Below are 56,230 nucleotides of genomic sequence, written 5' to 3'. Positions count from 1 at the left end.
GGCAGCAAGCCCGACCATTGGGCGACCGATCAGGAAGTCCGCTGGTGCCCCGGCTGCGGCGACTATGCCATCTTGAAGGCGGTGCAGCGCACTATGCCCGAAATCGGCGCCAAGCCGGAAAACACCGTGTTCGTCAGCGGCATCGGTTGCTCGTCGCGCTTCCCCTATTACATGGAAACCTACGGCTTCCACACGATCCACGGCCGGGCGCCGACGATTGCCACCGGCATCAAGCTGGCGAATCCCGAACTCGACGTGTGGATCATCACCGGCGACGGCGACGGCCTCAGCATCGGCGGCAACCACATGCTGCACCTGTTGCGCCGCAACCTCGACGTCCAGCTGCTGCTGTTCAACAACGAAATTTACGGGCTGACCAAGGGTCAGGCCTCGCCGACCAGCCGTACCGGCACCAAATCGCCGTCGACGCCGTTTGGCTCGGTCGACCGTCCGGTCAATCCGTGTGCGTTCGCGCTCGGTGCCGGCGGCCGCTTTATCGCGCGCACCATCGACACCGCGCAGAAGCACATCCCGACCATCCTCAAGCGCGCGCATGCGAACAAGGGCACCAGCTTCGTCGAGATCTACCAGAACTGCATCGTCTACAACGACGACGTGTTCGCCGCGTTCACCGACAAGAAGAACGCCGCGAATACGCAGCTGTGGGCCGAGCACGGCAAGCCTTTGCTGTTTGCGAACGGCACCAAGGGGCTGCGACTCAACACCGCGACGGTCGAGCTCGAAGTCATCGACATCATCGAGGGCGCGACCGAAGTCGTGCTGATCCATGACGAAACCAACCGCATGCTGGCGCAATTGCTCATCGACATGCCGTTCGGTGAATTCCCGATGGCGCTCGGCGTGCTCTATTGCGACCCGGCGCCGAGCTTCGAAACTGCAGTGATCGAGCAGAACCATGCCGTGGCCAAGGGCAAGAAGGCTGACCTCAACGCGCTGATCCGCAAGGGCCAGAGCTGGACGGTGCACGACGCGGCGACGCACAAGATGTGACCAGCATGCGGGGGATTGGCGCACGTTGCTGCGTAATCCCCGTGTATGTTGCGTGACCTGACCGATTCCGCTGCCTTGATGGCGCGTGTTGCCGATGGCGATACCGCCAGCTTTGACCAGCTGGTGGCACGACTTCATGCACCGATGCTGCGGCTGGCGCTGCGCATTTGCGGTGACCGCCGCGATGCCGAGGACGCGCTGCAGGCCGCACTGACCCGGTTGTGGACGCATGCCGAAATCTACGAGGCCGCGCTCGGCAGCGTCGAAGGCTGGTTCCACCGCATCCTTGTCAACCAGTGCCTCGACCGGCGCCGGCGACTGCGCCCTGTCGTGCCGCTCGACGAAGCCTTCGACATCGCCGCGTCCGACCCCTCTCCGTTTGACCAGGCCGACGCCAATGCGCGGGCGCGTCGCATCAATGCCGCCATGGCACGGCTCAATTCGCGCCAGCGCGCCGCCATCGCGCTATTCCACGGCGAGGGTGCCAGCATGGCCGAGATCGCCACGCAACTTGAAACCAGCCCCAAGGCTGTCGAGGGATTATTGGCGCGGGCGCGTAAGGAATTGAGTGAACTGCTGGCCAGCGAACGGACGGATACGAAGTGACAAACGACCGCGCCCTTGAAATCATCGCCGCCTACGGCGCCGACGTCACGCGCTGGCCTGCCGAAGAGCGCGCCGCGCTGACGACTGCCATTGCCAATAGCCCGGCGCTGCAGCGCGCGCTGGCCGACGCCCGCACCACCGATGCCGCGATTGCCAGCATGCTCGGCGACTGGGCGCAGGTTGCACCGTCGGCCGCCGACAGCGCGAAGCTCGCTGCAGCCGCACGTGCCTCCGCGCCGCGCTGGAACCGCTGGATCGGCGGCGCGTTTGCTGCAGCAATTGCCGCCTCGCTCATCGCCATTACGCCACTGCCCCGGATGTGGGGCGGCGGCACCGAACAACAGGGAACCACGTCACCGACCATCGTTGCCAGCGCCGACAACACCGGAATCACCGATGCCCAAGCCTATGCAATGCTGTTCACACTGACTCCACAAGAGGAAAGCCTGATATGAAAACGCTTCTGAAATCGACCGGCGTCGCACTGGCGATGCTGCTGGCGCTGCCCGCCGCGGCACAGACCGCGCCTGCTGCACCGCCAGCGCCCGGCATGCAGGCCGGCCCGCATGGCGGCCCCGGCGGACGCGGGGGCATGCGCATGCAAATGTTTGCCTCGCTCAGCCCCGCGGGCCAGGCCATCATGCGCGATGCGATGAAGGGCGGCGATCCACGCGCCGACCACGCCGCGGTCAAGGCGGCACGCGACCAGATCCTCGTGCTGCTCGATGCCGAGAAGCTCGATGTCGCGGCGCTGAAGCGTGCCATGGACGCTGAACGTAACGCCGCAGAAGCCGCGCACACCAAGCGCCAGAATGCGCTGCTCGCGGCGTATCAGAAGCTGTCGCTCGCCGATCGCAAGGCGCTCGTTGCCGAAGCCAAGGCAATGCGTGCGCGCATGGAAGCGATGATGGTCAAGAAGGGTACGCCGATGATGATGCACGGCGGCCCCGGCGGCATGGACGGCATGGAAGATATGCCGCCGCCCCCGCCAGCGAAGTAAGCGCGGATCAGGCGGCAGGCGGGCGGAAGCCGGTCTGCCGCTCGATTTCGGCCCACAGCAACTCGCCGAGCCGCCGCGTCACCGGCCCCGGCTTGCCGCTACCGACCTTGACGCCGTCAATCTCGACGATGCCGAGGCATGGCGCCGTCGTCGAGGTCAGGAAGGCTTCGGCAGCGCCCTGCGCCTCGGCGAGCGTGAACGGCCGCTCCTCGACCTTGATCTGCGCCGCGTGCGCCAGTCGCAGCAGGCTGGCACGCATGATGCCCGGCAATATCCGCGCCGATAGCGGATGGGTGATGACCGTGCCAGCCGCATCGACAATCCAGGCGTTGGTCGAGCCGCCTTCGGCAACGACGCCGTCATTGCTGACAAACCACGCTTCGAAACTGCCTGCCAGCCGCGCCGTCTGCTTGGCCAGCACATTGGGCAGCAACGCCACTGTCTTGATGTCGCAACGCCCCCAGCGCTGGTCGGTGACGCTGGTGACCTTGACGCCGACCGCCTGCTGCGGCACCCGCGCCGCGAAATCGAAACGCCGCACCGTCATCACCAATGTTGGCTGCGCGTCGGCCGGAATCGGATGGTCGCGCCGCGCCGCGCCGCGCGTCACTTGGATATAGAGCAGTGCATCCTTGTAGCCGTTGAGCGCAATCAGCCGCCGCGCCACCAGCGTCAGCGCCGCTGCCGACATCGGCGCGGGAATCAGCAGCGCCGACAGGTTGCGCGTCCAGCGATCGAGATGCAGCGGCCAGTCGAGCAGCTGCCCGTTGAGCACCGCGCACACTTCGTAAATCCCGTCGGCAAACTGGAAACCACGGTCCTCGACATGCACCGCCGCTTTGTCGAGCGGCACAAAGGCGTGGTTGACATAGGCTAGGCGCGGCATCTCGTCCCTTGCACTTGTGGCGGTGGTGAAAGACTGGCCTAGTCGGGAAGGCAAACGAAAGAAAGAGCCTCCGGCGGGCAGGCGTGACGCCTGCACCCATTTGTAGGGACACATCTTGGCAGCAACTCAAATCATCTGGTTCCGGCAGGACTTGCGGCTTGAGGATCAGGCCGCCGTTGTGGCGGCCGCAGCTGCGGGGCCGGTGATTGCCGTCTATGTGCTCGATGACGCAACGCCCGGCGAACGCCGCATGGGCGGCGCATCGCGCTGGTGGCTGCACCACAGCCTCGCCGCGCTCGACACCGCACTCACCGCACGCGGCGCCAGATTGCTGCGGCTGCGCGGACGCGCCGGCGTGGTGCTCCCCGAACTCGCCGCCGCTACCGGCGCGACGACCGTCCATGCACTGCACCACTACGAACCCTACGCGCTGACCCAACAAGCCGAAGTCGCCAAACGCCTCGACCTGCGGCTGTACGACGGGCTGACCTTGCTGCCGCCAGACGCACTGACCACTGGAGGTGGTGGCCGTTACCGCATCTTCACGCCATGGTGGAACGCGCTGCAGACACACATGCCGCCGCACACGCCGCAACCCGGTCCGGCGCAGTTCGAAATGGCCCCGGCACCCGCCGGCGACACCCTCGCCGACTGGGCGCTGCTGCCGACGCGGCCCGACTGGGCGATGGGATTTCGCAATTGGCAGCCCGGCGAAGCTGGCGCGCACGCGCGGCTTGCTGACTTCGCCGGCCACGTCGCAGGCTATGACACAGGGCGCAATTTCCCGGCGCAGGCGGCCACCTCGCGACTGTCACCGCACTTGCATTTCGGCGAGATTTCACCGGCGCAGGCCTGGGCGCGACTAGCCGGCGAGCCGGGCGCACGGCCGTTCCTGCGCCAGATCGGCTGGCGCGACTTTGCCGTGCAAACGCTCGACGCCTTCCCCGACCTGCACTGGCGCGCGATGCGCCCCGAATTCGACCGCATCGCCTTTACCGATATTGATGGCGGCGACGGCGCCTACCAACTGGCAGCATGGCAACGCGGTCGCACCGGCTATCCGATCGTCGACGCCGGGATGCGCGAGCTCTGGGCGACGGGCTGGATGCACAACCGCGTCCGCATGATCGCCGCCAGCTTCCTGACCAAGCATCTGCTCATCGACTGGCGCCACGGCGAGCGCTGGTTTTGGGATACGCTGGTCGATGCCGACCTCGCCAACAACGCCATGGGCTGGCAGTGGGTGATGGGCTCGGGCGTCGATGCCGCGCCCTATTACCGCATCTTCGCCCCCGTCACCCAAAGCGCCAAATTCGATGCCGCCGCCTATATCCGGCGCTGGGTGCCCGAGCTCGCCGCACTGCCCGGCAAGGCCATCCATGCCCCCTGGGAACACGGCGGCGCGCGCGGCTACCCGCCGCCGATCGTCGATCACGCGACGGCGCGGGCGCGAGCCTTGGCGGCGTTCGAGGCGATGAAGCTTTAAGTCGGGTGCAGGGTCTAGACCCTGCCCGCCGGAGGCCCTCAGGACCTTAATGCTTCAATCGGTGAAAGCTTGGCGGCCTGATTCGCCGGATACCAGCCAAAGAAAATGCCGATGCTCGCCGAGACGAGGAAGGCGATGACGACCGCGCTGGCGGTGACCGATGTATCGAAGCCGATGGCGTTGCCGGCGAGCATCGACAGGCCGGCGCCGACCGCGACACCGATCGAGCAGCCGAGCAGCGACAGCATCAGCGCTTCGAGCAGGAACTGCAGTCGGACCGCGCGCCGGCTGGCGCCGATCGCCATGCGGATGCCGATTTCGCGGGTACGTTCGGTGACCGACACCAGCATGATGTTCATGATGCCGATGCCGCCGACGACGAGGCTGATCGAGCCGATGGCGGCGAGCAGCAGCGAGATCGACGCGGTGACCGACGACATGGTGTCGGTGACCGCGGTCAGGTTGTTGACGCTGAAATCATCGGGATCGCCGGTCTTGATCTTGTGCTTACGGCGCAGCAGCGTCGTGATGTCAGCATCGACCTTGTCGAGCACCTCGGCTGAATCCACCGACACTGAAATCGTCCGGATCGAGCGGCGGAAGTTGTTGCCCTGGAGCTGCCGCGACGCGGTAGTCAGCGGCACGATGATCATGTCGTCGCGGTCCATGCCGCCGAAGCCCTGCCCGCGCGGCGCCATGACGCCAATGACGGTGAAGCTGACGCCCTTGATGCGGACTTGCTGGCCGATGGGGTCGTTGGCGCCGAACAGATTGTCCGCCACCGTCTGGCCGATCAATGCGACGCGCGCCGCAGCGCGTTCCTCCATGTCCGAAAAGGTGCGGCCATCGGCGGGGCGCCATTCCTGTACGGCAAACCATGCGGGTACCGACCCCGTCACCTGCGTCGCCCAGTTCGATGGCCCGGCCACCACCTGCGCGGGGATGTTCGCCGACGGTGCGACAGCGAGCACATCGGGCAGCGCCGCGATGGCATCGGCATCTTCCAGTCGCAGCGACGCGCCGGATCCGGCGCCGCCCATGAAGCCGCCCGACCGCGACGAACCCGCGGTGACAATGAGCATGTTCGAGCCCAGCCCGGCGATCGAGTCGGAGACCTGCTTCTGCACGCCACCGCCAATCGCCAGCATCAGGATGACCGCGGCGACGCCAATGATCATGCCGAGCATCGTCAGCGACGAGCGCAGCCGGTTGGCGAGCAGCGCGCTCCACGCTTCGGCGAGCATCGACCCGAGCATTACGTCTCGACCTCGGCATGGCCGTAAAGCGCGGCCTCGGTTGGCGGGCCGTCGTAGAAGATCAGCCCATCCTGGATGCGCACGACACGGTCGGTGGCGCGCGCGACTTCGGGGTCGTGCGTGACGATGACGACGGTGACATGGCGGGTGCGGTTGAGGTCGCGGAACAGCGCCATCACTTCGACGCCGGTCTTGCTGTCGAGTGCGCCGGTGGGTTCATCGGCGAGCAGCAATTGCGGATTGTTGACCAGTGCGCGGGCGACCGCAACGCGTTGCTGCTGGCCGCCCGACAGCTGGCTCGGGCGCGAGCGCGGCTTGTCGCCCAGTCCGACGGCTTCGAGCATCGCCTGCGCACGCGCGTCGCGTTCGCCACGCGGCACACCCGAATAGACCAACGGCAGCGCAACATTGCCGAGTGCCGACAGGCGCGGCAGCAGGTTGAAGCTCTGGAATACAAAGCCGATGCCGCGGTTGCGCAAATGCGCCAGCTCGGCCTCCGACAGCGTCGCAGTATCGACGCCTTCGAAATGGTATTGCCCCTCTGTCGCGGTATCGAGGCAGCCGATGATGTTCATCAGCGTCGACTTGCCCGACCCCGATGGACCCATGATCGACATGAACTCGCCGGCCGCCACGTGCACCGAGACGCCATGCAACGCGCGAAAGGCGCCGGCGTCGCCGACATAGTCCTTAATGACGCCGTCGAGGGCGAGGACGGGGGTGCCAGTCACGGGGTGCTCACTTGCGTCCCGGCGGACCGAAGCTGGCGGTCACCTTCTTGTCCTTCGAGGTATCGGCGGTGATGACGGCGTCGCCGGCCTTGAGCGGGCCCGAGACGATTTCGCTGAAGTCCGAATCGGACGCGCCGATCTTGATGCGCACCGGATCGGGCTTGCCGTCCCTGGCGACGAAGACGGTCAGCATGTTGGGGTCATAGGCCTTCTTGCCGCCGGACTTGCCGCGCTGCGGTTTCCAGCCTTCGGGTTTGAAGCTCAGCGCGGCGTTGGGGATGAGCAGCACGTCCTTGTGTTCACTGACCAGGAATGCGGCGTTGGCGGTCATCCCCGGCAGCAGCGCACCATCGGGATTGGCGACCGAGACGATGACCGTATAGGTCACGACATTCTGCTGCGTCGTCGGGTTGAGGCGGATCTGCGACACGGTGCCGGTGAAGGCGCGCGTGCCATAGGCATCGACAGTGAAATCGACGCGCTGGCCGACCTTGACCCGGCTGACATCAGCTTCGGCGACGGCTGCTTCAATTTGCATCTTGGTCAGGTCACGCGCGATCTTGAACAGCGTCGGCGTGTTGAAGCTCGCCGCTACGGTCTGACCGAGATCGACTTCGCGGCTGATGACGACGCCCGCCACCGGCGAGCGAATGACGGTATAGCCAAGGTTGGTGCGATCCTGCTTGATCTGCGCTTCGGCCTGCTGGACCTGCGCGGTTGCGCCGCGTGCGCCCGCCACGGTGGTTTCATATTCCTGACGGCTGATGAAGTTCTGCCGGTAGAGTTCCGCAGCGCGTGCGGCGTTTGCAGCAGCGAGCGCCTGCGACGATTTGATGTTGGCGAGACTGGCCTCGCTGGCGGCAAGGCGCGCGGCATAAACCGACGGGTCGAGCTCGAGCAGCAACTGCCCGGCGGCGACGCGGTCATTGTAATCGACGTACAGCTTGGCGACGGTGCCCGAAACCTGTGTGCCGACGCTGACGACGCGCACCGGGTTGAGTGTACCGTTGGCGGTGATGACCTCCTCCAGATCGCCGCGCATCACTTCGGCGGTCTTGAACGCTGCGTCGGCGGCCGGCGCCGTGTAGGCGCGCCAGCCGAAATAGGCGGCGACCAGTAGCACGACTGCCGCGATGATGATCCACGTCCGACGCTGCATTATCTCGTCCTCATCGAATCGACGGTTTCACCCAGCGCGCCGATCGACTTCGCCAGCCCGGCCTGGGCGTCGCGCACGCCATATTCCGCCGCTACCAGTTGCTGGCGCGCCGTCGCCAGCGCCGAAGCGGCGTTAAGCGTATCGGTAATCGTGCCGACGCCGGCCTTGAAGCGCCCTTGAGCGATATCGGCGGACGCCTGCGCGCTGCGGATCAGCGCACGGGCGCTCGACAACGACTTCAGCTGCGTTTCGAGCGCGCTGCGATTGTTCCACACGTCAAGTGCTGCAGATTGCTCGGTGACCTTGGTCTGCGCGTTGGCCTGGTCAAGTGCGGCGCGCGCCGCAGTGACCTGATAGGCATAGCGGTAGCCGGTGAACAACGGCACGGTCAGGCTGATGCCGACCGCGGTAGTGACGCTGTCGCGCTGGGTATCGGCATAGCTCGCACCCGAGGATGCAGAGGTCGATATCGACGGCTTGCTCAACGCCTGCGCGCTGCGGACATTGGCTTCGGCAACTGCGGACTGCGCGCGTGCGGCGGCGATATCGGGGCGCAGCCGCTGCGCCTCGTCGAGCAGGCTGTCGATGTTACGGCCGAGCATATCGACGCTGGCCAGCGGCGGCGTCGGTGCCAGTTGCAACGGTGTTTGCGGCAGCAAGCCGACCGCAACTGCAAGCTGCCCGCGCGCGACTTGCGTGTTGCCTTGAGCCTGCACCAGCGTGAAGCGCGCCTGCTCATAAGCGGTTTCAGCCTGCAACGAATCGGCGGGTGTCGTGACGCCGGCGCGCATACGGCCGCGGGCGTTGTCGAGCGAGTTCTTGAGGTAGGCGACATTGGCCTCCGTCGCGGCCTCGGCAGCAATGGCGGCCTGCAATGCGTTATAGGCGGCAATTGTGTTGAACACGACCGATTGCGCGCTGTCGGCATAGTTGGCCAGCGCGACGCGTTCGCTGGCGCGGGCGGCATCGACTTCCGCCGAGCGGCCACCAAAATCGAACAACAGATAGTCGATGGCGATGTTGGCGGTGCTGTTGAGGCTGGTCGTCGTGGTGCTGCCGCCGATGTTGTTGGGGTTGAAATAGCGGTTGCGGTTGAGCTGCGGCCCGGCGCCGACGGTGATCTGCGGGTAATAGTTGCCGCGTGCGACGCCGATGTTGGCGGCGGCAACGCGCACGCCGGCCCAGCTGGCGGCGGTTATCGGGTTGCGGCACAGCGCGACATCGATGAGGTCGGTCACGGACAACGGCCCTTGCGGTACGATAGTCGCGCATGACGGGGTTCCCGGACTGAACGCCGGTGGCGCCGCCGGCATCACATGGCGCGGGTCGTCTTTGCTGGCCAAAGCTGGCGCTGCAGCGAGCAACAGGGCAAACATCGCGCCGGATTGGCTTGGGCGGTATGGTGACATCTGGTTCCAGATCTAGTGCGAGGCAGGCCCGGCGTCGAGCGACGTATCGACGCGTCCATCGTGACCACAACCCATAGCAGACACTACGGTTGCACGCCGCACAATCCCCCGCGCGTCAGCGGCGCGCCGCATGTTCGTCGACCAGTCGCGCATAGGTCGCGAACAGCCGTTTGAAATGCGCGTCGGAGTCGCCGACTACGGTTGCACCGGCGTGAGCTGCTGCAGCGGCCATGGCCTCGCGGTCGCGGCGCAGGAAGCGCCCGATGGCCGCGGCGGCATCGCCGGCGTCATGCGGCGTGAAGCTTTCCGACCAGTTGGGCGACAGCAGGTCGAGCACAGCGCCGCCCGCCGGTGCCACCAGCGGCAGCCCCGCCGCGAGCGCCTCGGCGACCGCCAGCCCGTAGGTTTCGGAACTGCTGGCATGGAGCAGTGCGTCGCCGCTCGCCAACATCGACGCCAGCGTGTCGCGATCGCCGACATGGCCCTTGAGCACGACATGCGGCACCTTGGCGGCGGCGCGTTCGACTGCCTTGCGCGCCATGCCGTCGCCGATTTGCACGAATCCGATGTTGGCGCCTGCCGCCTGCGCGCGGCCGACGGCATCAATCGCCAGTGGCCACAGCTTTTGGATATGATGGCGCCCGACGCCGACGAGCAGCGTCGCATCCGGCCCCAGCCCGCAATCAGCCAGCAGCTGCGTGCGCAGCACCGCGGAACGAAGATGTGGGGTGAAGGTCGCGGTATCGACTCCCATCGGCACCGGAATCGGCATCGGCAAGCCCTGCGCGTGCAAGCGCTCGGCCATCCACGGACCGCCGACGACGATTTCATCGAAGCCCTTGGCGACGCCGCGCAGATAGCGCCAGTAGAAGCCGAACAATTTGTCGATAGTTTCGACGCTCAGCCGCCCGCCGAACCATTGCTGCGGGTATGACGCCACCGGGTCGGCATGCTGGAACAGCACCTTGGGCGTCACCTGGCCGTGCTTCGACTGCCAATGCGCGACAATGCGCGCGCCCTGCCACGGCGACGAACATTCGACCAGGTCGGGCGCTTCAGCTTCAAGCAACGCGTGGACGGGGGCTTCGGCCCAGAAGACATGGTAGCGCTTGTCGACTGCCAGAATCGGCGCCTTGACCCAGATGATGCGGCTGCGGCCGCGCACATCGGTGCGGTCTTCGGGGCCCGGCGCGATGATGACGATTTCATGTCCCGCAGCGTTGCCGGCTTCGATCTTGGCATCGATATAGGTGCGTACGCCGCCGCCCTTGGGCGCGTAGAATTCCGCAACGTCGACAATGCGCATGCTGGCTAGTTCGCTGCCGGCTTGAGAGGCTTCATCGACAACCCAGACTTGTAGTTGAGGATGACCGGCACCGTCGTGACACCGCTGGCAAAGGTCATCGCAACTTTTGAAACATCGGGCTTGGACAGGAACAGTTTAGGATTATTCGGAAAGCCGATGCCGTCCTTGCTGAAAGTGAAGCTGCGCGTTTCGCCACGCTGGTGGATGACCGCGATGGCATAGCGGCCCGGCCCCGGCAGCTTGATGCAGACGCGCACTGGCCCGGTCGCGGGCAGCGGTGTTTCGACACGGCGGAAGGTCTTGCCTTCGGCGACGAGCTTGTGGCGGTCGCCGAGAAACTCGTTGTTGTTGTCTGGATACAACTCGATCCGCATTACGCCGGTGCGATCCTTCAGGCCGCCGACATCGATCAGCGCCGCCGTGTCGCGCGCGTCTACAGCGCAGGCTGCCGCGTCGCTGCCGATGATGGGGGACGGTTGCGCGACGGCGGCAACCGCGACCAGCACCGCGACACCGGCAACAACAAGGCCCATTTCAAACTTCATGCCATCATTCCCTTATGGCGCGGCGAAAGCCCTGCCGCCCAATCTGCAACAACCACCAGCGCGTGGCCAACCAGCACCAGTGCCGCCCCAAAGGCCAGCAGCGCCGCGATTTCAACGTTCGCCGAGCCCGCCAAACCCATGCCGACCGAGCTGAACAGCAGATCGGTATTGGGCGCGAACGGTACGCGGCTGATGACCAGCCGCAGCGATATCAGCATCAGCCAGACGCCCCAGCCGATTTCGGGCAACGCGAAATGCCAGGCGCCGATCAGCAGCGCGTTCGACACCAACAACCGCGCGATATGGACGCCGAAAATGCGGGCGTTGACAGCGCGCGGCAGCGACATGATGCGTTTCGAAAACAGCAGGATGATGAACGCCGGCAGCGTCAGCAGCGCAGCGCCCCAGATCACCGAGCGCAATTGCGTCGGCGAGAAGAAGCCAGCCGCCAGCAGCCGGTCACCGAACAGCACCAGCACAGCGACAACGCCAACCGTCAGCGTGTTGGCGGCCAGCGCCGAGGTGATACTGACGTCCTTGACTGCACCCATCGCGCGCGCCGCCAGCCCGGTCTGCCGCCGCGCCCACATATAGACATAGGCTTCGCCGCTATAGCCGAACACGGCTTCGTTGAGCACGCGCTTGCGCAGGAACAACCACAGGCTCGACCATGGCAGCTGCCACAACCGTCGGAAAATCAGCGTTTCCGAAACCGGCAGCACGAGGTACATCGCCGTCATCAGCAGATAGTAACGCGGGTCGCGCGGCAGCACCGCGGCGAACTGCGTCCAGCCGATCTTGGCGCTTTGATGGATCAGGAAACCGATCATCAACAGCGACAGCCCGATGCCGAACCATTTTTGCCACGCCGGCGCCGACCGCCGCGCTATGTGTGCGGGGTCGGTCGCCAGTGTGGCATCGACAGCAAGCTGCTCACCTTCGGGCAGGACTTCGTCGGGGGATTGCGTGATGGACACCGGGGCGTCGGACCTCGTCAAAGCAGCGCGTCACCTAGCAACGCCACGCTTGCGACAGCATGAATAACCGTCGCGAAGCGCTCTAACGGTAAAATGCGGCGTCAAAACGGCCCAACAGTGACAGCTCAGGCCAGATCGAACACCAGCAGCTCGGCACCGGCATCACTCGTCAGTGTCACCGACGACATCTCCGAGATCGCCAGCCCGTCGCCCGCAGCCATCGCCTGACCCGCGACGGTCGCATTGCCGCGCACCGCCTGCACCCAGGCGTGGCGCCCCGGCGCAAGTGCCACATCGATCTTCCCGCTTGGCGCGAGCACGGCGCGGTAAAGGCTGACGTCGGCGTGGAGCCAAACCGCCTCGGGCCCACCTTCGGGGCCGGCGACGAGGTCGAGCCGCGTGCTGCCATCCTGCGCCGGCAGCGCCTGCTGCTGATAGCCCGGCGCGACACCCTGGCGGTCGGGCTGGATCCAGATCTGCAGCAAGTGCACCGGCTCGGTGGTCGAGGCGTTGAACTCGCTGTGGCGGATACCCGTACCGGCGCTCATGCGCTGCGCGTCGCCGGGCCGGATGACTTCGCCGTTGCCGAGACTATCACGATGCTCAAGCGCGCCGTCGACGATGTAGGTGATGATTTCCATATTGGCGTGGGCGTGCGTCGGGAAGCCGCCGCCGGGGGCGACGCGGTCCTCGTTGATGACGCGCAGCGCGCGGAAGCCCATGAACCTCGGGTCATAGTAATCGGCGAAGCTGAAGCTGTGATAAGTGTCGAGCCAGCCGTGATTGGCGTGGCCGCGGGCTTGCGAAGGGCGGAAGCTGAGCATTGTCGTCACTCCTGGCGTGGCACCGGCCACGCTTCGATGTCGGCGATATGGGGCGGGGCAGTAGTGCGCGCCAATGTGCCGCGCGCACGGCAGCCATGTCAAAATGCGATGGCGCTGCCGTCCCAGGCGAATAGCCCGCCGCTGTCGGCCGGCGTCAGCGTATCGAGCACGTCGAGCAAAAGGCGCGCGCTGGTCGCAGTGTCGAACAGCTCAGGCACACCGCGCTGGAACGGTTTGGACAACTGCGTGTCGACAGTGCCGGGGTGCAACGTCACGACGAGCGACTGCGGATTGCGTCGCGCCTGCTCGATGGCTGCGGTACGGACCAGCTGGTTGAGCGCGGCCTTTGAAGCGCGGTAGCCGTACCAGCCGCCCAGCCGATTGTCGGAAATCGATCCGACGCGCGCCGAAAGTGCTGCAAACGCCGTCTTCCGGTCACGGCGCAGTTTGGGGAGCAGCGCTTGTGCGACCAGCGCCGGACCGATGGCATTGACGGCGAAACTTTGCGCCAGCCAATCGGCGTCGAGCGCGGCGAGGCTGCGCTCGGGGCCATGCGTCGCGTCGTGCAGCACGCCCGTCGCGACAAGCACCAGGTCGACGGGTTCGGTGATGTTGGCGCACGCGGCAGCGATGCTGGCGGGCTGTGTCAGGTCAAGTTCGGGACGCGCGAGCGCGGCGACATTTGCGACCTGCGGACTGGTGCGCAACAGTTCGACAAACGCCGCGCCGATGCCGCCCGACGCACCAATAACGACGGCGTTGAGATCGGTGCCAAAGCTGGGCAGCAGGATGGCGCGTCAGTCCTTTTCGAGGGTGCACTGCAGCGGGTGCTGGTGCTCGCGCGCGAAATCGATGACCTGGCTGACCTTGGTCTCGGCGACTTCATAGGTGAAGATGCCGCAGACGCCGACGCCGCGCTGGTGCACGGCGAGCATGACGCGCGTCGCATCCTCGATCGTCATCTTGAAGAAGCGCTGCAGCGTCAACACAACGAATTCCATCGGCGTGTAATCGTCGTTCAGCATCAACACTTTGTAGAGCGCCGGCTTCTTGGTTTGGACGCGCGTCTTGGTGACCGTGCCGGTGCCGGTGGTGCCATCGTCGCCGCCGCCTTCGCCGCGGCCGGGCCCCGCAAGCTGCGGCCCAGTCAGGCCAAGCTTGCGGGCAAAATCATCAGAGATGGACGGACTGGTCATGCAGACGGAAATCTCGCGATGTGGAGTTGTCCGCCAATATACGGCGCGACGGGGTAAAACGACAAGTGGCTGCGGCGATGCGCGCCAGCGCCGGTGCGGTACACACGAAAGCGGGCGGAGGTTGCCCCCCGCCCGCTCATGCGTTCAGTGCGTTGCCAGCTTACTTGGCAGCGACGCTCTTGGCCACCTTGTCGACGGTCAGCGCAACGCGGTTCTGGATCGGCTCGGCGACTTCACCGGCGAGCTTGACGACGGTTTCGGTCAGCTTCGAGAAGTCAGCAACAGCGACGTCGAACTGCGACTTGGCGAAATCGCTCTGGAACTTGAACACTTCGGTCGGGCTCTTCAGGCCGCTGAGCGACTTGAATGCCGAGACGTTGGCTTCCCAGTTCTTCTTCGACACTTCGGCGATGTGCTTGCCGATGGTTTCGAAGCCCTTGGCGGCGATGCGGCCCGAAGCCATGATCGCTTCGACGTTGTCGCGGTTCATGCTGTTGTATTCTTCGAGGCCCTTGACGCCCTTGTCGAGCGCTTCGCGTGCCTTGGTCGATGCCTGCTCGAAAGCGGCCTTCGACTGCGCGGTCATCGTTTCGACGCCTTCGGCGAACTTCGCCTTGACGGTTTCAGCGGTGGTTTCGATCTTGGTGGTGGCCATCGTGGTTTCCTTCTTAACGCGGTTGATCAGGTTGGCGAAAACCGGCGTCGAAGTGACAGCGGTCTTGGCAGCGGCAGGCTTGGACGCAACAATCTTCTTGGCAGCGACCTTCTTGGCGGCAACCTTTTTGGCGGCGGGCTTGGCGACCGGCTTGGCGGCGACCTTCGCGGCAACCTTGGCGGGGGCCTTCTTGGCAGCCGGCTTCTTGGCGGCTGGTGCGGCAGCAATCGTCTTGATCGTCACGACCGGCTTAGCAGCTACGGGCGCGGCAACGACAGCGGCAGGCGCCGGCACGACCGGGGTCACGACGGTTGCAGTTTCGGTCGGCTTCATCGAATCGTCCATTTTCATCTCCATATTCCAGCGACCCACAGGTCTTGCTGCAGTGCAACATAATCGCACTGCATGACGGTTTCAAGATGGAAATGTTGCAGTGCAGCAAAATAGCTGCGCGACCCTTAGTGTCCGGCGTTGACCGCCGCAACACCCGATGCCGCGAGCGCCTCATTGATCTGCGCCATCAGCCGCCCGAGGGCGGCTTCATTGCCGGCTTCGGCGCGCGCCACCAGTACGTCCTGCGTGTTCGATGCGCGCAGCAGCCACCAGCCATCGGCGGTGGTGACGCGAGCGCCGTCGGTGCGGTCGACGGTGGCACCGCTCGCGGCAAGCCGTGCCAGCACTTCATCGATGACGATGAACTTGCGCTCTTCCGAGCACGGAAAGCGCAGTTCGGGCGTGTTGATCATCACCGGCATCGCGTCCTTGAGCGCCGTCAGTGAGCCGCCGAGCGCACTGACCGCGCGGATCAGGCGGACAGCTGCATAGATGCCGTCATCGAAGCCGTAATAGTCGTGCTTGAAAAAGATGTGGCCGCTCATTTCGCCGGCCAGCGGTGCGCCGATTTCCTGCATCTTGGCCTTGATGTGGCTGTGACCGGTCTTCCACATCAGCGGCGTGCCGCCGAGTTCGGCGATGCGGTCGAACAGCGCGCGGCTCGCCTTGACGTCACCAATGATCGTCGCGCCGGGCAGCTCTTTCAATACCGGTTCGGCCAGGATACCGAGCAGCTGGTCGCCCCAGACAACGCGGCCCTGCGAATCGATCGCGCCGAGGCGGTCACCGTCGCCGTCGAACGCCAGCCCGAAGTCGAGGCCGTTTTCGGCAACAACGCGCTTGAGGTCTTCAAGATTGGCTTCATCGGTCGGATCGGGATGATGGTTGGGGAAGTTGCCATCGACATCGGTGAACATCGTTATGTGCTTGCCGGGCAGCCGCTTTACGAGCCGCTCGATCACCGGCCCGGCGACGCCGTTGCCGCAGTCCCAGGCGATGTTGAACGGCTTGGCGTCATAGCCCTGCACCAGCCGGTCGACATAGCGGTCCATGATGTCGACATGCGCGCTGCCGCCGGCGCCGGTTTCCCAGTCGCCGCTGGCTGCCAGCACGCCAAGGTCGCGGATGTCGGCGCCGAAGAACGGTTTGTGGCCGAGCATCATCTTGAAGCCGTTATAGTCGGGCGGATTGTGCGAGCCGGTGATCATCACGCCGCCGTCGCAGCCCAGTTCATAGACCGCGTAGTACAGCATCGGCGTCGGCCCGACGCCGACGCGCACCGCATCGATTCCCACCGCATTGAGCCCTTCGACCAGCGCGGCTTCGAGACCCGGCGACGACAGCCGGCCATCAAAGCCCACCGCGACGCGCTTGCCACCGTTGCGGCGGACACGGGTGCCGAAGCTGCGGCCGATGGCGGCGGCGTCGGCTTCCCCCAGCGTTTTGCCGATGATGCCGCGAATGTCATATTCGCGCAGCGTGGTGGGGTCGAAATTGTGCGTCATGATCGGGCTCCGGGGGGAAAGCTGGGCCTCCCCTAAAGCAAAGCGTCAGTCGTTCGCAAGCTGACCGAGCAACAGGTCGCGCGCTGCGGTCAGTTTTGTCGCCAGCTCGACATCACCGCCGGCATCGGGATGCGCGCTGGCAATCTGCAGCCGCCACGCGGTGCGAATCGTCGCGGCATTGGCGTCGGGGCCGACGCCGAGCAGCGCGCGTGCCGCGGCGAGATCGGCAGCGCGGCGCGCGCCATCGCGTTGCGTCGCCAGCCTCGGCTGGCCGAACCACCACAACGCCGCACCAGCGCCGACGAGCACCGCAAAGCCGATGCGCCCGGTTTCGAGCATGCGCAGCGCCAGCAGCGCCAGCCCGCCGCCGATGAGCACACGTTGCAGATTGGGCAGCAGCTCGCCGCGCTGGTGCATCCACCACGCCAGGCCGAGCGCGAGCAGCAGCGCGATGAGCATGGCTCAGGCGGCTTGCGGGGCGGCGTGCGCATCCCAGCGCGGCAGCGCCAGTGCGGTGACCAGCGCGCGCAATTCGGCACGCGCCGCGACATGGCTTAACGAGAAATCCTCGAGCACCGCCATGTCGAGAAGCGTAAGCCCGCGCGGGAAAAGTTCGCGGAAGATGACTCGTTCGGACAGGCCCGGCACGACGCGGAAACCGACGCGCTTGGCCAGTTCCTCGAGCGCTCCGCCGACGCGCCGCGTGTTGCGCGCGTCAAGCGTCGACAAGCGGTTGCGCAGGACCACCCAATCGACGGTGCCGCCATCGGTGCGGGCGCGGGCCTTGCGGGCATCCCAGATCATCTCGGCGTAGAAGCTCGGCTTCTTGACCTTGTAGCTATCCATGTCGACCTGGCCGATCAGGTCGAAATCTACGAAGCTATCGTTCATTGGGGTCACCACCGTATCGGCTACCGCAAGCGCTGCGCGCCCCAGCGCCGAATCGCGCCCCGGGGTGTCGATGACGATGAAGTCATACCCGGCCCACGCCGCCAGCTGCGCCGCCAGCGCCGCCGGGTCGGTGGCAGGATCGAGGTCGGGGATGACCGCGACATCGGGCGCCACCAGCGTGACATCGCGGCGTTTGGCGAAAGCTGCGCGGTTTTCGAGGTAGCGTGCCACCGTCGACTGGCGGGCATCGAGGTCGATGACGCCCACCTTGAAGCCGGCATAGGTCAGCGCCACGGCAATGTGCATCGCCGTCGTCGACTTGCCCGAGCCGCCTTTTTCATTGCCCAGCACGATGTGATGTGCGCGGGCCGGCGGTGCGTCACTTGCTGCATTTTCCGACATTTTGGGTACGCCCCCCGAACTTAAGCCTTGATTAGTCGCGCGGTGTTTCGGACACGGATGCCAAATAGTCAATTGATGCGGCGCGTCATGTGCGCCAAAGCCGGTGTTGCGGAGAAACATTTGTCACAATCCCTCCCCATAGTCCGCTCGGTCAGCGAGCTGCGTGCGCGCGTCGCCGGCTGGCGTAGTGCGCACCGCCGCATCGCGCTGGTGCCGACGATGGGCGCGCTTCACGCCGGCCATCTCGCGCTGGTGACGGCAGCGCGCGAACGCGCCGACCGCGTCGTCGCCTCGATTTTCGTCAACCCGCGCCAGTTCGGTCCCGCCGAAGATCTCGACCGCTACCCGCGCGACGAGGCCGGCGATGTCGCCAAGCTGGCGAGCGTCGGCTGCGACCTCGTCTATGCTCCCACCGTCGAGGTCATGTACCCGCCGGGCTTCGGCACGCGCGTGCTGATCGACCGGCTCGGCGACGGGCTGTGCGGCGCGGTGCGGCCGGGGCATTTCGACGGCGTCGGCATCGTCGTCACCAAGCTGTTAACGCAGGCGCAACCCGACCTGGCACTGTTCGGCGAAAAGGACTGGCAGCAGCTGGCGATCATCCGGCGGCTCGTCGCCGATCTCGATCTGCCCGTCGAAGTTGATGGCGTGCCGATCGTACGCGATGCTGACGGCCTCGCGCTGTCATCGCGAAACCTCTACCTAAGCCCCGAAGACCGCCAGCGCGCGTTGGCGCTGCCGCAGGCACTGGGTCGCGCGGTCGCTGCCATCACCGCCGGTGCGCCGGTTGCGGCGACGCTGGTGGATGCCCGCGCCGCATTGAGCGCCGGCGGCTTCGGCAAGATTGACTATGTCGAGCTCGTCGATGCCGCCAGCCTGGAGCCGCTCGACCGGCTCGACCCCGGTGCGCCACCGGCACGACTGTGCGCGGCGGCAATCATCGGTGCAACGCGGCTGATCGACAATTTTGCCGTGGTGCGACCGGCGTGACAGCCGCCGGGGGGCAAGGGGGGCCGCCGCGCCCGGTGCTGGGGCTGGCGGTCGGCATCACTGGCCACCGCGCGCTCGATCCAGCCGGGGTGGTGCCGCTGGAGATCCTGATCGGCGAACTGCTGCGTGAAATCGCCGATGCCGCGCACGATGTCGGGCGCCAGCACGCCAATCTGTTTCACGATACCGTACCGCGTCTCGTCATGCTGTCGCAGCTTGCGGCGGGTGCCGACCAGCTCGCGTCGCGCGTTGCGCTAGACCATGGCTACCGGCTGCACGCGGTGCTGCCGTTCGCGCATGCCGAATACGGCCACGACTTTGCGCCGGGCCCGGAGCGCGACAGCTTCGACGAACTTTTCGACCAGTGCGAAAGCTGGTGGCATTTGCCCAACAGCCGCAGCGACGGCGCCACCGGCTATGCGCTGGCGGGCGAGGCGACGGTGGCACAGGTCGATGTGCTGATCGCGGTGTGGGACGGCAAGGCATCGCGCGGCCCCGGCGGCACGGCCGACGTCATCGACTATGCGGTGCGACGCGGCGTACCGGTCATCCATATCCCGACCGATCCCGACATTCCGCCGCAGGTGCTGTGGTCGGGGCTCGACGGCCTGCCGCCGACGATGCTGCACCGCGATTCGGTGCCGCAGCGCGCCTTGGAGCCACTGGCGATCGCGCGCATCGTCTCGAACCTGCTCGCCCCGCCCAGCGACCCCGCCGAGCTCAAGGCGATCGAACTCTACCTCGGCGAACGCGAGCGCAAATGGCGGCTGCGCGTCGAATATCCGGCGCTGCTGGCGCTCGCCGGCGTCCGCAAGATGAACCGCTCGAACTTCATCAGCGCCCCCTATGAAGCGACGACGCGCGCCGACTGGCTGCCCTACCGCGAGGCATTGACCAATGCCGGCATCAACACCGGCACCGCGCTCGACAGCCTCGAAAGGTCATTCAGCTGGAGCGACCGGCTCGCCGACTATTACGCGCAGACCTACCGGTCGGGCAGCCTGTTCAACTTCTTCGCTGCCGCCATCGCGGTGACGCTGGCGGTGCTCGGGCTGGTGCTGCCCGCCGCCAAGGTCTGGCTGCTCGGCGGCGAGCTGCTGCTGATCGGCGCGGTCGTCGCCAATACCCGTGTCGGCAACGCCCGCGAATGGCACCGCTGCTGGCTCGACTACCGCTTCCTGGCCGAACAGTTGCGACCGATGCGCAGTCTCAAACTGCTTGGCGCCGCAACGCCGCTGATGACCGTGCACCCCAGCGCCAATGGCTGGGCGCGCTGGACCGACTGGTATGCCTCCGCCGCGTGGCGCGCGATGGGCGCGCCGCCGAGCCTCAAGGACCAGGCGGCGCTCGAAACCGTCGCCGAACACATCGCTGCCGAGGAAGTCGATCCGCAGATTTCGTACAACCATGTCAACGCGCACCGCATGCACCACCTTGACCATCGCCTCCACGAGATCGGCAACCGGCTGTTCATCGCCACGGTCATCGCCGGGCTGGTGATCATGGTGGCGATCATCACCCACGCGCACTGGCTGCTGCCGTTCAAGGTGCCGCTCGGCGTGCTGACCGCGGTGCTGCCGACGCTCGGGTCGGCAGTGTTCGGCATGCGCGGCCAGGGCGACTTCGCGGGCGCCGCACGGCGTTCGGCCGAGACGGCCGACGCGCTCGAACGCTCGACGCTGCGCCTGCGCGAACGCCCGATCGAACTGCCCAGCGCCGCACGGGCGACCGAGGATGCGGCGGTGACGATGCTCGCCGACTTGGGGGCATGGCGCACCAGCTTCAGCGACAAGAAACTCGCCATCCCCGCTTGACAATGCTGCTGCTGCGCCCAGAAACCCCAAGCGATATACGCACGATTGCCGCGATGACTGCCGCTGCGTTCGGCGACACCAGCGAAGTCATCCTCGTCGAACGGCTGCGCGCCGCGGGCAACGTTTGCGCCGCCATTGTCGCCGAAGAAGACGGCGAACTCGTGGGGCATGTGCTGCTCTCGGTAATGAGTGCGCCGTTCATGGCGCTGGCACTTGCGCCACTGGCGGTGCACCCCTTGTGTGAGCGGCGCGGTATCGGCGCGGCGCTAGTGCGCGCCGCAATCGCCGCCGCGACCGAATTCGGCGCGACGGCGATCTTCGTCCTCGGTGACCCTGATTACTACACGCGCTTCGGGTTCAGCGCCGCGCTCGCCGACGGCTTTAGCTCGCGCTATGCTGGCGAGAATTTCATGGTGCTGCCACTTTCTGGCGCGCTACCCGTCACGACCGGCGAGGTGCGCCACGCGGCGGCATTTTGGGGGTTGGACTAATTGCCACAACGCGCCGCTTCCCGTGGGTGCCGCGACCAAATAAAGTGGTCAGGGTGACAGGATTTGAACCTGCGACAACCGCATTCCAAGTGCGGGACTCTACCGGACTGAGCTACACCCTGAGCGCGGGCACAGCGCGGCCCGCCTTATTCTGGTGGCGCGAGTCGTGGTCGAGGTGCGGTAGAACGCATTTAGCGATCATAGCCCGACTTTTGTCGGGCGCCAATCCCGGTTGATGGGCAGGTCAGTCCCCCCGTTTGAACGGTGCCATTTCTCCCAGCGCCTCGATCTCCGCCGCGACCGCGCGGCGTTCGGCTTCGAGGTAGCGCGCCACCGCCTCGCGGAAGCCGGGGTCGGGGATGTAGTGTGCGGAGTAGGTCGGGGTCGGGCGGTAGCCGCGGGCGAGTTTGTGGGCACCCTGTGCGCCGGCCTCGACGCGGGCGAGGCCGTGGGCGATCGCCCAGTCGATGGCCTGGTGGTAGCACAGTTCGAAATGCAGGAACGGCACCTCGACGGTGGCGCCCCAGTAGCGGCCGTACAGGCAATCATCGCCGATCAGGTTGAGTGCGCCGGCGATGTAGCGGCCTTCGTGCTTGGCCAGCATCAGCAGCACGCGGTCGGCCATGCGTTCACCGAGCAACGAGAAGAACTGGCGCGTCAGATACGGCCGGCCCCACTTTCGCGCGCCGGTGTCCTGGTAGAACACCCAGAACGCGTCCCAGTGCGCCTCGGTCAGGTCGGCGCCGGTGATGTGTTCGACGGTGATGCCGTTTGCCAGGGCCTCGCTGCGTTCGCGGCGGATGGTCTTGCGCTTGCGCGATGACAGTGCGGCGAGAAAGTCGTCGAAGCTGGCATAGCCGTCGTTGAACCAGTGGAACTGCTGGTCAGTGCGGATCAGCCAGTCGGCAGCTTCGAAATCGGCGACCTGTTCGGGGCAAATGAAATTGGCGTGTGCCGATGACAGCTGGTTGGCACGCGTCAGTGTCTCGGCCGCCGCGAGCAGCGCCGGGGCCAGCGCCGGGTCGCGCAGTAGCAGCCGCGGGCCAGTCGCGGGGGTGAACGGCACCGCGTCGAGCAGCTTCGGGTAGTAGTTGCCGCCGGCGCGGTGCCAAGCATCGGCCCAGCCATGGTCGAAGACATACTCGCCCTGGCTATGGCTTTTGAGATAGTTCGGCATAATCGCGGCGGGCGCACCATCGGGCCCGTCGATGACGAGGTGGACGGGTTGCCAGCCGGTGTCGGTGCAGGCGCTGCGCGAGTCCTCGACCGCGGTGAAGAAGCTATGCAGCAGGAACGGGTTGCCGGTGCCGGCGCACGCGTCCCACTGCGCCGCGGTCAGCGCATTAGCCGATTTCAGGATGTAGGCGCTGAGTTCAGCCGGCATGGACCGCGACGATGGCATCCACTTCGACCGCGACGCCCAGCGGCAGTGCGGCAACACCGACGGCGCTGCGCGCGTGGCGTCCGGCGTCGCCGAACACCGCGACCATCAGGTCCGACGCGCCGTTGGCGACCTTGGGGTGGTCGGTGAACTCGGCGGTCGAATTGACGAACACGCCGAGCTTGACGACGCGCAGCACCTTGTCGAGCGAACCCAGCGCGGTTTGCATCTGCGCTAGCAGGCCAACGGCGCAGCGCCGCGCGGCGGCCTCACCTTCCTTCATCGTCATCGTATCACCGATGCGGCCACGAATCAGCTGGCCTTCGGTATCAAACGGGATCTGCCCCGAAATATGCAGCAGGCCGCCATGCAGCACCGTCGGCACATAGTTGGCGGCAGGGGCAGCGGCGTGCGGCAGCACGATGCCGAGTTCAGCAAGGCGTTGTTCGATGGTCATCGCTCATACTCCCAATATTGAACGGATGTGCGGCAGCGCGTCGTCCCAGCGGTCGATGCGCGCATGGGCATCGGGCGCCGCGGGGATCAGCGGCCACAGGATCGGATCGGCGACCATGTGCAGCCGGTGGACGTGCGGCGCCTCGGCCTTGACCGAGCTGTGGTGCGGCGGCAGGTCATCGACGAACACCACGTCCTTCGCGCCATATTCCGCAACCAGCGCGGCGACCGGCTTGCCCTTGGGCCCCTGGTTGCCGATGACGCGGTAGGGCATGCCGAAGCGTGCCAGTTCGTGCGTGCGTTCGGCGGCGTGATGGTCCTGCAAATTGGTCAGGATGACGATATCGGCATGCGCCGACAGCGTGGCGAGCGCATCGACGGCACCGGGAGTCGGTGTCTGGGTCGACATATGCGTATCGAAAAAGCCGTTGAGCAGCGCGGGGAATTCGCCCGGCTCGATCGCCTCGCCATTGGCGCGGCGGACGTTGCCGGTCAGCGCAAAGCTCGACATGCTGAGCGTCAGGTCATGCGCTGATTGCAGATAGCCGGTGAACGGGGTGACGAAATGCAGAAGCACCTCGTCGCAGTCGCAGATCAGCAGCGGGCGGGTGGCCATGGTCAGTTTCCCAGTTGCGCCGAGGCCGCGACCAGCGCGGCGGGCTTGATATCAAGTGCAGCCGCGGCCGCGAGCAACGACGGTTCATGGCCTTCGAGGAAGGCCAGCGCGGCGGCGAGCACATGGCGTTCGCCGGCGTGGGCGCGCAGCGACGCGGCGTCCAGCCCGGTGAGGTCGAGAAACCGCGGCCCGAGTGCAGTGTCGCCGACAATGTACGCAAGCGCCTGCAATGCCAGCGTTTCGCTGTCAGCGGCGCTGCCGGCCTTAACGATTTCGCTACCTCGCATCGCTATAGTCGATTCTGCATTCGGGGTTGATCGAACCATTGTTTAGCGCCCGGCGGCGCGACTTGTCATGCACTTGTATCGTGCAAATGGTTCGGGATGCGGGCGGCTTGCCGCATTTGCCCCGTTCGTTGCCCGTCTTTGGCGGTGCCGTAGCTTTGCGTGTATTGCGAATCATATTGTGTCGAACTGAACGCGGGCGTAATTAAACGGCTCGTGACATCGAGGGGTCGATGATCGAAAAGATATTGCTTGTGGGTGCGAAGCATCATGCTTCGACACTGGCGATGCTGTTTGGCGACGCTGCGCAGGTTGAGGCCGTACGCGCCGCCGACGCCGCGGTTCGCATTCGCGACCATGGTACCGACTTGCTTATTGTTGCGCTCGACCAGCCCGGGCTTGAGAATTTGCGCCAGCTGGCGCGGCTGCGTGCTGCGGCGCACAGCAACGACACCCCCGTGTTGGCGCTGGTGCCGCGTAACATGCCCGATGCGCTGATCAAAGCGTTCGACCTGGGCGTTAGCGACTGCGCCGGGCTGCCGATCGACGGCGGTGAGGTGCGCGCACGTGCTGCCGCGCTGCTGCGCCGCAAGCGCATGCTCGACCGTATCAGCACCGAGGCGCGCGCAACGCAGTTGCTCGCCAATACCGATGCAGTGACCGGGCTGTTCAATCGCCGCTATCTCGACAGCCAACTCGGTGAAATCGTAACGCGCGCGCGCGCCGGCGGGTTGCCGCTGGTGGTGCTGATGCTCGACATCGATGCGTTCAAGCCGGTCAACGACCGCTTCGGTCATGCCGCCGGCGACCGCGCGCTGCAGGCCGTCGCGGCGCGGCTGTCCTCCAGCGTGCGCGGTAGCGACATGGTGGTGCGCTACGGCGGCGACGAGCTGGTGGTGGTGATGCCCGATACCGACCTCGCCACCGCACGGCGGATTGCCGAGCGCCTGCGCGCCACCGTCGAGGCGACCCCGATCGGCGGCACCGATGCGCACGCCGCCGACATGCGAATCACCGTCAGCATCGGCGTCGCGGCGCTCGAGCCCGGCGATGTCGATGGACCGGCACTGCTGCACCGCGCCGATGCGGCGCTGTTCGTGGCGAAGCGCGCCGGGCGCAACCGAGTCGAGACGGCGGGGTCTTCGGCGGCCGCGTAGAGTTGAAGGGCCTCGGGCGGGCAGGGGTGACCCCTGCACCCGACTGTTGACGGCATTCTTGACAAACGACAAACCCCGCTCAGCGGGGCTGGGCGGGGCTGGTCGACCGGGCAGCGCAGCGGGTGCCGCGCGCGGGCTTACTTGATCTTGGCTTCCTTGAAATCGACGTGCTTACGCACGACGGGATCGTACTTGCGGAAGCTCAGCTTCTCGGTCTGCGTGCGCGGGTTCTTCTTGGTGACATAGAAGAAGCCGGTGTCAGCGCTGCTGACGAGGCGGATCTTGATGGTAGTCGGCTTGGCCATGACGGTCCCTTGAACTCGAATCGATTGGAGCGCTCAGGTACGGGCCTTCGCGACAGACCGCGCTCTCTGGCGAAAGCGCCGCCGAAAGTCAAGTTGCGCGCCTAAATTTCGGGTGCAGGCCTCAGGCCTGCCCGCCGGAGGCCCTTCATCTACCGCGTCTTACACCCTTGGGGATCCGACTCTGCCCCGCACGCCGCCCCATCTTGACGCGGTCGCGGCGCATTGCGCGCGAGGCGCCGTCGTCGCCTTCGGGCAACGGAAGTTCGAAGCGCAATGATCCGGTGATGGCATTGGCTTCGACGAGTTTGAGGTCGAGGCGCTGGCCGGGCACGAAGCGCATCCCCGATTCGATGCCTTCCAGGGTGTGCGTGCCTTCATCGAATACGAAGCGTTCGTCGCCGAGTGTCGAGACCGGCACCAGCCCGTCGCCGCCGATGCCAACGACAGTGGCGAAGAAGCCGAAGCGCTGGACGCCGGTGATGCGTGCCGCGACGGTTTCGCCGAGCCGCGTGTTCAGATAGGCGGCGACGTAGCGGTCGGTGGTGTCGCGCTCGGCCTCCATGGCGCGGCGCTCGGTCATCGAGATGTGTTCGGCGGTGCGGCCGATGACCTTGGCGGCCTCGTCGCTCAAGCCGCCGTCGCCGAGCTTGTAGGCCCGCACCAGCGCGCGGTGGACGACAAGGTCGGCGTAGCGGCGGATCGGCGAGGTGAAATGGCCGTAGCTGCCGAGCGCCAGCCCGAAATGGCCTTTGTTTTCGGGCGAGTAATAGGCTTGGGTCTGCGTGCGCAGCACCTGCTCGCTGATCTGCTGCGCGCTTTCGGTACCTTTGACGGCGGTCAGGATGCCGTTGAAGGTGCGCGGCTGCATGACCTGGCCGAGCGCGAACGACAGGCCGAAGGTTTCGAGATAGTCCTTGAGCGCCACGAGCTTCTCGCGGCCCGGGGTTTCATGGACGCGGTACATGCAGACGGTTTTCTTGGCTTCGAGCGCCAGTGCGGCGGCAACGTTCGCGGCAATCATGAAGTCTTCGATGAGCCGGTGCGCGTCGAGCTGCTCGCGCAGGACGATCGCGACAATCTTGCCGGTCTCGTCGAGCTCGACCCGGCGTTCGGGCAAGTCGAGATCGAGCGGCGCACGGGCGGCGCGGGCCTTGGCGAGCGCGCCCCAGGCGCCCCATAGTGGCTTCAACACGTCGGCCCAGGTTCCGGTGCCGGCATCGTGCGTGGCTTGCGCCTCTTCATAGGCGATGTTGGCAACGCAGCGGATGGTGGCGCGGGTGAAGCGGTGCGCCAGTAGCTTGCCGTCGGGCGCGAAGGTTAGATGGCAGGCGAGCACGGCGCGGTCGGCGTTTTCGACCAGCGAGCAGGCGTCCGCCGACAGGACTTCGGGCAGCATCGGCACGACGCGGTCGGGGAAATACACCGAATTGCCGCGCTCGCGCGCCGACTTGTCGAGCGCGGTGCCGGGGCGAACGTAGTAGGACACGTCGGCAATCGCGACGATGGCTTTCCAACCGCCGGCGTTGGCGGCGTCATCGTCCGGCGCGGCCCAGACGGCATCGTCATGGTCGCGCGCGTCGGCGGGGTCGATGGTCAGGAACGGCAATGCGCGCAGGTCCTCGCGCTTGCCGAGCTCCTGCTTTGCCACCGCCTCGGCCTCGGCAATTGCTTCGTCGGGGAAACGCTGCGGGATGCCCTTGGCGTGGATGGCAATCATTGAGAAACTACGCGGCGCAAACGGATCGCCGAGGATTTCGACCACGCGCGCATGCTGGCGCGGCGGGCGGCCCGACGGCTCGGCAAGCACCAGGTCACCGACCTGCGCGCCACCGGCATCGAGCACCGCAAGGTCGCTGCGCGCGCGCTTGTCGACCGGCACCAGGCGGATGCCGCCGGCCTCGCGGCGCAGGATGCCAAGTACGAATTCGTCGGTTTTCGCCAGCGTCTTCATCGGGAAGGCGCGGTAGCCGCTGCCGGCTTCCTCGATGCGCGCCAGCACGCGGTCGTTGACGCCGAGCGCCGCATGGCGCGCGCCCTTCGCCGGCCGCCGCTCGCTGATCCGCACGCGTGGCGGCGGTGTCGGCTGGCTCCAATTGTCGGGCACGCCGACAGCGCCGTCGTCGCCCGCCTCAATCACCCGCAACACCGCTACCTTGGGCAAACCGCCACCCTTATGCACCGTCCGCCCGGCGCCGACCTCAAGCTGCCCGGCATCGGCCATGTCCTTGAGCAACGCCTTCAACGCGATCTTGTCGGCACCGTGCAGCCCGAAAGCTTTGGCAATATCGCGCTTGCCCACCGCCGACGGCGTGCGCGCGATGAAATCGAGCACCTGGTCGGGTGTCGGCAGGCCGGTAGAGTGGGTTTTGCGATGCATGCCGCGTTATGCGCGATTACGGGCACGACGAACAGGGCCTCCGGCGGGCAGGCCTGAGGCCTGCACCCATTTTGGAATCGGGTGCAGGGGCAAGCCCCTGCCCGCCGGAGGCCTATCGCGCCATCAACGCGGCAATTTCTTTGACCAGCTTTGCCGCGACGATTGCGGTCACCCCGTTCACATCGCGGTCGGGGTTGTATTCGACGACATCGGCGCCGACGACCGGCACGTCGATGCCCTGCAAAATGTCGAGCAATTCGCGCACCGACAGCCCGCCGGGTTCATGGTGCGACACGCCGGGTGCAAACGCCGGATCGAGCCCGTCGAGGTCGATTGAAATGTACAGCGGCCCGTCGAGGCGCGGGACCGCCGATACGCTGAAATCGCGCATCGGGACGACTTCCACGCCGAAGCGCGCTGCCTGCGCGCGCTGGTGGGCGTTCGCGGTGCGGATGCCGACTTGCACCAGCCGCTTGGCGTGACCGGCCTCCATGATGCGGGCGAACGGCGACGCATGGCTGCGCGGATTGGCTTCGAAATCGTCGTAGAGGTCGGGGTGCGCGTCGATATGCAGGATGGTCAGCGGGCCGTGCACCGCCGCCAGCGCGGCCACGACCGGAAAGGTCACCGCATGGTCGCCACCGAGCAGCAGCGGCACGCACCCGCGTACGGTCGCGGCGGTGACGGCGGCGGCGATGGCCGCGTCATCGGCGGCGTTATCGGCGATGCGGTTTGCGAGCGGCAGGTCACCGCCGTCGTCGATGACGATCTCGCGACCCAGTTCGAAGCCGTTTTCGGCGGCACTGTTGCCGTGCGGCGAAAACAGCGCGGCGCGGATTGCCGCCGGTGCCGCAGCGGCGCCGCGCAGGAAGCTGCTGTTGGCGTCGCTCGGCAGGCCGATCAGCGCGATCCGGCTCATGCGGCGGGCTTGGCGGCTTTCTTGGCCGGGGCCTTTTTCTTCGCGGCGGGCTTCTTAGCGGCGGGTTTCTTGACCGCGGACTTTTTGGCCACCTTGCGCTTGCCCTTCGACGGGCCGGCGGCCGCGCGTGCGTCGATCAGCGCGGCGGCTTCGTCGAGCGTCAGCGCCATGCCGTCGCTGCCCTTGGGCACATTGGCGTTGGTGGTGCCGTCGGTGATGTACGGCCCGAAGCGCCCCGACATCAGCTTGATGGCCGCGCCCGACACCGGATGTGCGCCGAGTTCGAGCAGCGCAGACGGGGCGTTGCGCGCGCGGCCAGGGTTGGCGGCAGCTTCGGCGAGCTTGACGACGGCGGCGTTCATGCCGGTCTCGAACACTTCGACGGTCGAGGCCAGCCGCGCATATTTACCCGCGTGCGCCAGATACGGCCCGTAGCGGCCGATGCTAGCGGTAATCTTGTCGCCGGTTTCGGGGTGCAGGCCGATTTCGCGCGGCAGCGACAGCAGCTTGAGCGCCATTTCGATATCGTCAGGGCCGGCGACGCTGACGTCCTTGGGGATCGAGGCGCGCGGCGGCTTGGGGTCGCCCTTGGCGCCGTCTTCGCCGCGCTGCAGATAGGCGCCAAAGCGTCCCGACCGCAGCGTGATCTTTTCGCCGGTCACCGGATCAATGCCGATGTCGACGGGGCCGCTGGTGGCCCCGTTGGCGTCGGCATTTTCGCCGAACTGGCGCGTGTAGCGACATTCGGGATAGTTCGAGCAGCTGATGAACGCGCCGAACTTGCCCGTGCGCATCGACAGCCGGCCGGTGCCGCACGTCGGGCAGACGCGCGGGTCGCTGCCGTCGGCCTTCGGCGGGAACAGGAACGGCGCGAGGAATTCGTCGAGCGCCACCGTCACGTCGGACGGGCGCAGCTCGAGGATTTCCTTGGTCTTGGGCTCAAAGTCCTTCCAGAATTCGGCGAGCACGGTCTTGTAGGCGAGGCTGCCCGCCGACACATCGTCGAGCCGCGTTTCGAGGTCGGCGGTGAAGTCATAGCTGACGTATTTTTCGAAGAAGCGTTCGAGAAACGCTGTGACCAGCCGGCCCTTTTCCTCGGCATAGAAGCGGTTCTTTTCGATGCGGACGTAAGCGCGGTCGCGCAGCGTCTGCAAAATCGACGCATAGGTTGACGGTCGGCCGATGCCGAGTTCTTCGAGGCGCTTGACCAGCGAGGCTTCGGAAAAGCGCGGTGGCGGCTCGGTGAAATGCTGGTCGGCGGTGGCCTCCTTGACTTGCGCCGTCTCGCCCTGCGTCAGGCGCGGCAGGCGGCGGCTGTCATCTTCGGCTTCGTCACCCTTGCGGACATCTTCGACTGTCTCGGTATAAACCGCGAGGAAGCCGGGGCTGAGCACGACCTGGCCGGTGGCGCGCAGCTGCGTCTTGCCGTCGGCGGCGGCGAGATCGACCGCGGTGCGTTCCAGTCGCGCGCTGGCCATCTGGCTGGCGATGGTGCGCTTCCAGATCAGTTCGTACAGCTTGCCGTTGTCGCCACTGCCGTGGTGCGCCTTGGCGAGATCGGTCGGGCGGATCGCCTCATGCGCTTCCTGCGCGTTCTTCGCCTTGGTGGTGTAGATGCGCGGCTTTTCGGGCAGCACGTCGGGGCCGGCGCCGAAGGTCTTGGCGATCATGTCGCGCGCGGCGGCAATCGCCTCGCCCGCCATCTGGACGCCGTCGGTCCGCATATAGGTGATGGCGCCCTCTTCGTAGAGCGCTTGGGCCACGCGCATCGTGTGGCTGGCGGTGAAGCCGAGCTTGCGTGAGGCTTCCTGCTGCAACGTCGACGTGGTGAACGGCGGGAACGGGTTGCGCGTCGCCGGCTTGGTCTCGACGGCGCTGATTTTGTAGACGCCAGCCTGCACATCGGCCTGCGCGCGGCGGGCGTCCTGCTCGTTCGACAGATCGAACTGCGTCAGCTTCCTGCCGTTCCAGAACGACAGCCGTGCGCTGAACGGGCTGCCACCGGCCGAGACCATATCGGCTTCGACGGTCCAGTATTCGCGGTTGATGAACGATTCGATTTCGCGCTCGCGGTCGACAACCAGCCGCAGCGCTACCGATTGCACGCGTCCCGCCGACTTGGCGCCGGGCAGCTTGCGCCACAGCACCGGCGACAGGTTGAAGCCGACGAGATAGTCGAGCGCGCGGCGCGCCAGATAGGCATCGACCAGATCCATGTCGATGTCGCGGGGCTTTTCCATCGCCGCGAGGATCGCCGACTTGGTAATCTCGTTGAAGGTGACGCGCGTTGCCCCGCCCTTGGGCACAGCTTTCTTGCCCTTGAGCCATTCGAGCAGATGCCACGAAATCGCCTCGCCCTCGCGATCCGGATCGGTGGCGAGGATAACGCGGTCGGCGTGCTTGAGTTCGTCGGCAATGGCCTTGAGCTGGCGCGCCTTGTCACCGTACAGCTCCCACTTCATCGCGAAATCATCGTTGGTGTCAACCGAGCCGTCCTTGGCCGGCAAATCGCGGACATGGCCGTAGCTCGCCAGAACCGTGTAGTTCGAGCCGAGGTATTTGTTGATCGTTTTGGCCTTCGCCGGCGATTCGACGATCACGACATCCATGTACGCACTCCGGGCCAGTCCAAGCGCGGGGGCCCTACGCGCTTTATATAGGACGTGGCAAGGGGTGGTGCGCAAGCCGCAACGGCTGCAACGGTCCGCAGCAGCCGGTCAGGCGTCGAAGCCTGCCCCCAGGCTGGCGTTGACCAGCCCGCCATCGACGGTGATGGTTTCGCCGATAACATAGTCGCCAGCGCGGCTGGCGAGGTAGATCGCGGCGCCGGCCATGTCCTCGTCGACGCCGATGCGTCGGGCCGGGATGCCCTTGGCGATGGTATCGCCATGATCGCGCGCCGCACGGTTCATTTCGCTGGCGAACGCGCCCGGCGCGATCGAGGTAACGTTGATGCAGTCGCGCACCAGCCGCGCGGCCATGCGCTTGGTCAGATAGATCAGCGCCGATTTCGACGCGTGATAGCTATAGGTTTCGCCCGGATTGAGGCGCTGGCCGTCGATCGAGGTGATGTTGATGATCTTGGCCGGCTGCGCGCGCGTGCCCGACGCCTTCAACGCGGCGTGCAGCGCCTGCATCAGGAAGAACGGCGACTTGACGTTGAGGTCCATCACCTTGTCCCAGCCGCTTTCGGGGAACTCCTCGAACGGTGCGCCCCAGGCGGCACCGGCGTTATTGACCAGAATGTCGAGCCTGGGTTCATGTTCGGCAAACTGTGCGGCGAGCGCGCGGCAGCCCTCCACCTTCGATACATCCTGCGGCAACGCAATGCAGTTCGGGCCAAGCTCGGCGGCGGTGGCTTCGCACGCCTCCGGCTTGCGCGACGAGATATAGACCTTGGCCCCCTGCGCGATGAAGCCTTCGGCGATCATCTTGCCGATGCCGCGACTGCCGCCGGTGACCAGCGCAACGCGGCCGTCGAGGCGAAACAGGCTGGTCGTATCCATTACAATTCCCGTGCAAAGTTGGTCGACGCGGCTCCCGCGCTGCTTGCATCTTGCCGACATTCAAGGATGAACGCCACAGGCAAGCGGGCAAAGGCGTTGAACCAGATCGTGCGCAGCTAATCGTGATCGCCTGCGAGATGGAAGTTGGGGGGGGCAGTCTCGGTGCGTGCCCAGCGCGCACGGCTAGCGCCGGGAAGAAACGACCTGATTTGCTTCATTTTTGCAATCATTCCTGGACGCTAACGGTCGGGGGAATGGTGCCCCAAACGAGACAAAACTGGGCACTGTAATCATTGGGAGATTACCATCCCCTACCCCAGCTCCTCGCCTCTTCAGGTTATCGCCGCGTAAGTCGACGCAACTAGTTGTGTCGGCCCAATGACCGCATCGCGCCCCATTCCGGTCGTTCGACGGTGATCGCACCATGCCCGAAAGCAGTCATTGTCTCAGCCGCCGCGAACGCCGTCGATTAGCCTTAGGCTGCGGCGCAGGCTGAGTGGCGGGTGGCCGTAGCTGCGGATGAAGGCACGGCGCATGCGGTTGCGGTCGGCAAAGCCGGCATCGCGCGCAATGGTGTCGAGCGGGTGGCGCCCGTCCTTGATCAGGATGCGCGCAGCTTCGATGCGCAATTGCTCGACGGCCTTGGCCGGTGACTGGCCGGTCTCGTCGCGGAAGAGGCGGCTGAACTGGCGCGGGCTCAGGCTGGCGGCAGCGGCGAGTTCATCGACCGATAGCGGGTTTGCCAGATTTTCCTTGGCGTAGATCAGCGCGCGACGGACCCGGTCGGAGCGTGGCTCGAGTTCGAGCAAGGTCGAAAACTGCGATTGGCCGCCGGGCCGGCGATGATAGACCACCAGGCGCCGCGCGACGTTGCGCGCGACCTCGCTGCCATGATCCTCTTCGATCAAGGCGAGCGCGAGATCGATCCCCGCCGTCATGCCCGCCGATGTCCAGATCTTGCCATCGACGATGAAGATCTTGTCGGCATCGACGCGCACGCGCGGGAAGCGATCCTGCAGCGTGCGCGCATGGCCCCAGTGCGTCGTTGCCGCGCGGCCGTCGAGCAGTCCAGCCGCAGCGAGCGCGAAGGCGCCGGTGCAAATGCCGGCAATACGACGCGCCTCGACGCCCGCCCGCACGAGATAGTCGCGCAGCGCCGCGCTGGTCGGCCTTGGTCGCAATTGACCGATAAGCACCAGCGTATCGGGCATGTCACCAAGCGGCGCCGTCTCGATCGCCAACCCGATTGACGCCCGGACCAACCCGGGATTTTCGGACATCACCGTGACGCGATAGGCCTCGCGGTGCAGCACCGCATTGGCGAATTCGAACGCCGACAGCGTTGCCAGTCCCATGACCTGGAAATCGTCTTCGACAATCAGCCCGATGGCTTGCATGGCGACCCTCCCTTCGGCGTTCGTCTGCCGCTTGGCTGCAATGATGTCTCAAAATGACGTTTATACGTCATTTGCGCCATTGGCCAGTGCCGCTAGCGATACTCCACGCAAGTCGAGATCAGCCGCAACAAGGAACCGCATCATGCCACTCTGGAAAATCTATCATCCGGTCGACGCATTCACGGCCGACGACAAGCAGGCGATCGCCCGCGCGCTGACCGCGGTTTATGGGCGTGTCATGCCCAAATTCTACGTCGGCGTGGTGTTCCAGGCAGTCGAGGCGGACAATTTCTACATCGGCGGCGAGCCGCATCCGCGCTTTGTCCGCATCTGGGTCGATCATATCGCGCGCAGCTTCGCATCGGACGACCGCAAGACGCGGTTTTTCGAACATATCAACACCGTGCTGGCGCCGTGGATTGCCGACCGCGGATACGATTGGGAGATGCACGTCGACGAGACGCCGTTCGAGCTGTGGACGATCCAGGGGTACTTCCCGCCACGCGAAGGCACCGAAGACGAAAAGCGCTGGATGGCGGAAAACCGCGCATCACCGCGCACGCACCCCTGAGCCACAAAGCCACAGGAGTTTCGCATGTCATCGATCATTCCCGGCCGCGCGGTAGTAACCGGTGCATCGTCTGGTATCGGCGCCGTCTATGCCGACCGGCTTGCAACACGCGGCCATGCACTGCTGATTGTTGCGCGGCGCGGTGACCGGCTCGACGCACTCGCGGCACGGTTGCGCGCGCAATATGGTGCGGACGTCACGACGCTTGTCGCCGACCTCGAAACCTCCGCCGGGTTGGCCGAAGTCGAGGCCGCAGTCGGCAATGGCCAGCTGTCGATTCTGGTCAACAACGCCGGCGCCGGTGGGCTGGGGTCACTGGCGGCGGTCAGCGCCGACGCGCTCGAGCGCACGATCAAGCTCAACATTGTCGCGCTGACTCGGCTTTCGCATGCGGCGCTGGCGCGATTCCGCGAGCAGGGCGCGGGGACGCTGGTCAACATCGCTTCGGTGATGGCACTGGCACCCTCGCCATCGGGCGCGGTCTATAGCGGTTCGAAGGCCTATGTGCTCAATTTCACCCGGTCGCTGGCGTTTGAATATGCCGACACTGCGGTGCGCGTTCAGGCGGTGATGCCCGGGCCGATCCGGACCGAGTTCTTCACGTCGCAGGGCCTCAGCGACTCGATATTTCCTGACAGTAGTTTCATCAGCGCCGATCAGCTCGTTGACGCGGCACTTGCCGGGCTTGATGCCGGTGAAACGGTGACGATACCAAGTCTCGAAAATCTCGCGACCTGGGATACGATCGAAACCGCGCGCAAGGCGTTCATGGCGGAAATCGGTTCGGGTGCGGTGGCCTCACGGTACCGCGTCGGGTAACTTCGTCGGCGGCCCCGACAGCGCCCGCTCGACCCATGAACGGACAGGACAGCTCGATGACAACTGCGCGAATGACCGGCATCATCGATGGGCCGATCATGCCGACGCTCGCCCGGCTCACCGTTCCGGTGCTGGTGGTGATTGCGGCGCAGACCTTTGTCTCTATCCTTGAAGCCTATTGGGTCAGCAGGCTGGGGACAGCCGCCATTGCAGGGGTGGCTGTGGTGCTGCCGCTGTTCATCCTGATGGGTACGATGAGCAACGGCGGTATTGGCGGCGGGGTCTCGTCGGCCGTTTCGCGAGCGCTCGGCGCGGGGCGGCGTGACGATGCCAACGCCTTGCTGACCCATGCGGTCGTGATCGCGCTGGCGTTCGGTATGCTGTTTGCCGTCACCGCTTTTGCTGCCGGCCCGCGACTTTACGCCGGCATTGGCGCCGAAGGCGCTTCGCTCACCTATGCCCTCACTTTTTCGGCTTGGGTGTTCGGCGGCGCGCCGTTGATCTGGGTGGTCAACTTGATGGCGGCGGCGATGCGCGGCGCCGGCGAGGTGCGCTTGCCGGCCAAGGTCAGCCTCGCCGGGGCCGTAATCCTCGTGCCGCTGTCGCCGCTTTTGATCCTGGGTGCCGGGCCGGTCCCCGGCCTTGGTCTTGCCGGCGCCGGGATTGCGACGTTGCTCTATTACGGTGCGGCCTTTGGCGTCTATTGCCGGTACCTGGTTGGTGGTCGTGGCGTTCTGGTACTGCGCCGGACGCGGCTTGAGCGTCATGGCTTTGCCGCCATCATGCAAGTTGGCGGTATTTCCGCCATCGGCACGCTGCTCACCAGCCTGACTGCGGTGGGATTGACCGGTGTCGTCGGCAAGGCCGGGCCGGATGCGCTCGCCGGCTACGGCATCGCCTCGCGGATTGATTCGCTGCTGGTGCCGCTGATGTTCGGGCTTGGTAGCGGTGTGGTGACGATGGTCGCCGCTGCGTCGGGCGCCGGCCATGACGAGCGTGCCGGACAGGTCATACGATTGGCGGCCGGGATTGCTTTTGCCGTCACCACCCTGTTGGGCCTGACGCTCGCCTTCGCGCCCGACGCCTGGATTACGCTCTTCACCGATGAACCAGCGCCGTTGGCCTGGGGCCGGGACTATCTGCAGGTCAACGGACCATTTTATGGTTTTGCCGGCGCCGGGCTGATTTTCTACTTTGCAGCCCAAGGGCGCGGTCAGATGCGCGCGGCATTTCTGGCCGCATTAATGCGCCTGTTGATCACCGCCGGCGGCGCCTATGCCATTGTCACTGCCGGGTTCGATCTGGCAGCCGCGTTCTGGGCTGTGGCGGCTGGGTCCATCGTCTTTGCGATCGTTAACGGCATTGGGCTTGCTCGGACATTCAGGCAAACAGGTAGCTGAGGCGCGCGTGAGCCTGCGTGTGCGCCCTGCCCTGGCAGCAAAGCGATGAAAGCTCCCGAAGACTGGCGGCAGCGCGCTGGCTTCGGCGTCGCCAACAACGCGCCATTCTGCATCTAGGTCGCTGCCGGAAGCGGCTTGAACACTTTAGCCGCACGCCCACATCCTGCCGCTCGATTGGTGTTGTTCAAGCAACCTCACCCGCGACGGCGCAGAGCCGATACGAGGAGGCTGAAGGCTGGCGGCAGCTGGCGCCGGTCCGGATAGTAGAGGTGATAACCGGCGAACGGTGGGCACCAATCTTCAAGGACGCGCACCAATTGGCCACTCGACAGATAGGCGGCGGCCTGATCCTCCATGACACAGGCCAGCCCGACACCTTCGGCCGCTGCGGTCAGGATCATCCGGACGTCATTGAGGATCAATGGTCCATCTACGCGCACGTTGAGGTCGCGGCCGTTGTGTCCGAACTCCCACGCGTAAAGCCCCCCCTGGGTCGGCAAGCGAATGTTGATGCAGCGATGGTTGGTCAGATCCTGCGGCGTTCGCGGTTGGCCATGCGTCGCGAAATAGGACGGCGCGCCGACCACTGCCATGCGTAATTCGCCGCCGATCGGCACGGCAATCATATCCTTGGCAATCTGTTCACCCAGGCGCACCCCGGCATCGAAGCGATCACCGATGATGTCGGTCAGGTGGCCATCGACCGAGATTTCGACTTTCACATCGGGATAGTCCTCGAGCAACCGCCGGACATTCGGCCAGAGGATCGTCTCGGCGGCATGGCGGCTCGAGGTGATGCGCACCGTTCCCGATGGACGCTCCCGCAACGCGCTCAATGCCGATAACCTGGCATCGATGTCATCGAACGCCGGGCGGAGCGTCTGGACGAGCTGTTCGCCTGCATCCGTCGGCGCGACGTTGCGGGTATTTCGGGTGAGTAACTTCACTCCCATGCCGGCTTCGAGGCGACGCACGATTTGGCTTATCGCGGACTGCGATGTCCCGAGCTTGGCTGCTGCACGCGTAAAACTCCGCGCCTCGGCCACCGCGAGGAAGACCGCCAAATCGCCGAGTTCCTCGCGTCGCATTAATAAGCTACTAGTATAACCTTATGCAAAACTTAGCGCCTAATGACTGAAAGGGCCACCTGCTAAATCTCCTCCCGTCAGCAGAGCAAGGTCGCAACGACCACTGCGAGTGTGGAGAACCAGAATGTCAAAAGACGTGATTGTCGTCATCGGCGCAGGCGGCATCGGAAATGCAATCGCCCGGCGGCAGGGCTTCGGCAGAACTGTACTGCTCGCCGATATCAACGACGCCACCCTGCAGTCGGTCGCCACCGACATGCGGGCCGCCAGCTACACCGTCGAGACGCAGCTCGTCGACGTGTCGTCACGGGCTTCAGTTCGCGCACTGGCCGACGCAGCCGCGGCGCTCGGCACTGTCATGCAAGTGATCAACACCGCCGGGCTATCACCCAACATGGCGCCGCCGGAGAAGGTGCTCGAAGTCGATTTATACGGATCGGCCGTCGTGTTCGAGGAGTTCGAACGCGTGATCGCACCGGGCGGTGCGGGCCTTATCGTCTCGAGCATGGCCGGTCACATGATGCGCCCGTTGCCGAAGGAACAGGAAGCGGCATTGGCGCACCTTCCCGCTGATGAGTTGCTGGCGCTGCCCTTCATCAAGGAGGTGCCCAATTCGATGGTCGGCTACATGATCGCAAAGCGTGCCAATCATCTGCGCGTGCAGGCGGCGGCGATAAGCTGGGGCGCGCGTGGCGCCCGCGTCAATTCGATCAGCCCGGGAATCGTCATGACGCCACTGGCACAGCTCGAGCTGAACTCGCCGATCGGCAATGGCTACCGCGCCATGATCGCTGCATCGCCATCGCAACGCATGGCGCCGCCCGAAGAGATTGCCGTGGTGGCCGCTTTCCTGCTCGGCCCTGAAGCGGGCTTCATAACCGGCAGCGACTTGCTGATCGACGGCGGCGTGATCGCGGCGATGCGCGCGGGCAAACTGCCTACTCCCGCATGAGTCAATGTCGTCGCAGCCTTGTCGAACCAACCACCTCCGAAGATTTTGATGAAAACTCGCGAACTCAGCGTGCGCACCGTCTCCGCCCTAGGTCTGTGTACAATGAGCTTCGCATCGATCTACCGCAATTGTCCTGACAGGGCAGAGGAGATCCGCATCATTCGCGGCGCGCGGTGGGCTGGATACAGCATGTCAGCGACGCCGATTACGGCGCGGGAGAGGCGCAGCAATGACCAAGGTTATCGTCGTTATCGGTGCCGGATCAATCGGCCCGGCCATCGCCCGGCGGGTAGGCTCGGGCAAGCATGTCCTGCTCGCCGACATCAGCCACAATGCAGCTGACGCAGATGCCAAGGTGCTTGAAAATGCCGGCTTCGCGGTCAGCACGGCGACCGTGGACATATCCTTGCGGCGTTCGGTCGAGGCCTTGGTCGAGACCGCCACCCGCATCGGTACCGTGACCGGCGTTATTCACGCAGCGGGTTTGTCACCTTCGCAGGCTGCGCCGGCGACGATCCTCCGTGTCGATCTCTATGGCACCGCACTGGTCCTCGAATTGTTCGGCAACGTCATTTCCGATGGCGGATCTGGCGTCGTCATCGCATCGCAGTCGGGTCATCGTCTGCCGGCGTTGACACCGGAACAGAACAAGGCGTTGGCCACGACGCCGACGGAGGACCTGCTGGCGTTACCGATGCTGGCCCCCGACAAGGTAACTGATCCGCTCAACGCCTATCAGATATCCAAGCGCGGCAATGCGCTGCGGGTCATGGCCGAGGCGCTTCGCTGGGGAAAGCGCGGTGCGCGGCTCAATGCCATCAGTCCGGGTATAATCATCACGCCGCTTGCCAACGACGAGCTGTCGGGGCCGCGCGGCGACGGATACAGGCGAATGCTGCAGCTTTCACCGGCAGGCCGCGCGGGCACGCCGGACGAGGTCGGCACGGTCGGCGCGCTGTTGATGAGTGACGACGGCGCCTTCATTACCGGCAGCGATTTTCTGATGGATGGCGGCGTCACCGCTTCATTCTTTTTCGGCGAGCTTGCACCGAAATGATCGAGCCGCCATCCGTCGTAGGATGCCGCTAAATCAGCACCCGACGAATGCAGGTGGAACAAATAGCATGGCGATCCGTCCTCGAACGCCGAAGCTGGCCAGTGACAGCTTTCGCCCCTTTCAAGCCGATACTTGCCATTCCGCAACCTGCCCCAGTGCGGTCATTGCCGTCGTGGCTGGGCGCTAGGCACAAGCCTGAGTGATTGTGGTAAACAGAAATTAATGGTGCCTTTTCGTCGGCGAGCTTCCAGTCGATAGCTCCAGCCTTGGCGAGCCGAACCGCTGTATCGGTGAGTGCCATGTCGCCCCCCATTCGTTTCGCGGACTGCCCTTCCAGAAAAAGGCCCCGAAAAAGCCCCCAGATTTTCCCGATTGCTGGCGAACACCGGCAACCGTGAGCGGTTAACGTGAGGACTAAACTACCTGATTTTCTTGGTTTTTGCGATCATTCCCGGACGCTAACGGTCGGGGGAATGGTGCCCAGGAAAGGACTCGAACCTTCACATCGTTTCCAATACCAGCACCTGAAGCTGGCGCGTCTACCAATTCCGCCACCTGGGCACGGTTGCGAGTGCGGCGGGTTACGCAGGTCGCGTCGGCTTGTCAACCGGTGTGCGGCAAATCAACAGACATTGTCTTGTCACGCGTGTTGCGCCATGACGGCTCCGACGCGCCGGGGCTGTTCGGCGCACGTGCAAAAGGGTTTCGAATGCAGTTGTTCGACACGCGCCGCCTGGGTCCCGACGGGCTGGCAGTCATTGTCGGCGGTTCGGGTTTCATCGGCCGCTATCTTGTCCAAGAACTGGCGCGCACCGGCGTGCGGATTCGCGTCGTCGTGCGCAACGAGCCCGCGGCGCTGTTCCTCAAGCCATTGGGTTCATTGGGGCAGATCGAAATTATTAGCGCCGATGTGCGCAGCCCGGCGTCGCTGGCGCAGGCCTTTGACGGCGCGACGCTCGGCGTCAATCTAGTCGGCATCCTCGATGAAAGCGGCCAGAAGTTCGATTCGGTCCAGCACCTTGGCGCCGCTGCCGTGGCGCGAGCGGCCGCCCACGCCGGCGTCGAAGCTTTCGTCCATGTCTCGGCCATCGGTGCAGCGAGCGATTCGCCGGCGCAATATGCCCGCAGCAAGGGCGACGGCGAAGCCGCGGTGCGCAAGCTGCTGCCCGTGGCGACGATCGTGCGCCCGTCAATCGTCTACGGCCCCGAAGATGCGTTCCTCAACCGCTTTGCCGGGCTGGCACGCAGCCTGCCGGTGATGCCGGTGATCGCCGGCGATACGAAGTTCCAGCCGGTTTACGTGCGCGACGTAGCGCGTGCGATTGTTGTGGCGCTCGCCGATCCGGCGCGCTTTGGCGGCAAGACCTACGACCTCGGCGGGCCGCGCGTGTACACATTCCGGGCGCTGCTGGCGTGGATCCTCAAGGAAATCCGCATCGACAAGCCGCTCGTCGATATTCCGCCGTTTGCCGCCAAGGCGATGGCGCAACTCGGCAAGGTGCTGCCCGGCATGCCGATGACCTATGACCAGTGGCTGATGCTTCAGTCGGACAATGTCGCGGTGCTGCCGGGGCTCGCCGAATTCGGCATCGATCCGACGCCGATGGAAGCGATTGCGCCGGGTTATCTCGAACGATTCCGTACCGCCGGGCGCTTCCACCGCGACCGCGCCGCCTGATTTTTCCAGCTTGCAAGGACTGACCGATGGTCGAACATTCACTGCTCGACATCATCATCATGGGTGTTGTCGAAGGTCTGACCGAGTTTCTGCCGGTCTCCTCGACGGGGCACCTTATTCTCGCGGGCGAGCTGATCGGCTTCAAGAGCGATACCGGCGCGACGTTTGAGATCGCCATCCAGTCTGGGGCGATTCTGGCGGTGCTGGTAGCATATTGGCGGCGCTTTACCGACGTGCTGGTCGGGCTTTTCGCGCGCGATGCCGGCGCCATTGCTTTTGTCCGCAACGTGCTGCTGGCGTTCTTGCCGGCGGCGGTCATCGGCTTCCTGCTGATCGACGCGTTCGAGGCGATGCTGTCGAGCCCGATCACAGTCGCGATTGCGTTGATTGTCGGCGGTGTCGTTATCCTGCTCATCGAACGCAGTGTGCGCGTCCCGCGCTATACGAGCGTTGAAGCCATGCCGTGGCGCGCGTCGCTCGGCGTCGGGTTCGTCCAGTGCGTCGCGATGATCCCCGGGGTGTCGCGATCGGGTGCGACGATCATGGGTGGGTTGTTGCTCGGGCTCGACCGCAAGACCGCGGCGGAGTTCAGCTTCTTCCTCGCGGTGCCGACGATTGCCGGCGCGACAGTACTGCTGCTGTGGAAGCATCGCCACGACCTCGATACCAGCCAGATGGGCGCTATCGGCATCGGCTTTCTGGTGTCGTTCCTGGTGGCGCTGGTGGTCATCAAGGGCTTTGTGGTGCTGGTCAGCCGCTACGGCTTCGGGCCTTTTGCCTGGTACCGAATCATCGCGGGATCGGCGGCCTTGGTGTGGTTGCTGGCACGATAGTTCCGTTTTGCAACTAAATTTCCATCGAAATCAGACTTTTCGAGCGTGAAGTCCGGCAAAAATTCGATAATAGACAACATTACTGACCTATCGGCCAGATAGTGCGTGACTCGGGCCCTAAACCGACCTATTCGAACCACTCGTTCGGGAGTCGGTGATGTCAAACGCCATAATGCTCAAATTCACGCAGACCGCGCAGGCATTCCCGCCCAAGCGCGGCGCAGCCGAGCGCGCCGACGACTTTCTCGAAATCGCCACGCCGTACATATTGGCGAAGGCCGAAGAGCAGGCATCGCGCTGCTCGCAGTGCGGCGTGCCGTTCTGTCAGGTGCATTGCCCGCTGCACAACAACATCCCCGACTGGCTGCGGCTGACCGCCGAAGGCCGGCTTGAGGAAGCCTATGAGATTTCGCAGGCGACCTCGTCGATGCCGGAGATCTGCGGCCGCATCTGCCCGCAGGACCGGCTGTGCGAGGGCAACTGCGTCATCGAAAAGGGCTTCGGCTCGGTCACCATCGGCTCGGTCGAAAAGTTTATCACCGATACGGCCTGGGACTCCGGCTGGGTCAAGCCGCTGGTGCCGCTCGCCGATCGCAGCGGGCAGTCGGTGGGTATAATCGGCGCCGGCCCGGCCGGGCTGACTGCTGCCGAGCAGCTGCGCATCAAGGGCTACGACATCCACATCTATGACCGCTACGACCGTGCCGGCGGGCTGCTGACCTACGGCATCCCCAACTTCAAGCTCGAAAAGCAGGTCGTCGGGCGCCGCATCGCGCGTTTGGAGGCCGGCGGCATCGCTTTCCACAATGACTTCGAAGTCGGCCGCGATGCCTCGCTCGCCGAACTCCGCGAGCGCCACGACGCGGTGCTGATCGCAACCGGCGTCTATCAACCGCGTGAACTCGCTGCCCCCGGCATCGAGGCCAACGGCGTCATTGCGGCGCTCGACTATCTGGTCGCCAGCAACCGCATCGGCTTTGGTGACGAGGTGCGCGATTTTGATGCGCTAAACGCCGAGGGTCGCGATGTCGTTGTCATCGGTGGCGGCGATACCGCGATGGACTGCGTGCGCACCGCCATCCGTCAGGGCGCGACGTCGGTGCGATGCCTATACCGCCGTGACCGCGCCAATATGCCGGGCTCGCAGCGCGAAGTCGCGCATGCCGAGGAGGAGGGCGTCACCTTCGAATGGCTGTCGGCACCCGACAGCTTCGACGCCGACACCGGCAACGTCAGCTCGGTCAACGTCGCGCGCATGCGGCTCGGCGCGCCCGACGCCAGCGGCCGCCGCGCGCCCGAGCCCGAGCCGGGTGCGCCGGTGGTGCTGCCCGCGACGCTGGTCATCAAGGCGCTGGGTTTCGACCCCGAACCGCTGCCGTTGCTGTTCGGCGCGCCTGAACTCGGCGTGACGCGTTGGGGAACTCTGCGCGTCGACAACCGTTCGATGCAAACCAATATCGACGGCGTTTTTGCCGCCGGAGACATCGTGCGCGGCGCCAGCCTTGTGGTATGGGCAATCCGCGACGGACGCGATGTCGCTAAGTCGATGCATCAACATCTGGTCGCCAAGGCCCGGGCTGCAGCCCGCAAGCCGGTTGCCGCCTAAGGAGTAGTCAATGATCCGCAACCTCATCATCCTCGGCCTGCTGGCCACCGCGACGCCCGTGCTGGCGGCCGCCGACCCGGCTTCTGTTGCCGCCGCCACCGCGCTTGTCGAACAGCTCGACGTCAAGGGCCAGATTACCGCAAGCGCGAACCAGAGCATCGCCAGCATGCGGTCGGGCGCCGCCATCACCCAGATGCTGTCGCAGCAGCCGGGCTTCGAACAGGCACGCGCGGCCAACCCCGCCAAGTTCAAGGAAGTGCTGGGCCGTGTCGGCGTCATGCAGGCCAATGCCGCGCAGAAGGTCGTGACCGCGCAGATCCCGGCGGTCGTCAATGCGGCAATCCAGGCCTATGCCAAGAACTTCACCGCCGCCGAGCTCAAGGCGCTGTCGGACTTCTACCGCAGCCCGCTGGGTATCGCGATGCAGACCAAGCAGCCGCGCGTGATGGCGGAAATCAACCAAGCCACAAACCAGCTGATGGGCGCCAAGATCGGTGCCGCGATGCAGGCGCTGGGCCCGCAGATCGATGCCGAGCTGAAGAAGCTGCAGCCCGCTGCCGCCGCACCACCCAAGAAGTAACGCAAGCCGGCACTGGCCGGCGGAGAGACCCAGATGAGCCCGACCCCCTACGACTTCGCGCATAACCAGACAGAACGTCAGCGTATAGCAGAAGTCGGCATGTACCGCCCCGATCTCGAATCGGATGCATGCGGGGTCGGGCTGGTCGCCGCTACCGACGGCAAGGCATCGCGCCGCGTCGTCACTGCGGCGATCGACGCGCTCAAGGCGGTCTGGCACCGCGGTGCCGTCGATGCCGATGGCAAGACCGGCGACGGCGCCGGTATCCATGTCGAAATCCCGGTCGACTTTTTCCACGAGCACATCGAACGCGCCGGCCACCGGCCGCGCCCGAACCTGCTCGCGGTCGGGCAAATCTTCCTGCCGCGCACTGACCTCGCCGCGCAGGAAAGCTGCCGCACCATCGTGGAATCCGAAATCATAGGCTTCGGCTATAAAATCTACGGCTGGCGCCGCGTCCCGGTCGACGTCAGCGTCATCGGCGACAAGGCGATGCAGTCGCGCCCTGAAATCGAGCAGATCATGATCGCCGGGCCGCGCACCGGTCGCATCGTCGATCGCGCTGCCGCCGAGGCGTTCGAGAAGGACCTGTTCCTGATCCGTCGCCGCATCGAGAAGAAGGTCATCGAAGCGCAGATCCAGGGCTTTTACGTCTGTTCGCTGAGCAGCCGCTCGATGATCTACAAGGGGCTGTTCCTCGCGCAGGAGCTGTCGATCTTCTACCCCGACCTCAACGACGAGCGCTTCGTGTCGCGCTTCGCCATCTATCACCAGCGCTATTCGACCAATACCTTCCCGCAATGGTGGCTGGCGCAGCCGTTCCGCTGCCTCGCGCACAACGGCGAAATCAACACCGTGCGCGGCAACAAGAACTGGATGAAAAGCCACGAGATCAAGATGGCGGCCTCCGCCTTCGGCGAGCTTTCCGAAGATATCAAGCCACTGGTGCCGGCGGGCGCGTCGGACACCGCCGCGCTCGATGCGGTGTTCGAGGCGCTGGTGCGTTCGGGCCGCGACGCGCCGACCGCCAAGCTGATGATGGTGCCCGAAGCCTGGGGCAAGGACGACACGCTGCCCGATGCACACCGCGCGATGTACGCGTTCTTCGCCAGCGTCATGGAGCCTTGGGACGGGCCGGCGGCGCTTGCGATGACCGATGGCCGCTGGGTCGTCGCCGGGCTCGACCGCAATGCGCTGCGGCCGCTGCGCTACACGCTGACCAACGACAATCTGCTCATCGTCGGTTCCGAAACCGGGATGGTCGTCGTCCCCGAAGCTACCGTGCTGCAAAAGGGCCGGCTCGGGCCGGGCGAGATGATCGCTGTCGACCTCGATGGCGAGGGCAATGAGGGCGCGCGCTTCTACACCGATGACGCCATCAAGGACCGCATCGCTGCTGCCGCGCCCTATGCCGAATGGGTGGCTAACTTCGGCCGCTTCGAAGACCTGCCAGGTGCCGACGGCCCCGAGCCCGCCGCGCAATTCGACCGCGCGACCTTGCGCCAGCACCAGATTGCCGCCGGCATCACCATGGAAGACATGGAGTTGCTGCTCGGCCCGATGGTCGAGGATGCCAAGGAAGCCATTGGCAGCATGGGCGACGATACGCCGCTCGCGGTGATTTCGGACCGGCCGCGGACGCTCAGCCACTTCTTCCGGCAGAACTTCAGCCAGGTCACCAACCCGCCGATCGACAGCCTGCGTGAGACCCGGGTGATGAGCCTGAAGACGCGCTTTTCGAACTTCGGCAACATCCTCGATTCAGACGCGCGCCAGGAAGGCGTGATGGTGCTCGACTCGCCGGTGCTGACCAACAAGGGCTGGGACTTGCTGCTGGCGCATTTCGGCGCGGCGGCCGCCGTCATCGATTGTACTTTCGACATCGCCGACGGCCCCGAAGGCCTGCGCGCCGCGATCGCCCGCGTCCGCGAAGAGGCCGAAATCGCCGTACGGTCGGGCAAGTCGCAACTGTTTCTGACCGACGAGAACCAGTCGGCGACGCGCGCAGGCATCACGATGATCTTGGCCGCCGCCGGCGTCCACACGCATCTCGTGCGCAAGGGGCTGCGAACCTACGCCAGCATCAACGTGCGGTCGGCGGAATGCCTCGACACGCATTACTTTGCGGTGCTGATCGGCATCGGCGCCACCACCGTCAACGCCTGGCTGACGCAGGAAGCGATTGCCGACCGCCATGCGCGCGGACTGTTCGGGACCCTTTCGTATGACGCGTGCGTCGCACGCTATAAAAAGGCCATCGACGACGGGCTGCTCAAGATCATGGCGAAGATGGGCATTGCCGTCGTCTCGTCGTACCGCGGCGGCTACAACTTCGAAGCCGTCGGGCTCAGCCGCGCGCTGGTCAACGACTTCTTCCCTGGCATGCCTGCGAAGATTTCGGGCGAAGGCTTCGTGTCGCTGCACATCAACGCCAAGCTGCGCCACGACGCGGCGTGGGAGGAGGAGGCGCTGGCGCTGCCGATCGGCGGGCTCTACCGCTACCGCGCCGGCAGCGAGGCGCACGCCTATCAGGCCGGGCTGATCCATTTGCTGCAAAAGGCCGTCGCCGACGATAGCTACAGCGAATATCTGCAGTTTTCGAACGGCGTGCGCGAACTGCCGCCGATCTACCTGCGCGACTTGCTCGAATTCAACTGGGCCAAGACCCCGGCGCCGATCGAGTCGATCGAATCGATCACCGAAATCCGCAAGCGCTTCGTCACGCCGGGGATGTCGCTCGGCGCGCTCGGCCCCGAAGCGCACGAGACACTGGCGATTGCCATGAACCGCATCGGCGCCAAGGCGGTGTCGGGCGAGGGCGGCGAAGATAGCATCCGCTTCAAGCCCTACCCCAACGGCGACAACGCCAATTCGGGGGTCAAGCAGATCGCGTCGGGGCGCTTCGGCGTCACCGCCGAATATCTCGGTGCCTGCGAGGAAATCGAGATCAAGGTCGCGCAAGGCGCCAAGCCCGGCGAGGGCGGCCAGCTGCCGGGCTTCAAGGTCAGCGAGATGATCGCGCGGCTGCGCCATTCGACGCCCGGCGTGTCGCTGATCTCGCCGCCGCCGCACCATGACATCTATTCGATCGAGGATCTGGCGCAGCTGATCTACGACTTGAAGCAGATCAACCCCACTGCACGCGTCTGCGTCAAGCTGGTCAGCTCGGCGGGCATTGGCACCGTCGCGGCGGGTGTCGCCAAGGCGCACGCCGACGTCATCCTGATTTCGGGACACGTCGGCGGGACAGCCGCCTCCCCGCAAACCTCGATCAAATATGCCGGCACGCCGTGGGAAATGGGGCTGTCCGAAGTCAACCAGGTGCTGACGCTCAACGGGCTGCGCCACCGCGTCAAGCTGCGCACCGACGGCGGGCTCAAGACCGGCCGCGACGTCGTCATCGCGGCGATTCTGGGCGCCGAGGAATATGGCATCGGCACGCTGAGCCTCGTGGCGATGGGCTGCATCATGGTGCGCCAGTGCCATTCGAACACCTGCCCCGTCGGCATCTGCACGCAGGACGAGGCGTTGCGCAAAAAGTTCGACGGCTCGCCCGAGAAGGTTATCAACCTTATGAGCTTCATAGCTGAGGAAGTCCGCGACATCCTCGCCAAGCTCGGCGTGCACTCGCTCGATGAAGTCATCGGCCGCACCGAACTGTTGCGCCAGGTCAACCGCGGCGCCGAACATCTCGACGACCTCGATTTGAACCCGATCCTCGCCAAGGTCGATGCACCCGACAACATGCGGCGCTTTTCGATCCCGACGCACCGCAACGAAGTCCCCGACAGCCTCGATGCCGACATGCTCAAGGATGCGCGCTTCGTGTTCGAGCGCGGCGAAAAGATGCAGCTGACCTATTCGGTGCGCAACACCCACCGCGCCGTCGGCACGCGCATGTCGGCCGCCATCACGCGCCAGTTCGGCATGTTCGGGCTCGAACCCGGCCATGTCCACGTCCGGCTGCGCGGCTCGGCGGGACAGAGCCTCGGCGCGTTCGGCGTGCAAGGGTTGAAGCTCGAAGTGTTCGGCGATGCCAACGACTATGTCGGCAAGGGGCTGTCGGGCGCGACGATCGTCGTGCGGCCGACGGTGTCGTCACAGCTCGCCACCCAGGACAACACCATCATCGGCAACACCGTGCTCTATGGCGCCACCGCCGGGAAACTGTTCGCGGCGGGGCAGGCGGGCGAGCGCTTCGCGGTGCGCAATTCGGGTGCGCGCGTGGTGATCGAAGGCTGCGGCGCCAACGGCTGCGAATATATGACGGGTGGCGTTGCGGTCATCCTCGGCGAAGTCGGCGACAATTTCGCCGCCGGCATGTCGGGCGGCATGGCGTTCGTTTATGATCCACCAAATAGTTCCGGGGGCGGCAGCTTCGCGCACCACGTCAACGCCGAGTCGGTCGTCTATGACCGCCTCCGCAGCGCCTATTGGGAGAATCTGCTGCAATCGATGGTCGCCGAACATCTGGCCGAAACCGATTCGAAATGGGCCGCCGGCCTGCTGCTTGATTGGGAGCGGGTGCGTCACCACTTCTGGCAAATCTGCCCGAAGGAAATGCTGACGCGGCTGCAGCACCCACTCGACGACACGCCGCAACGCGAGGCAGCGGAGTAAACTATGGCGAACAAGCAGGACCCGTTGATTGAAAGCCTGATGGCACTGGCGGTAAGCGCCGCGCCGCTGATCCAGCGCGCCCGCGACTCAGGGCTGTTCAAGCCCGGCTCGCGCGAGGCCGAGGCCAGCGAGATCGTCATCACCCCCGACCCGGCGCCCGCCGCGCCCGCCGCGCCCACCCCCGACTTCGCTGCCGAAAAGGCGGCGCTGCAGGATATCGTCGTGCAACAGGCGATGCGCATCAACGCGCTCGAAGCCGAAGTCGCGGCGTTGAAGGCGGCGCGCAAGGCCAAGAAGCCGGCCTAGGAAAAGTGCCTCCGGCGGGCCGGCCTGAGGCCTGCACCCATTTATTTGTTCGGCGCTTCGCAAGCCAGCGCGGCGATTAATTCACCGGCGCAAGTGTCGGGTGCAGGCGTCACGCCTGCCCGCCGGAGGCTCTTTCTTCATTCTTCATGCATAAGCAATTGCCCCGCGCGCGCTGGCCGCTAAGGTGCCCCGGTAATGTGGCATCTCTATCAACACACGCTCTGTCCGTTTTCCCGCAAGGTCCGCTTTCTCGCCGCTGAAAAGGGCGTGACGGTCGAGCTCGTGCGCGAGCTGCCGTGGGAGCGCCGCGACGGCTTCATCGAGCTCAACCCCGCCGGGCAAACGCCGGTGCTCAGCGACGGCACGCTGGTGCTGATCGATTCAGTGGCGATCTGCGAATATCTCGAAGAAACCGTCGAGCGCACCTCGCTGCTCGGCTCGGGCGCCGCCGAGCGCGCCGAGCAGCGCCGGCTGATCGCCTGGTTCGACCAGAAATTCTATTCCGAAGCCGTAGTGCCCCTGCTGTCCGAGCGCATGTTCAAGCGTGTCGTCGCGCGTGCTGCACCCGATGCCGGGGTGCTGCGCGCCGCCGGTCGCGCCGTCGAAGGCCATCTCGACTATTTCGACTATCTGCTCGAACGCCGGCGCTGGCTGTCGGGCCCGGCGTTCGGCATGGCCGACATCGCCGCCGCCGCGCACATCTCGGTCGCCGACTATCTCGGCGGCATCGACTGGGACGGCCATGATTCAACACGGCAATGGTATTCGGCGCTGAAGTCACGGCCGACGTTCCGCCCGATGCTTGGCGAGAAGATGGAAGGCCTGCCGCCGCCACCGCATTACGACAAACTCGACTTCTAAGAGCCTCCGGCGGGCAGGGGTGACCCCTGCACCCGATTGTTTGGCCGCGCACTATATCGCCGCTACAGTGCGCGCGTGACCGATCTCCCCGCCAAACTTGCTGCTGAAGCTGCGCGCATCGGTTTCGCCGCCATCGGCATTGCGCCGGCCACCGCCGCGCCACAAGCCGGCGAACGGCTGCGCGCCTGGCTCGCCGACGGGCGGCACGGCGACATGCTGTGGATGGCCGACACCGTCGACCGTCGCGCCAGCCCGCAAGGGCTATGGCCCGAAGTCCGCTCGGTGATCATGCTCGGCACCAGCTATGCGCCGGCGCTCGATCCGCTGCGCCATGCCGGCCACCCCGACACCGGCGTCATCTCGGTCTACGCACTCGGTAGCGACTATCACGACAGCATCAAGAAGCGGCTCAAGGCGCTCGCCGGCTGGCTGGTCACCGCGGCCGGCGGCAACGTGAAGGTCTTTGTCGATACCGCGCCGGTGATGGAGAAGCCGCTCGCCGCCGCCGCCGGGTTGGGCTGGCAAGGCAAACACACCAACCTCGTCAGCCGCGACTATGGCTCGTGGCTGTTGCTCGGCGCGATCTACACGACGCTGGATTTGAACGCCGACACCCCGGCCCGCGACCGCTGCGGTAGTTGCACGGCCTGCCAGACCGCCTGCCCGACAAACGCCTTCCCCGCGCCGTACCAGCTCGATGCGCGGCGCTGCATTTCCTACCTGACCATCGAACACAAAGGCCCGATTCCGGCCGAATTCCGCACCGCCATCGGCAACCGCATCTACGGCTGCGACGATTGCCTCGCGGTTTGCCCGTGGAACAAGTTCGCACAGGCCGCGCACGACCTGACCTATCGCCCGCGCGCAGAACTCGTTGCGCCGGCGCTCGCCGACCTGCTGGCGCTCGATGATGCGGGGTTCCGCGCCATATTTGCGGGCTCCCCGGTCAAGCGCATTGGCCGCAATCGTATGGTCCGCAATGCTGCGATTGCGGCGGGCAACAGCGGCGACCAATCTCTAATGCCAGCACTCCAAACCCTGGCCGCCGATGCGGATGTCGTGGTCGCCGAAGCCGCAGGCTGGGCGCTCGAAAAGCTTAGCGCGGTGCCGTTTCGGGTGCCTTGAGCGTTTCGTCGAGCCACTTCGAATCGAGCGTCGAGCTTGGCGGTGCTGCCGGCTCGGGCGCCAGCGTCTCGGGCCGCACGCCATCGGCGGGTGGCGTGCCTGCGTCGATGCCGTAGACCTGGTCATCGGGTTCGACAACGACATCAGGTGCGGCGACTTCGGTGGTCAAGTCCGCCGGCGGCGTGCCCCCGACCGCGCGACTCATATAGGCGGCAAACGCGCGTGCCGGTGCGCGACCACCCGCCAGCCCCGGCACAGCGCGCGCATCATCGCGGCCCATCCACACGCCGGTGGTCAGCTCGTTGGTGAAGCCCAAGAACCAGCCGTCCTTGTTCGAACTGGTGGTGCCGGTCTTGCCCGCCAGCGGCCGGCCGATTTGCGCGGCGCGCCCGGTGCCGGTTTCGACCGCCGCCTTGAGCAGGTCGGTCATCTTCGCCGCAACATAGGGCGCGACCAGAATGCGCGGGTTGGCGGTTTCGCGTTCGTACAGCACGTTGCCGTTGGCGGTCGCAATGCGCGTAATCGCATAGGGCCGGACCTCGTTACCGTTCGCCGCGACCGCGGCATAGGCGGTGGTCATTTCGAGCAGCGTCACGTCCGAGCTGCCGAGCGCCATCGCCGGCGTCCGGTCGATCGGCGTCGTCAGCCCGAAGCGCCGCGCGGTATCGGCGACGGTATCGAAGCCGACGCGTGCGGCAAGCTGTACCGCCACCGTGTTGACCGACTGCGCGAACGCCTGCCGCACCGTCATCGCGCCGAGGAACTTGCCGTTGCTGTTCTTCGGCGACCAGCCTCCGATGGTGACGGGTTCATCGACAACGCGGTCGTCGGGTTCGACGCCGTCCTCCAACGCCGCCAGATAGACAAACAGCTTGAAGCTCGACCCCGGCTGGCGGCGCGCGGCCACAGCGCGGTTGTAGTTCGACGTCACATAGTCGCGGCCACCGACCATTGCGCGGACACCGCCGTCGCGCGCCATGCTGACCAGCGCGCCCTGCGCGCCGTCGGGCGTTTCGGTGGCAATCGCGGCTTCGGCGTCGCGCTGCATCGCCGGATCGAGCGTCGTCGATACGGTCAGCGAGGCGACGCTTTCATCGGTCAGTTCCTCGACCTGCGAAAGCACCCAATCAGTATAGTAGCGCACGCCCGACGTGCGCTCCTGCGGCGCAAAGCGCAGCGTATCAATATTGGCAGCCGCCGCCTGTTCGGACGAAATCGCACCGCTGTCGGCCATCGTCGCGATGACGGTGGCTGCGCGCGACTTGGCGCGCACCGGATCGGCCGAGGGGGCATAGCGGCTCGGCGCCTTGACCAGCCCGGCGATAATCGCGGCCTCCTCAAGGCTGAGCGATGCGGCGCTATGGCCGAAGAACTTGCGGCTCGCGGCATCGATGCCGTAAGCGCCGCCGCCGAAATAGACGCGGTTGAGATAGAGTTCGAGGATGGCATTCTTGGTGAACTTGCGCTCGATCGCCAGCGCCAGCACGATCTCGCGCAGCTTGCGGCTGTAGCTCTTGTTCGACGTCAGGAAGATGTTGCGCGCCAGCTGCTGGGTGATCGTCGAGGCACCCTGGACGTTGCCGCCGGCGCGCGCATTGACCACCACCGAGCGCGCGATACCGATCGGATCGACACCGGGGTGACTGTAAAACCGCCGGTCCTCGACCGAGATCATCGCCGCGGTCATCGTTGCCGGAATCTGCTTGTACGGCAGCCACTGCCCGTACGACGGCCCCAGCGCGGCAATGACGCTGTCATCGGCACCGCGAATTTCCACGCTCTGGCCATTGGGCGACGCCATCAATTCGTCAAAACTCGGTAACGACGCCATCGTCATCGCCACCGCAATGCCCAGCCCGATCAGCCCGAGCAACGTCACCAGCAGCACAAACCGCAACAAGCCGCCGAGAAACCCGCCGGCGCGGCGACGCGGCGGCGTTTTGGGTGCGGGGCGGGAGGATTTGGGCGGCATATAAGTCCCAGCCGGATTAGGCGCGAATTGCCGCGCCAACAAGCGCGGGATTTAGACGGTGGCGGATTTCAATGGAGTGAACGGGAAAGGGCCTCCGGCGGGCAGGCCTGAGGCCTGCACCCATTTGTTTGGCGTTCTTCAATCGGGTGCAGGCCTCAGGCCTGCCCGCCGGAGGCTCTTCAAGCCAAAACCACCTGTGCACCCGCCTGTTCAGCCAGAAACCCGACCATGCCGCCGGTATCGACACCGCTGGCGAGTGCATCGGCTTGCATGCCGGCGGCGGCGAGGCCGGTCTGGCAGGCGGTGACGCGGACGCCGAGCGCCATCGCATCGGTGAGCAGTTCCGGCGCAACGCCGTGGCGCAGGCTGGTGACGGCGCTACCGTCGAACAGCATCGCGACGGGTCGCGATAGTGCGGCGGCGGCGGCGGCGAGGCGCAGTGCGGCGTCGATGCGGTCGGGTTCGGTGACGATGATGGCGAGCGCGCTCATAGGTCGTTTCCTTGATTGCCGCAGCCGGGGCAGCCGGGGTCCTTGGGCAGCCGCAGCGTGCGCATCCGTGCCGCGAGCGCATCGTAAAGCAGTAGCCGTCCGGCGAGCGAGGTGCCGAAGCCGGTGAGTTCGCGGATGACTTCGAGCGCCTGCATCGCGCCGATGACGCCGGCGAGCGCGCCGATGATGCCCTGGTCGGCGCAGCTTTCGCCGGCGCGGTCGGTGGCGGCGCCGACGTAGCAGCGGTAGCACGGCAAGTCGGATTGCCAGCCGCGGAAGGTGGCGAGCTGGCCTTCGAACGGCCCGACGGCGGCCGAGACCAGCGGGATGCGCAGCGCGTGGGCGGCGTCGGCGACGGCAAGCCGCGTCGCGAACGAGTCCGAGCCATCGGCAACGACATCATGCGCGGCGAGCAGCGCCGTGGCGTTTTCGGGGGTCAGCCGTACGTGCTGGCGGTTGACCGCGACATCGGGATTGAGTCGGGCGACGGCGTCAGTGGCGGCATCGGTTTTGGCGCGGCCGACGTCATCGGTGCCGAACAGCAGCTGGCGTTGCAGGTTCGACAGCGCGACGCTGTCATCATCGATGATCGTCAGCTGGCCGATGCCGGCGGCGGCGAGATACTGGATGCAGGGTGACCCAAGGCCACCGGCGCCGACGATGGCAACGCGGCTGACGCGCAGCTTTAGCTGCCCGGCGCCGCCGATTTCCTTGAGGATGATGTGCCGCGCGTAGCGGTCGAGTTGATCGTCGGTCAGTTCGCTCATGCGGTGCCGGTCGAACCGAAGCCGCCTGCCCCGCGCACCGTTTCGTCAAGCGCGGCTTCGCGCCAGCGGCCGCGCGTGACGGGGGCGACGACGAACTGCGCGATCCGCATGCCGCGCGTGATGGTGAAGGCTTGCGTGCCGAGGTTGACCAGCAGCACCTTGCACTCGCCGCGGTAGTCGCTGTCGATGGTGCCGGGCGCGTTGACGACGGTGACGCCGTTGTTGATCGCCAGCCCGGAGCGTGGTCGCACCTGGACTTCAAAGCCGGCGGGAATGGCGATGCGCAGGCCGGTCGGCACCGCGGCGCGCATGCCCGGCGCCAACACGAGGTCGTCATCGACCGCCGCGCAGACGTCCATGCCGGCGGCACCGTCGGTGGCATAGGCCGGCAGCGGCAGGCCGTCGGCATGCGCCATGCGTTCGAGCAGGATTTCGACGTCAGGCGAGCTCATCGGCAATCCTTTGCGCCAGTCGTGCGGCGACCTGCGCCTTGGGCAAGGTCGGCCAGTCCTCGATGCCAGCGGCGGTAATCAGATGCACGGTGTTGGCATCGCCGCCCATCACGTCGCCCGACACATCATTGGCGACGATCCAGTCGGCGGCCTTGCGCAGGCGCTTGGCGACCGCATGTTCGACGGTCGATTGCGTTTCGGCGGCAAAGCCGACGACAAGGCGCGGCCGCTGCGCGTGCGCCGCGACGGTCGCCAGGATGTCGGGGTTTTCGACCAATGCCAGCGCCGGTGGCGGCGCGCCGGCGGTCTTCTTGATCTTCTCGCCGGTGGCGGCGACATGCCAGTCGGCAACCGCAGCGACGAACACCCCGGCGTCGGCGGGCAGTGCGGCGAGCGTCGCGGCAGCCATCTCGCGTGCGGTTTCGACATCGACGCGGCTTACGCCGCGCGGGGTCGGCAGATTGACCGGCCCGGCGACCAAAGTAACGCGGGCGCCAAGCGCCGCGAGCGCGCCGGCAATAGCGAAGCCCTGCTTGCCCGACGAGCGGTTGGCGATGTAGCGCACCGGGTCGATCGGCTCGTGCGTCGGGCCGGCGGTGACGAGGATATGCTTGCCGGCCAGCGGCTGCGGCGTGTCACTCAAAGCGGCGGCAATCGCCGCCATGATGCGGTCGATTTCGGGCAACCGGCCGGGGCCGAACTCGCCGCACGCCATTTCGCCCGCATCGGGATCGACCACCGTCACGCCGCGGCCGCGCAACGTCGCGACGTTCGCCACGGTAGCTGCGTGCTGCCACATGCGGACGTTCATCGCGGGCACCGCGAGCACCGGCTTGTCGGTGGCGAGCAGCAGCGTTGTCGCCAGATCGTCGGCCAGCCCTGCCGCCATGCGCGCCAGCAGGTTGGCGGTGGCGGGGCAGACGACGACGAGGTCATTGGCGCGGCTGAGTTCGATGTGGCCCATCGCGGCTTCGGCATCGAGGTCGAACAGCTCGCTGTGCACCGGCGCCGCCGCGAGCGCGGCGAGGCTGAGCGGCGTGACGAACTGCGCGCCGCTCGCAGTCAGCACCGGCGTGACGCTGGCGCCAGCCTTGCGCAGCGCGCGCGTCAGCTCGAGCGCCTTGAACGCGGCGATGCCGCCACCGACGATCAGGAGTATGCGTTTGCCGTTCATGGCGGAC

The 56,230-nt window shown here is 65.7% G+C and carries 54 protein-coding genes and 2 tRNA genes (1 of these 56 running past the window's edge); 22 read left to right on the top strand and 34 right to left on the bottom strand.

The annotated features are described in order from the left end of the window. The 4 genes in view from EUV02_RS07035 to EUV02_RS07020 are tightly spaced (at most 45 nt apart) and all read left to right on the top strand, a layout consistent with a single transcriptional unit that may run on beyond the window. Positions 1–1,011, top strand: the 3' portion of a protein-coding gene (locus EUV02_RS07035; protein WP_135245549.1) for a 2-oxoacid:ferredoxin oxidoreductase subunit beta. It extends 33 nt beyond the left edge of the window; only the last 1,011 of its 1,044 coding nucleotides appear in the window; the start codon falls outside the window, past its left edge; its stop codon occupies positions 1,009–1,011. 45 nt (positions 1,012–1,056) lie between these two features. Then, positions 1,057–1,617 carry an RNA polymerase sigma factor gene (locus EUV02_RS07030; protein WP_135245548.1) on the top strand — a complete coding sequence of 187 codons (561 nt, stop codon included), beginning with the start codon at positions 1,057–1,059 and terminating at the stop codon, positions 1,615–1,617. After that, on the top strand, positions 1,614–2,072 hold the full coding sequence (locus EUV02_RS07025; protein ID WP_135245547.1) for a hypothetical protein: 459 nt from the start codon (positions 1,614–1,616) through the stop codon (positions 2,070–2,072). Before EUV02_RS07030 ends, EUV02_RS07025 begins: the two co-directional genes overlap by 4 nt. Further along, the gene (locus tag EUV02_RS07020) at positions 2,069–2,617 is read left to right on the top strand and encodes a periplasmic heavy metal sensor (protein ID WP_135245546.1); all 549 of its coding nucleotides are present in this window, start codon (positions 2,069–2,071) and stop codon (positions 2,615–2,617) included. The genes EUV02_RS07025 and EUV02_RS07020 overlap by 4 nt, the downstream gene beginning before the upstream one ends. Before the next feature lie 7 nt (positions 2,618–2,624). On the opposite strand, the gene EUV02_RS07015 is transcribed toward EUV02_RS07020, so the two are convergent. Continuing rightward, positions 2,625–3,503: a D-amino-acid transaminase gene (locus EUV02_RS07015; protein ID WP_135245545.1), complete on the bottom strand. Its 879-nt coding sequence runs from the start codon at positions 3,501–3,503 to the stop codon at positions 2,625–2,627. A gap of 115 nt (positions 3,504–3,618) precedes the next feature. On the opposite strand from EUV02_RS07015, the gene EUV02_RS07010 reads away from it, so the two are divergent. Further along, on the top strand, positions 3,619–4,989 hold the full coding sequence (locus EUV02_RS07010; protein WP_135245544.1) for a cryptochrome/photolyase family protein: 1,371 nt from the start codon (positions 3,619–3,621) through the stop codon (positions 4,987–4,989). A 38-nt stretch (positions 4,990–5,027) separates the two neighbouring features. Here the strand turns inward: EUV02_RS07010 and EUV02_RS07005 are convergent, their stop codons facing one another. The 14 genes from EUV02_RS07005 to EUV02_RS06935 all read right to left on the bottom strand — a co-directional run bounded on the left by EUV02_RS07005 (position 5,028) and on the right by EUV02_RS06935 (position 18,178). Beyond that, positions 5,028–6,245: an ABC transporter permease gene (locus EUV02_RS07005; protein ID WP_135245543.1), complete on the bottom strand. Its 1,218-nt coding sequence runs from the start codon at positions 6,243–6,245 to the stop codon at positions 5,028–5,030. After that, complete coding sequence (locus tag EUV02_RS07000) at positions 6,245–6,976, bottom strand: ABC transporter ATP-binding protein (RefSeq protein WP_135245542.1); 732 nt, start codon at positions 6,974–6,976, stop codon at positions 6,245–6,247. The genes EUV02_RS07005 and EUV02_RS07000 overlap by 1 nt, the downstream gene beginning before the upstream one ends. A 7-nt stretch (positions 6,977–6,983) precedes the next feature. Then, positions 6,984–8,135, bottom strand: a complete 1,152-nt coding sequence (locus tag EUV02_RS06995; protein WP_135245541.1) for an efflux RND transporter periplasmic adaptor subunit — start codon at positions 8,133–8,135, stop codon at positions 6,984–6,986. Next, complete coding sequence (locus EUV02_RS06990; protein ID WP_166430548.1) at positions 8,135–9,373, bottom strand: TolC family protein; 1,239 nt, start codon at positions 9,371–9,373, stop codon at positions 8,135–8,137. The genes EUV02_RS06995 and EUV02_RS06990 overlap by 1 nt, the downstream gene beginning before the upstream one ends. 286 nt (positions 9,374–9,659) lie before the next feature. Further along, entirely contained in the window at positions 9,660–10,850 is a 1,191-nt protein-coding gene (locus EUV02_RS06985) for a glycosyltransferase (protein WP_135245539.1), read from the bottom strand. Positions 10,851–10,855: 5 nt separating this feature from the next. Further along, complete coding sequence (locus tag EUV02_RS06980) at positions 10,856–11,395, bottom strand: DUF2141 domain-containing protein (RefSeq protein ID WP_135245538.1); 540 nt, start codon at positions 11,393–11,395, stop codon at positions 10,856–10,858. Beyond that, a complete protein-coding gene (locus EUV02_RS06975; RefSeq protein ID WP_135245537.1) occupies positions 11,392–12,372 on the bottom strand; it encodes a hypothetical protein in 981 nt (326 codons plus the stop codon). The genes EUV02_RS06980 and EUV02_RS06975 overlap by 4 nt, the downstream gene beginning before the upstream one ends. A 125-nt stretch (positions 12,373–12,497) precedes the next feature. After that, positions 12,498–13,196: a pirin family protein gene (locus EUV02_RS06970; protein WP_135245536.1), complete on the bottom strand. Its 699-nt coding sequence runs from the start codon at positions 13,194–13,196 to the stop codon at positions 12,498–12,500. A gap of 98 nt (positions 13,197–13,294) precedes the next feature. After that, complete coding sequence (locus EUV02_RS06965) at positions 13,295–13,903, bottom strand: SDR family NAD(P)-dependent oxidoreductase (protein WP_243445809.1); 609 nt, start codon at positions 13,901–13,903, stop codon at positions 13,295–13,297. Between the two features lie 90 nt (positions 13,904–13,993). Continuing rightward, positions 13,994–14,392, bottom strand: coding sequence for an ATP-dependent Clp protease adapter ClpS (gene clpS / locus EUV02_RS06960; RefSeq protein ID WP_135245534.1), 399 nt, complete (start codon positions 14,390–14,392; stop codon positions 13,994–13,996). Between the two features lie 160 nt (positions 14,393–14,552). Further along, positions 14,553–15,392: a phasin family protein gene (locus EUV02_RS15635; RefSeq protein WP_166430547.1), complete on the bottom strand. Its 840-nt coding sequence runs from the start codon at positions 15,390–15,392 to the stop codon at positions 14,553–14,555. A 113-nt stretch (positions 15,393–15,505) separates the two neighbouring features. Continuing rightward, positions 15,506–16,885, bottom strand: a complete 1,380-nt coding sequence (pgmG, locus tag EUV02_RS06945) for a phosphoglucomutase/phosphomannomutase PgmG (RefSeq protein ID WP_135245531.1) — start codon at positions 16,883–16,885, stop codon at positions 15,506–15,508. A gap of 45 nt (positions 16,886–16,930) precedes the next feature. Then, positions 16,931–17,344: a J domain-containing protein gene (locus tag EUV02_RS06940; RefSeq protein WP_135245530.1), complete on the bottom strand. Its 414-nt coding sequence runs from the start codon at positions 17,342–17,344 to the stop codon at positions 16,931–16,933. Between the two features lie 3 nt (positions 17,345–17,347). Continuing rightward, positions 17,348–18,178: a division plane positioning ATPase MipZ gene (locus tag EUV02_RS06935; RefSeq protein WP_135245529.1), complete on the bottom strand. Its 831-nt coding sequence runs from the start codon at positions 18,176–18,178 to the stop codon at positions 17,348–17,350. 87 nt (positions 18,179–18,265) lie between these two features. Here EUV02_RS06935 and panC point away from each other — a divergent pair, with 87 nt between their 5' ends. From panC to EUV02_RS06920, 3 genes are read left to right on the top strand one after another with little or no spacing between them, the layout of a single operon-like run. Next, entirely contained in the window at positions 18,266–19,168 is a 903-nt protein-coding gene (gene panC / locus EUV02_RS06930; protein ID WP_135245528.1) for a pantoate--beta-alanine ligase, read from the top strand. Further along, complete coding sequence (locus EUV02_RS06925) at positions 19,165–20,982, top strand: hypothetical protein (protein ID WP_135245527.1); 1,818 nt, start codon at positions 19,165–19,167, stop codon at positions 20,980–20,982. Before panC ends, EUV02_RS06925 begins: the two co-directional genes overlap by 4 nt. Further along, positions 20,937–21,473 (top strand): GNAT family N-acetyltransferase, encoded by a 537-nt coding sequence (locus tag EUV02_RS06920; protein WP_341533704.1) that lies wholly within the window; start codon positions 20,937–20,939, stop codon positions 21,471–21,473. The genes EUV02_RS06925 and EUV02_RS06920 overlap by 46 nt, the downstream gene beginning before the upstream one ends. Positions 21,474–21,518: 45 nt before the next feature. On the opposite strand, the gene EUV02_RS06915 is transcribed toward EUV02_RS06920, so the two are convergent. The 5 genes from EUV02_RS06915 to EUV02_RS06895 all read right to left on the bottom strand — a co-directional run bounded on the left by EUV02_RS06915 (position 21,519) and on the right by EUV02_RS06895 (position 24,213). Then, a tRNA-Pro gene (locus tag EUV02_RS06915) sits at positions 21,519–21,595 on the bottom strand. Between the two features lie 122 nt (positions 21,596–21,717). Further along, positions 21,718–22,857, bottom strand: coding sequence for a GNAT family N-acetyltransferase (locus tag EUV02_RS06910; protein ID WP_135245526.1), 1,140 nt, complete (start codon positions 22,855–22,857; stop codon positions 21,718–21,720). Further along, positions 22,847–23,311 carry a RidA family protein gene (locus EUV02_RS06905; RefSeq protein WP_135245525.1) on the bottom strand — a complete coding sequence of 155 codons (465 nt, stop codon included), beginning with the start codon at positions 23,309–23,311 and terminating at the stop codon, positions 22,847–22,849. Before EUV02_RS06905 ends, EUV02_RS06910 begins: the two co-directional genes overlap by 11 nt. A gap of 3 nt (positions 23,312–23,314) precedes the next feature. Then, on the bottom strand, positions 23,315–23,926 hold the full coding sequence (locus tag EUV02_RS06900) for an HAD family hydrolase (protein ID WP_135245524.1): 612 nt from the start codon (positions 23,924–23,926) through the stop codon (positions 23,315–23,317). A 2-nt stretch (positions 23,927–23,928) separates the two neighbouring features. Continuing rightward, positions 23,929–24,213: a DUF3572 family protein gene (locus tag EUV02_RS06895; protein WP_135245523.1), complete on the bottom strand. Its 285-nt coding sequence runs from the start codon at positions 24,211–24,213 to the stop codon at positions 23,929–23,931. A 230-nt stretch (positions 24,214–24,443) separates the two neighbouring features. Between EUV02_RS06895 and EUV02_RS06890 the strand changes: the two genes are divergently transcribed. Continuing rightward, positions 24,444–25,367 (top strand): diguanylate cyclase, encoded by a 924-nt coding sequence (locus EUV02_RS06890; RefSeq protein WP_135245522.1) that lies wholly within the window; start codon positions 24,444–24,446, stop codon positions 25,365–25,367. Positions 25,368–25,504: 137 nt separating this feature from the next. Here EUV02_RS06890 and rpmG read toward each other — a convergent pair whose 3' ends face one another. The 6 genes from rpmG to EUV02_RS06860 form a co-directional block, all read right to left on the bottom strand. After that, a complete protein-coding gene (rpmG, locus tag EUV02_RS06885) occupies positions 25,505–25,672 on the bottom strand; it encodes a 50S ribosomal protein L33 (protein ID WP_135245521.1) in 168 nt (55 codons plus the stop codon). Positions 25,673–25,817: 145 nt separating this feature from the next. Then, positions 25,818–28,049, bottom strand: coding sequence for a ribonuclease R family protein (locus tag EUV02_RS06880; RefSeq protein WP_135245520.1), 2,232 nt, complete (start codon positions 28,047–28,049; stop codon positions 25,818–25,820). Between the two features lie 112 nt (positions 28,050–28,161). Beyond that, a complete protein-coding gene (locus EUV02_RS06875; RefSeq protein WP_135245519.1) occupies positions 28,162–28,968 on the bottom strand; it encodes an arginase family protein in 807 nt (268 codons plus the stop codon). Beyond that, the gene (topA, locus tag EUV02_RS06870; RefSeq protein WP_135245518.1) at positions 28,965–31,577 is read right to left on the bottom strand and encodes a type I DNA topoisomerase; all 2,613 of its coding nucleotides are present in this window, start codon (positions 31,575–31,577) and stop codon (positions 28,965–28,967) included. The genes EUV02_RS06875 and topA overlap by 4 nt, the downstream gene beginning before the upstream one ends. 108 nt (positions 31,578–31,685) lie before the next feature. Then, positions 31,686–32,474 (bottom strand): SDR family oxidoreductase, encoded by a 789-nt coding sequence (locus tag EUV02_RS06865; protein WP_135245517.1) that lies wholly within the window; start codon positions 32,472–32,474, stop codon positions 31,686–31,688. A gap of 446 nt (positions 32,475–32,920) precedes the next feature. Continuing rightward, positions 32,921–33,871, bottom strand: a complete 951-nt coding sequence (locus EUV02_RS06860; RefSeq protein ID WP_135245516.1) for a GlxA family transcriptional regulator — start codon at positions 33,869–33,871, stop codon at positions 32,921–32,923. A gap of 142 nt (positions 33,872–34,013) precedes the next feature. Here EUV02_RS06860 and EUV02_RS06855 point away from each other — a divergent pair, with 142 nt between their 5' ends. The 3 genes from EUV02_RS06855 to EUV02_RS06845 are packed head-to-tail and all read left to right on the top strand — an operon-like array spanning position 34,014 to position 36,661. Then, positions 34,014–34,442 carry a tautomerase family protein gene (locus EUV02_RS06855; protein ID WP_135245515.1) on the top strand — a complete coding sequence of 143 codons (429 nt, stop codon included), beginning with the start codon at positions 34,014–34,016 and terminating at the stop codon, positions 34,440–34,442. Between the two features lie 24 nt (positions 34,443–34,466). Next, positions 34,467–35,261 (top strand): SDR family NAD(P)-dependent oxidoreductase, encoded by a 795-nt coding sequence (locus tag EUV02_RS06850; RefSeq protein ID WP_135245514.1) that lies wholly within the window; start codon positions 34,467–34,469, stop codon positions 35,259–35,261. Between the two features lie 56 nt (positions 35,262–35,317). Further along, positions 35,318–36,661, top strand: coding sequence for an MATE family efflux transporter (locus EUV02_RS06845; RefSeq protein WP_166430546.1), 1,344 nt, complete (start codon positions 35,318–35,320; stop codon positions 36,659–36,661). 194 nt (positions 36,662–36,855) lie between these two features. On the opposite strand, the gene EUV02_RS06840 is transcribed toward EUV02_RS06845, so the two are convergent. Further along, the gene (locus tag EUV02_RS06840) at positions 36,856–37,749 is read right to left on the bottom strand and encodes a LysR family transcriptional regulator (protein ID WP_135245512.1); all 894 of its coding nucleotides are present in this window, start codon (positions 37,747–37,749) and stop codon (positions 36,856–36,858) included. 124 nt (positions 37,750–37,873) lie between these two features. Between EUV02_RS06840 and EUV02_RS06835 the strand changes: the two genes are divergently transcribed. Beyond that, positions 37,874–38,701: an SDR family oxidoreductase gene (locus EUV02_RS06835; protein WP_135245511.1), complete on the top strand. Its 828-nt coding sequence runs from the start codon at positions 37,874–37,876 to the stop codon at positions 38,699–38,701. Positions 38,702–38,930: 229 nt separating this feature from the next. After that, entirely contained in the window at positions 38,931–39,758 is an 828-nt protein-coding gene (locus EUV02_RS06830) for an SDR family oxidoreductase (protein ID WP_135245510.1), read from the top strand. Between the two features lie 28 nt (positions 39,759–39,786). Here EUV02_RS06830 and EUV02_RS15630 read toward each other — a convergent pair whose 3' ends face one another. Together EUV02_RS15630 and EUV02_RS06825 are read right to left on the bottom strand one after the other, a co-directional pair. Continuing rightward, complete coding sequence (locus EUV02_RS15630; RefSeq protein WP_166430545.1) at positions 39,787–40,059, bottom strand: hypothetical protein; 273 nt, start codon at positions 40,057–40,059, stop codon at positions 39,787–39,789. A gap of 173 nt (positions 40,060–40,232) precedes the next feature. Further along, positions 40,233–40,319 (bottom strand) — tRNA-Leu (locus tag EUV02_RS06825). Between the two features lie 85 nt (positions 40,320–40,404). Here EUV02_RS06825 and EUV02_RS06820 point away from each other — a divergent pair. From EUV02_RS06820 to queG, 8 genes are all read left to right on the top strand, one after another. Next, on the top strand, positions 40,405–41,436 hold the full coding sequence (locus tag EUV02_RS06820) for a complex I NDUFA9 subunit family protein (RefSeq protein ID WP_341533710.1): 1,032 nt from the start codon (positions 40,405–40,407) through the stop codon (positions 41,434–41,436). A gap of 26 nt (positions 41,437–41,462) precedes the next feature. Next, complete coding sequence (locus EUV02_RS06815) at positions 41,463–42,269, top strand: undecaprenyl-diphosphate phosphatase (protein WP_135245509.1); 807 nt, start codon at positions 41,463–41,465, stop codon at positions 42,267–42,269. 157 nt (positions 42,270–42,426) lie between these two features. Further along, positions 42,427–43,875: an NAD(P)-dependent oxidoreductase gene (locus EUV02_RS06810; protein ID WP_135245508.1), complete on the top strand. Its 1,449-nt coding sequence runs from the start codon at positions 42,427–42,429 to the stop codon at positions 43,873–43,875. Positions 43,876–43,885: 10 nt separating this feature from the next. Then, positions 43,886–44,455 (top strand): DUF2059 domain-containing protein, encoded by a 570-nt coding sequence (locus EUV02_RS06805; RefSeq protein WP_135245507.1) that lies wholly within the window; start codon positions 43,886–43,888, stop codon positions 44,453–44,455. Between the two features lie 33 nt (positions 44,456–44,488). Continuing rightward, positions 44,489–49,075 (top strand): glutamate synthase large subunit, encoded by a 4,587-nt coding sequence (gene gltB / locus EUV02_RS06800; RefSeq protein WP_135245506.1) that lies wholly within the window; start codon positions 44,489–44,491, stop codon positions 49,073–49,075. A 3-nt stretch (positions 49,076–49,078) separates the two neighbouring features. Continuing rightward, the gene (locus EUV02_RS06795) at positions 49,079–49,381 is read left to right on the top strand and encodes a hypothetical protein (protein WP_135245505.1); all 303 of its coding nucleotides are present in this window, start codon (positions 49,079–49,081) and stop codon (positions 49,379–49,381) included. 195 nt (positions 49,382–49,576) lie between these two features. Further along, a complete protein-coding gene (locus EUV02_RS06790; protein ID WP_135245504.1) occupies positions 49,577–50,242 on the top strand; it encodes a glutathione S-transferase family protein in 666 nt (221 codons plus the stop codon). Between the two features lie 75 nt (positions 50,243–50,317). Further along, positions 50,318–51,367 carry a tRNA epoxyqueuosine(34) reductase QueG gene (gene queG, locus EUV02_RS06785; RefSeq protein WP_135245503.1) on the top strand — a complete coding sequence of 350 codons (1,050 nt, stop codon included), beginning with the start codon at positions 50,318–50,320 and terminating at the stop codon, positions 51,365–51,367. Here queG and EUV02_RS06780 read toward each other — a convergent pair. The 5 genes from EUV02_RS06780 to coaBC form a co-directional block, all read right to left on the bottom strand. Continuing rightward, positions 51,339–53,267, bottom strand: a complete 1,929-nt coding sequence (locus tag EUV02_RS06780; protein ID WP_424022179.1) for a transglycosylase domain-containing protein — start codon at positions 53,265–53,267, stop codon at positions 51,339–51,341. The genes queG and EUV02_RS06780 overlap by 29 nt on opposite strands. A 251-nt stretch (positions 53,268–53,518) precedes the next feature. Beyond that, a complete protein-coding gene (locus tag EUV02_RS06775; RefSeq protein WP_135245501.1) occupies positions 53,519–53,830 on the bottom strand; it encodes a DsrE family protein in 312 nt (103 codons plus the stop codon). Next, complete coding sequence (locus tag EUV02_RS06770) at positions 53,827–54,597, bottom strand: HesA/MoeB/ThiF family protein (protein WP_135245500.1); 771 nt, start codon at positions 54,595–54,597, stop codon at positions 53,827–53,829. The genes EUV02_RS06775 and EUV02_RS06770 overlap by 4 nt, the downstream gene beginning before the upstream one ends. Then, positions 54,594–55,049 carry a dUTP diphosphatase gene (gene dut, locus EUV02_RS06765; RefSeq protein ID WP_135245499.1) on the bottom strand — a complete coding sequence of 152 codons (456 nt, stop codon included), beginning with the start codon at positions 55,047–55,049 and terminating at the stop codon, positions 54,594–54,596. The genes EUV02_RS06770 and dut overlap by 4 nt, the downstream gene beginning before the upstream one ends. Further along, positions 55,036–56,223 carry a bifunctional phosphopantothenoylcysteine decarboxylase/phosphopantothenate--cysteine ligase CoaBC gene (coaBC, locus tag EUV02_RS06760; protein WP_135245498.1) on the bottom strand — a complete coding sequence of 396 codons (1,188 nt, stop codon included), beginning with the start codon at positions 56,221–56,223 and terminating at the stop codon, positions 55,036–55,038. Before coaBC ends, dut begins: the two co-directional genes overlap by 14 nt. Positions 56,224–56,230: the final 7 nt, after the last annotated feature.

The organism is Glacieibacterium arshaanense (assembly GCF_004681125.1).
Classification (GTDB): Bacteria; Pseudomonadota; Alphaproteobacteria; order Sphingomonadales; family Sphingomonadaceae; genus Polymorphobacter_A; species Polymorphobacter_A arshaanense.
This window is presented reverse-complemented; position numbering and strand designations above follow the sequence as displayed.

What these genes read in the sequence shown, in the direction of transcription:
- EUV02_RS07015 (WP_135245545.1), bottom strand. Translation starts at nt 3,503, where the DNA reads ATGCCGCGCCTAGCCTATGTCAACCACGCCTTTGTGCCGCTCGACAAA.
- EUV02_RS06865 (WP_135245517.1), bottom strand. Translation starts at nt 32,474, where the DNA reads ATGGATACGACCAGCCTGTTTCGCCTCGACGGCCGCGTTGCGCTGGTC.
- topA (WP_135245518.1), bottom strand. Translation starts at nt 31,577, where the DNA reads ATGGATGTCGTGATCGTCGAATCGCCGGCGAAGGCCAAAACGATCAAC.
- EUV02_RS06920 (WP_341533704.1), top strand. Translation starts at nt 20,937, where the DNA reads ATGGCGCACCAGCTTCAGCGACAAGAAACTCGCCATCCCCGCTTGACA.
- EUV02_RS07030 (WP_135245548.1), top strand. Translation starts at nt 1,057, where the DNA reads ATGTTGCGTGACCTGACCGATTCCGCTGCCTTGATGGCGCGTGTTGCC.
- EUV02_RS06855 (WP_135245515.1), top strand. Translation starts at nt 34,014, where the DNA reads ATGCCACTCTGGAAAATCTATCATCCGGTCGACGCATTCACGGCCGAC.
- EUV02_RS06815 (WP_135245509.1), top strand. Translation starts at nt 41,463, where the DNA reads ATGGTCGAACATTCACTGCTCGACATCATCATCATGGGTGTTGTCGAA.
- panC (WP_135245528.1), top strand. Translation starts at nt 18,266, where the DNA reads ATGTGCGCCAAAGCCGGTGTTGCGGAGAAACATTTGTCACAATCCCTC.
- EUV02_RS06770 (WP_135245500.1), bottom strand. Translation starts at nt 54,597, where the DNA reads ATGAGCGAACTGACCGACGATCAACTCGACCGCTACGCGCGGCACATC.
- EUV02_RS06795 (WP_135245505.1), top strand. Translation starts at nt 49,079, where the DNA reads ATGGCGAACAAGCAGGACCCGTTGATTGAAAGCCTGATGGCACTGGCG.
- EUV02_RS06905 (WP_135245525.1), bottom strand. Translation starts at nt 23,311, where the DNA reads ATGACCATCGAACAACGCCTTGCTGAACTCGGCATCGTGCTGCCGCAC.
- EUV02_RS06860 (WP_135245516.1), bottom strand. Translation starts at nt 33,871, where the DNA reads ATGCAAGCCATCGGGCTGATTGTCGAAGACGATTTCCAGGTCATGGGA.
- EUV02_RS15635 (WP_166430547.1), bottom strand. Translation starts at nt 15,392, where the DNA reads ATGGACGATTCGATGAAGCCGACCGAAACTGCAACCGTCGTGACCCCG.
- EUV02_RS06775 (WP_135245501.1), bottom strand. Translation starts at nt 53,830, where the DNA reads ATGAGCGCGCTCGCCATCATCGTCACCGAACCCGACCGCATCGACGCC.
- EUV02_RS06980 (WP_135245538.1), bottom strand. Translation starts at nt 11,395, where the DNA reads ATGAAGTTTGAAATGGGCCTTGTTGTTGCCGGTGTCGCGGTGCTGGTC.
- EUV02_RS06880 (WP_135245520.1), bottom strand. Translation starts at nt 28,049, where the DNA reads ATGCATCGCAAAACCCACTCTACCGGCCTGCCGACACCCGACCAGGTG.
- EUV02_RS06790 (WP_135245504.1), top strand. Translation starts at nt 49,577, where the DNA reads ATGTGGCATCTCTATCAACACACGCTCTGTCCGTTTTCCCGCAAGGTC.
- EUV02_RS06890 (WP_135245522.1), top strand. Translation starts at nt 24,444, where the DNA reads ATGATCGAAAAGATATTGCTTGTGGGTGCGAAGCATCATGCTTCGACA.
- gltB (WP_135245506.1), top strand. Translation starts at nt 44,489, where the DNA reads ATGAGCCCGACCCCCTACGACTTCGCGCATAACCAGACAGAACGTCAG.
- EUV02_RS06985 (WP_135245539.1), bottom strand. Translation starts at nt 10,850, where the DNA reads ATGCGCATTGTCGACGTTGCGGAATTCTACGCGCCCAAGGGCGGCGGC.
- clpS (WP_135245534.1), bottom strand. Translation starts at nt 14,392, where the DNA reads ATGACCAGTCCGTCCATCTCTGATGATTTTGCCCGCAAGCTTGGCCTG.
- dut (WP_135245499.1), bottom strand. Translation starts at nt 55,049, where the DNA reads ATGAGCTCGCCTGACGTCGAAATCCTGCTCGAACGCATGGCGCATGCC.
- EUV02_RS15630 (WP_166430545.1), bottom strand. Translation starts at nt 40,059, where the DNA reads ATGGCACTCACCGATACAGCGGTTCGGCTCGCCAAGGCTGGAGCTATC.
- EUV02_RS06810 (WP_135245508.1), top strand. Translation starts at nt 42,427, where the DNA reads ATGTCAAACGCCATAATGCTCAAATTCACGCAGACCGCGCAGGCATTC.
- EUV02_RS06830 (WP_135245510.1), top strand. Translation starts at nt 38,931, where the DNA reads ATGACCAAGGTTATCGTCGTTATCGGTGCCGGATCAATCGGCCCGGCC.
- EUV02_RS06875 (WP_135245519.1), bottom strand. Translation starts at nt 28,968, where the DNA reads ATGAGCCGGATCGCGCTGATCGGCCTGCCGAGCGACGCCAACAGCAGC.
- pgmG (WP_135245531.1), bottom strand. Translation starts at nt 16,885, where the DNA reads ATGACGCACAATTTCGACCCCACCACGCTGCGCGAATATGACATTCGC.
- EUV02_RS06835 (WP_135245511.1), top strand. Translation starts at nt 37,874, where the DNA reads ATGTCAAAAGACGTGATTGTCGTCATCGGCGCAGGCGGCATCGGAAAT.
- EUV02_RS06995 (WP_135245541.1), bottom strand. Translation starts at nt 8,135, where the DNA reads ATGCAGCGTCGGACGTGGATCATCATCGCGGCAGTCGTGCTACTGGTC.
- EUV02_RS07020 (WP_135245546.1), top strand. Translation starts at nt 2,069, where the DNA reads ATGAAAACGCTTCTGAAATCGACCGGCGTCGCACTGGCGATGCTGCTG.
- EUV02_RS06900 (WP_135245524.1), bottom strand. Translation starts at nt 23,926, where the DNA reads ATGGCCACCCGCCCGCTGCTGATCTGCGACTGCGACGAGGTGCTTCTG.
- EUV02_RS06970 (WP_135245536.1), bottom strand. Translation starts at nt 13,196, where the DNA reads ATGCTCAGCTTCCGCCCTTCGCAAGCCCGCGGCCACGCCAATCACGGC.
- coaBC (WP_135245498.1), bottom strand. Translation starts at nt 56,223, where the DNA reads ATGAACGGCAAACGCATACTCCTGATCGTCGGTGGCGGCATCGCCGCG.
- EUV02_RS06850 (WP_135245514.1), top strand. Translation starts at nt 34,467, where the DNA reads ATGTCATCGATCATTCCCGGCCGCGCGGTAGTAACCGGTGCATCGTCT.
- EUV02_RS07005 (WP_135245543.1), bottom strand. Translation starts at nt 6,245, where the DNA reads ATGCTCGGGTCGATGCTCGCCGAAGCGTGGAGCGCGCTGCTCGCCAAC.
- EUV02_RS06935 (WP_135245529.1), bottom strand. Translation starts at nt 18,178, where the DNA reads ATGTCGGAAAATGCAGCAAGTGACGCACCGCCGGCCCGCGCACATCAC.
- EUV02_RS06895 (WP_135245523.1), bottom strand. Translation starts at nt 24,213, where the DNA reads ATGCGAGGTAGCGAAATCGTTAAGGCCGGCAGCGCCGCTGACAGCGAA.
- EUV02_RS06840 (WP_135245512.1), bottom strand. Translation starts at nt 37,749, where the DNA reads ATGCGACGCGAGGAACTCGGCGATTTGGCGGTCTTCCTCGCGGTGGCC.
- EUV02_RS06845 (WP_166430546.1), top strand. Translation starts at nt 35,318, where the DNA reads ATGACAACTGCGCGAATGACCGGCATCATCGATGGGCCGATCATGCCG.
- EUV02_RS06940 (WP_135245530.1), bottom strand. Translation starts at nt 17,344, where the DNA reads ATGCTCATCGCGCTGCTGCTCGCGCTCGGCCTGGCGTGGTGGATGCAC.
- EUV02_RS06805 (WP_135245507.1), top strand. Translation starts at nt 43,886, where the DNA reads ATGATCCGCAACCTCATCATCCTCGGCCTGCTGGCCACCGCGACGCCC.
- rpmG (WP_135245521.1), bottom strand. Translation starts at nt 25,672, where the DNA reads ATGGCCAAGCCGACTACCATCAAGATCCGCCTCGTCAGCAGCGCTGAC.
- EUV02_RS06910 (WP_135245526.1), bottom strand. Translation starts at nt 22,857, where the DNA reads ATGCCGGCTGAACTCAGCGCCTACATCCTGAAATCGGCTAATGCGCTG.